At 67.3% G+C, this 44,626-nt stretch carries 44 protein-coding genes, 2 tRNA genes and 2 rRNA genes; 25 read left to right on the top strand and 23 right to left on the bottom strand.

Annotated features, from left to right (window positions below; all coding sequences use genetic code 11):
* The first annotated feature begins 163 nt into the window (after positions 1–163).
* Positions 164–2,305, top strand: a complete 2,142-nt coding sequence (locus tag AC3WJI_RS15760) for an AsmA family protein (protein ID WP_492758229.1) — start codon at positions 164–166, stop codon at positions 2,303–2,305.
* Positions 2,306–2,328: 23 nt separating this feature from the next.
* Here AC3WJI_RS15760 and AC3WJI_RS15755 read toward each other — a convergent pair whose 3' ends face one another.
* Positions 2,329–3,234 (bottom strand): LysR family transcriptional regulator, encoded by a 906-nt coding sequence (locus tag AC3WJI_RS15755; protein WP_492758228.1) that lies wholly within the window; start codon positions 3,232–3,234, stop codon positions 2,329–2,331.
* Between the two features lie 111 nt (positions 3,235–3,345).
* On the opposite strand from AC3WJI_RS15755, the gene AC3WJI_RS15750 reads away from it, so the two are divergent.
* Positions 3,346–4,068 (top strand): SDR family oxidoreductase, encoded by a 723-nt coding sequence (locus AC3WJI_RS15750; protein ID WP_492758227.1) that lies wholly within the window; start codon positions 3,346–3,348, stop codon positions 4,066–4,068.
* Positions 4,069–4,127: 59 nt separating this feature from the next.
* Here AC3WJI_RS15750 and hisN read toward each other — a convergent pair whose 3' ends face one another.
* Positions 4,128–4,910 (bottom strand): histidinol-phosphatase, encoded by a 783-nt coding sequence (gene hisN / locus AC3WJI_RS15745; RefSeq protein ID WP_492758226.1) that lies wholly within the window; start codon positions 4,908–4,910, stop codon positions 4,128–4,130.
* 65 nt (positions 4,911–4,975) lie between these two features.
* Here hisN and AC3WJI_RS15740 point away from each other — a divergent pair, with 65 nt between their 5' ends.
* The 4 genes from AC3WJI_RS15740 to AC3WJI_RS15725 all read left to right on the top strand — a co-directional run bounded on the left by AC3WJI_RS15740 (position 4,976) and on the right by AC3WJI_RS15725 (position 9,146).
* Positions 4,976–6,034 carry a phospholipase A gene (locus tag AC3WJI_RS15740; protein WP_492758225.1) on the top strand — a complete coding sequence of 353 codons (1,059 nt, stop codon included), beginning with the start codon at positions 4,976–4,978 and terminating at the stop codon, positions 6,032–6,034.
* A 26-nt stretch (positions 6,035–6,060) separates the two neighbouring features.
* Positions 6,061–6,615: a redoxin domain-containing protein gene (locus AC3WJI_RS15735; protein ID WP_492758224.1), complete on the top strand. Its 555-nt coding sequence runs from the start codon at positions 6,061–6,063 to the stop codon at positions 6,613–6,615.
* Positions 6,616–6,751: 136 nt separating this feature from the next.
* On the top strand, positions 6,752–7,783 hold the full coding sequence (locus AC3WJI_RS15730) for a GGDEF domain-containing protein (protein ID WP_492758223.1): 1,032 nt from the start codon (positions 6,752–6,754) through the stop codon (positions 7,781–7,783).
* 505 nt (positions 7,784–8,288) lie between these two features.
* Positions 8,289–9,146 (top strand): glucose 1-dehydrogenase, encoded by an 858-nt coding sequence (locus AC3WJI_RS15725; RefSeq protein WP_492758222.1) that lies wholly within the window; start codon positions 8,289–8,291, stop codon positions 9,144–9,146.
* Between the two features lie 148 nt (positions 9,147–9,294).
* Here the strand turns inward: AC3WJI_RS15725 and AC3WJI_RS15720 are convergent, their stop codons facing one another.
* A complete protein-coding gene (locus tag AC3WJI_RS15720; RefSeq protein ID WP_492758221.1) occupies positions 9,295–9,912 on the bottom strand; it encodes a YbhB/YbcL family Raf kinase inhibitor-like protein in 618 nt (205 codons plus the stop codon).
* A 99-nt stretch (positions 9,913–10,011) separates the two neighbouring features.
* Between AC3WJI_RS15720 and AC3WJI_RS15715 the strand changes: the two genes are divergently transcribed.
* Positions 10,012–10,548 carry an NADPH-dependent FMN reductase gene (locus AC3WJI_RS15715; protein WP_492758220.1) on the top strand — a complete coding sequence of 179 codons (537 nt, stop codon included), beginning with the start codon at positions 10,012–10,014 and terminating at the stop codon, positions 10,546–10,548.
* 74 nt (positions 10,549–10,622) lie between these two features.
* Positions 10,623–11,204 carry a response regulator gene (locus tag AC3WJI_RS15710; protein WP_492758219.1) on the top strand — a complete coding sequence of 194 codons (582 nt, stop codon included), beginning with the start codon at positions 10,623–10,625 and terminating at the stop codon, positions 11,202–11,204.
* Here AC3WJI_RS15710 and AC3WJI_RS15705 read toward each other — a convergent pair.
* Genes AC3WJI_RS15705 through argH form a run of 5 tightly spaced genes read right to left on the bottom strand, consistent with a single transcriptional unit; the run spans position 11,201 to position 15,797 of the window.
* A complete protein-coding gene (locus AC3WJI_RS15705) occupies positions 11,201–12,154 on the bottom strand; it encodes a zinc transporter ZntB (protein WP_492758218.1) in 954 nt (317 codons plus the stop codon). The two genes, AC3WJI_RS15710 and AC3WJI_RS15705, sit on opposite strands and share 4 nt — an antisense overlap.
* Complete coding sequence (locus tag AC3WJI_RS15700) at positions 12,151–12,909, bottom strand: precorrin-2 dehydrogenase/sirohydrochlorin ferrochelatase family protein (RefSeq protein WP_492758217.1); 759 nt, start codon at positions 12,907–12,909, stop codon at positions 12,151–12,153. Before AC3WJI_RS15700 ends, AC3WJI_RS15705 begins: the two co-directional genes overlap by 4 nt.
* Positions 12,906–14,165, bottom strand: coding sequence for a diaminopimelate decarboxylase (gene lysA / locus AC3WJI_RS15695; RefSeq protein ID WP_492758216.1), 1,260 nt, complete (start codon positions 14,163–14,165; stop codon positions 12,906–12,908). Before lysA ends, AC3WJI_RS15700 begins: the two co-directional genes overlap by 4 nt.
* A 10-nt stretch (positions 14,166–14,175) precedes the next feature.
* Complete coding sequence (locus AC3WJI_RS15690; protein WP_492758215.1) at positions 14,176–14,421, bottom strand: hypothetical protein; 246 nt, start codon at positions 14,419–14,421, stop codon at positions 14,176–14,178.
* The gene (gene argH / locus AC3WJI_RS15685) at positions 14,418–15,797 is read right to left on the bottom strand and encodes an argininosuccinate lyase (protein ID WP_492758214.1); all 1,380 of its coding nucleotides are present in this window, start codon (positions 15,795–15,797) and stop codon (positions 14,418–14,420) included. The genes AC3WJI_RS15690 and argH overlap by 4 nt, the downstream gene beginning before the upstream one ends.
* 16 nt (positions 15,798–15,813) lie before the next feature.
* Here argH and AC3WJI_RS15680 point away from each other — a divergent pair, with 16 nt between their 5' ends.
* Both AC3WJI_RS15680 and AC3WJI_RS15675 read left to right on the top strand, forming a co-directional pair.
* Positions 15,814–16,386: a TlpA family protein disulfide reductase gene (locus tag AC3WJI_RS15680; RefSeq protein ID WP_492758213.1), complete on the top strand. Its 573-nt coding sequence runs from the start codon at positions 15,814–15,816 to the stop codon at positions 16,384–16,386.
* A 141-nt stretch (positions 16,387–16,527) separates the two neighbouring features.
* Positions 16,528–18,390: a methyl-accepting chemotaxis protein gene (locus AC3WJI_RS15675; RefSeq protein ID WP_492758212.1), complete on the top strand. Its 1,863-nt coding sequence runs from the start codon at positions 16,528–16,530 to the stop codon at positions 18,388–18,390.
* A 75-nt stretch (positions 18,391–18,465) separates the two neighbouring features.
* Here AC3WJI_RS15675 and AC3WJI_RS15670 read toward each other — a convergent pair whose 3' ends face one another.
* Positions 18,466–18,780, bottom strand: coding sequence for a helix-turn-helix domain-containing protein (locus AC3WJI_RS15670; protein ID WP_492758211.1), 315 nt, complete (start codon positions 18,778–18,780; stop codon positions 18,466–18,468).
* 1 nt (position 18,781) lies between these two features.
* Here AC3WJI_RS15670 and AC3WJI_RS15665 point away from each other — a divergent pair, with 1 nt between their 5' ends.
* Positions 18,782–19,534: a tannase/feruloyl esterase family alpha/beta hydrolase gene (locus tag AC3WJI_RS15665; protein WP_492758230.1), complete on the top strand. Its 753-nt coding sequence runs from the start codon at positions 18,782–18,784 to the stop codon at positions 19,532–19,534.
* Entirely contained in the window at positions 19,494–19,859 is a 366-nt protein-coding gene (locus tag AC3WJI_RS15660) for a tannase/feruloyl esterase family alpha/beta hydrolase (RefSeq protein WP_492758210.1), read from the top strand. Before AC3WJI_RS15665 ends, AC3WJI_RS15660 begins: the two co-directional genes overlap by 41 nt.
* Positions 19,860–19,913: 54 nt before the next feature.
* On the opposite strand, the gene chrA is transcribed toward AC3WJI_RS15660, so the two are convergent.
* From chrA to AC3WJI_RS15645, 3 genes are all read right to left on the bottom strand, one after another.
* Positions 19,914–21,311: a chromate efflux transporter gene (gene chrA, locus AC3WJI_RS15655; RefSeq protein ID WP_492758209.1), complete on the bottom strand. Its 1,398-nt coding sequence runs from the start codon at positions 21,309–21,311 to the stop codon at positions 19,914–19,916.
* Positions 21,308–22,261, bottom strand: a complete 954-nt coding sequence (locus tag AC3WJI_RS15650; RefSeq protein ID WP_492758208.1) for a chromate resistance protein ChrB domain-containing protein — start codon at positions 22,259–22,261, stop codon at positions 21,308–21,310. The genes chrA and AC3WJI_RS15650 overlap by 4 nt, the downstream gene beginning before the upstream one ends.
* A gap of 85 nt (positions 22,262–22,346) precedes the next feature.
* Entirely contained in the window at positions 22,347–24,209 is a 1,863-nt protein-coding gene (locus AC3WJI_RS15645; protein ID WP_492758207.1) for a PQQ-dependent dehydrogenase, methanol/ethanol family, read from the bottom strand.
* A gap of 110 nt (positions 24,210–24,319) precedes the next feature.
* Here AC3WJI_RS15645 and AC3WJI_RS15640 point away from each other — a divergent pair, with 110 nt between their 5' ends.
* The 6 genes from AC3WJI_RS15640 to AC3WJI_RS15615 are packed head-to-tail and all read left to right on the top strand — an operon-like array spanning position 24,320 to position 29,455.
* Entirely contained in the window at positions 24,320–24,859 is a 540-nt protein-coding gene (locus tag AC3WJI_RS15640; protein ID WP_492758206.1) for a c-type cytochrome, read from the top strand.
* Complete coding sequence (locus tag AC3WJI_RS15635; protein WP_492758205.1) at positions 24,856–25,791, top strand: cytochrome c oxidase subunit II; 936 nt, start codon at positions 24,856–24,858, stop codon at positions 25,789–25,791. The genes AC3WJI_RS15640 and AC3WJI_RS15635 overlap by 4 nt, the downstream gene beginning before the upstream one ends.
* Positions 25,788–27,692 carry a cytochrome c oxidase subunit I gene (ctaD, locus tag AC3WJI_RS15630; protein WP_492758204.1) on the top strand — a complete coding sequence of 635 codons (1,905 nt, stop codon included), beginning with the start codon at positions 25,788–25,790 and terminating at the stop codon, positions 27,690–27,692. Before AC3WJI_RS15635 ends, ctaD begins: the two co-directional genes overlap by 4 nt.
* Complete coding sequence (locus tag AC3WJI_RS15625; RefSeq protein ID WP_492758203.1) at positions 27,685–28,296, top strand: cytochrome c oxidase subunit 3 family protein; 612 nt, start codon at positions 27,685–27,687, stop codon at positions 28,294–28,296. The genes ctaD and AC3WJI_RS15625 overlap by 8 nt, the downstream gene beginning before the upstream one ends.
* The gene (locus AC3WJI_RS15620; protein WP_492758202.1) at positions 28,293–28,622 is read left to right on the top strand and encodes a hypothetical protein; all 330 of its coding nucleotides are present in this window, start codon (positions 28,293–28,295) and stop codon (positions 28,620–28,622) included. The genes AC3WJI_RS15625 and AC3WJI_RS15620 overlap by 4 nt, the downstream gene beginning before the upstream one ends.
* On the top strand, positions 28,610–29,455 hold the full coding sequence (locus AC3WJI_RS15615) for a cytochrome c oxidase assembly protein (protein ID WP_492758201.1): 846 nt from the start codon (positions 28,610–28,612) through the stop codon (positions 29,453–29,455). Before AC3WJI_RS15620 ends, AC3WJI_RS15615 begins: the two co-directional genes overlap by 13 nt.
* A 120-nt stretch (positions 29,456–29,575) precedes the next feature.
* On the opposite strand, the gene AC3WJI_RS15610 is transcribed toward AC3WJI_RS15615, so the two are convergent.
* From AC3WJI_RS15610 to AC3WJI_RS15600, 3 genes are all read right to left on the bottom strand, one after another.
* Positions 29,576–30,487 carry a dimethylarginine dimethylaminohydrolase family protein gene (locus AC3WJI_RS15610; RefSeq protein ID WP_492758200.1) on the bottom strand — a complete coding sequence of 304 codons (912 nt, stop codon included), beginning with the start codon at positions 30,485–30,487 and terminating at the stop codon, positions 29,576–29,578.
* Positions 30,488–30,633: 146 nt separating this feature from the next.
* Complete coding sequence (locus tag AC3WJI_RS15605) at positions 30,634–30,813, bottom strand: DUF3606 domain-containing protein (RefSeq protein ID WP_492758199.1); 180 nt, start codon at positions 30,811–30,813, stop codon at positions 30,634–30,636.
* A gap of 292 nt (positions 30,814–31,105) precedes the next feature.
* Positions 31,106–31,179 (bottom strand) — tRNA-Gln (locus tag AC3WJI_RS15600).
* Between the two features lie 153 nt (positions 31,180–31,332).
* Here AC3WJI_RS15600 and AC3WJI_RS15595 point away from each other — a divergent pair.
* Genes AC3WJI_RS15595 through AC3WJI_RS15585 form a run of 3 tightly spaced genes read left to right on the top strand, consistent with a single transcriptional unit; the run spans position 31,333 to position 33,352 of the window.
* Positions 31,333–32,388 (top strand): Ppx/GppA phosphatase family protein, encoded by a 1,056-nt coding sequence (locus AC3WJI_RS15595; protein WP_492758198.1) that lies wholly within the window; start codon positions 31,333–31,335, stop codon positions 32,386–32,388.
* Positions 32,385–33,062 carry an RlmE family RNA methyltransferase gene (locus AC3WJI_RS15590; RefSeq protein WP_492758197.1) on the top strand — a complete coding sequence of 226 codons (678 nt, stop codon included), beginning with the start codon at positions 32,385–32,387 and terminating at the stop codon, positions 33,060–33,062. Before AC3WJI_RS15595 ends, AC3WJI_RS15590 begins: the two co-directional genes overlap by 4 nt.
* Positions 33,059–33,352 carry a hypothetical protein gene (locus AC3WJI_RS15585; protein WP_492758196.1) on the top strand — a complete coding sequence of 98 codons (294 nt, stop codon included), beginning with the start codon at positions 33,059–33,061 and terminating at the stop codon, positions 33,350–33,352. Before AC3WJI_RS15590 ends, AC3WJI_RS15585 begins: the two co-directional genes overlap by 4 nt.
* A 56-nt stretch (positions 33,353–33,408) precedes the next feature.
* On the opposite strand, the gene rpoZ is transcribed toward AC3WJI_RS15585, so the two are convergent.
* Positions 33,409–33,753 (bottom strand): DNA-directed RNA polymerase subunit omega, encoded by a 345-nt coding sequence (gene rpoZ, locus AC3WJI_RS15580; protein WP_492758195.1) that lies wholly within the window; start codon positions 33,751–33,753, stop codon positions 33,409–33,411.
* Positions 33,754–33,962: 209 nt separating this feature from the next.
* Here rpoZ and AC3WJI_RS15575 point away from each other — a divergent pair, with 209 nt between their 5' ends.
* The gene (locus tag AC3WJI_RS15575) at positions 33,963–35,129 is read left to right on the top strand and encodes a phospholipase D-like domain-containing protein (protein ID WP_492758194.1); all 1,167 of its coding nucleotides are present in this window, start codon (positions 33,963–33,965) and stop codon (positions 35,127–35,129) included.
* Here AC3WJI_RS15575 and AC3WJI_RS15570 read toward each other — a convergent pair.
* The gene (locus AC3WJI_RS15570; protein ID WP_492758193.1) at positions 35,126–35,767 is read right to left on the bottom strand and encodes a TetR/AcrR family transcriptional regulator; all 642 of its coding nucleotides are present in this window, start codon (positions 35,765–35,767) and stop codon (positions 35,126–35,128) included. The two genes, AC3WJI_RS15575 and AC3WJI_RS15570, sit on opposite strands and share 4 nt — an antisense overlap.
* A gap of 89 nt (positions 35,768–35,856) precedes the next feature.
* On the opposite strand from AC3WJI_RS15570, the gene AC3WJI_RS15565 reads away from it, so the two are divergent.
* From AC3WJI_RS15565 to AC3WJI_RS15555, 3 genes are read left to right on the top strand one after another with little or no spacing between them, the layout of a single operon-like run.
* The gene (locus tag AC3WJI_RS15565; protein ID WP_492758192.1) at positions 35,857–37,326 is read left to right on the top strand and encodes an efflux transporter outer membrane subunit; all 1,470 of its coding nucleotides are present in this window, start codon (positions 35,857–35,859) and stop codon (positions 37,324–37,326) included.
* Positions 37,319–38,470, top strand: coding sequence for an HlyD family secretion protein (locus AC3WJI_RS15560; RefSeq protein ID WP_492758191.1), 1,152 nt, complete (start codon positions 37,319–37,321; stop codon positions 38,468–38,470). The genes AC3WJI_RS15565 and AC3WJI_RS15560 overlap by 8 nt, the downstream gene beginning before the upstream one ends.
* 12 nt (positions 38,471–38,482) lie before the next feature.
* A complete protein-coding gene (locus AC3WJI_RS15555; RefSeq protein WP_492758190.1) occupies positions 38,483–40,012 on the top strand; it encodes a DHA2 family efflux MFS transporter permease subunit in 1,530 nt (509 codons plus the stop codon).
* Positions 40,013–40,126: 114 nt separating this feature from the next.
* On the opposite strand, the gene AC3WJI_RS15550 is transcribed toward AC3WJI_RS15555, so the two are convergent.
* The 6 genes from AC3WJI_RS15550 to AC3WJI_RS15525 all read right to left on the bottom strand — a co-directional run.
* On the bottom strand, positions 40,127–40,498 hold the full coding sequence (locus tag AC3WJI_RS15550) for a YdbL family probable chaperone protein (RefSeq protein WP_492758189.1): 372 nt from the start codon (positions 40,496–40,498) through the stop codon (positions 40,127–40,129).
* Positions 40,498–40,656 (bottom strand): YnbE family lipoprotein, encoded by a 159-nt coding sequence (locus tag AC3WJI_RS15545; RefSeq protein ID WP_492758188.1) that lies wholly within the window; start codon positions 40,654–40,656, stop codon positions 40,498–40,500. Before AC3WJI_RS15545 ends, AC3WJI_RS15550 begins: the two co-directional genes overlap by 1 nt.
* A gap of 44 nt (positions 40,657–40,700) precedes the next feature.
* Entirely contained in the window at positions 40,701–43,850 is a 3,150-nt protein-coding gene (locus AC3WJI_RS15540; RefSeq protein WP_492758187.1) for an intermembrane phospholipid transport YdbH family protein, read from the bottom strand.
* Positions 43,851–44,086: 236 nt separating this feature from the next.
* Positions 44,087–44,163: transfer RNA gene (locus tag AC3WJI_RS15535), tRNA-Met, on the bottom strand.
* A gap of 84 nt (positions 44,164–44,247) precedes the next feature.
* Positions 44,248–44,362: ribosomal RNA gene (rrf, locus tag AC3WJI_RS15530) — 5S ribosomal RNA — on the bottom strand.
* 124 nt (positions 44,363–44,486) lie between these two features.
* Positions 44,487–44,626 (bottom strand): 23S ribosomal RNA (locus AC3WJI_RS15525); the annotation flags it as partial.

Genomic DNA, 44,626 nt, shown 5'->3' with positions numbered 1-44,626 from the left:
GCCCAATGCGCTCCCCTCCCGCTTGCGGGAGGGGTCGGGGGAGGGGAGCGCGCAAGCGGTGCACTCGGTGAGACACCATCCCCTCCCCTTGCCCCTCCCGCAAGCGGGAGGGGAACGCAAGCTCGCAGGAGGAACCCCCGGCCCATCCAGGCTTTTCACTTCGATGGCCGATCGCGATGCCCCCATCAAAGCTGCCGATCCGGCGCCGCCGCCCGGCAACGCCCCCGCCAAGCCCGCCCGCGCGCTCGGCACGCCGCTCGCCAGCGTCATCGCGGTCGTCGTCACCCTCCTCGGGCTGATCGTCCTCGCCTGGACAATCCTGTTCGTCACCAAGGGCCGCTTTCTCAAACATACCTTCGAGAAGATCGTTGCCGGCCAGACCCACCGCCAGGTCAAGGTCGCGGGTGACTTCCAGCTCTATTTCGCGCCGTTCAACGTCAAGTTCCTCGCCGAGGGGCTGACCATCTCGAACCCCGAATGGGCCGGCCGCGGCAATTTCTTCTCGGCCAAGAAGATCGACACGCGAATCTCCACCTGGAGCCTGTTCACGCACAAATACCGGTTCAATTGGGTCGGGTTAGAGGACGGCCATGTCGACCTGCAATGGGACAAGGCCGGCAAGCGCAACACCTGGACCTTCAGCGAGAAGAAGGGCGGCGACCCGTTCGAGCTTCCGGCGATCCGCCGCGCGCTCGTCCAGGGCACGCAGGTCCGCTATGTCGACCCGCGGATGCAGATCGCGGCGGCGATCCGCATCCGCACCGTCGAGGCGACCGACACCAAGCTCGACAACGCCATCCGCTTCGACGGCAACGGCACCGCGCGCGGCACGCGCTTCACGATGAATGGCGCCCTGCTCACGCCCAACGCCACCGTCTCGGGCGGCGAGAACAAGCTCCAGCTCCATGTCGAAGGCGTCCGTACCGCGATCGACGTCTCGGGCACCCTGCCCGGCGCCACCGAGATCGAGGGCGCCGACCTGCATCTCGACGCGCGCGGCCAGAACCTCGCCGATGTCTTCGCGGTCGCCGGGATCGCGGTTCCCGACACGCGCAGCTATCGCCTGCGCTCGGCGATGACCAAGCGCGGCGACGAGTGGCGCTTCACCGGGATGCGCGGACGCTTCGGCGACAGCGACCTGTCGGGCAAGTTCACCGTCGCGATTCGCGAGCCGCGGCTGCTGCTCACCGCCGACCTCGCGACCCGCGTGCTCGACATCGTCGATGCCGGGCCTTTCATCGGCTACAGCCCGCAGCAATCGGCTGCGGGCAAGGTGGTGACTCAGGCCGCCGGAACCCCGCGCATCCTTCCCGACGCGCCGCTCCGGGTAGAGGCGCTCAAGAATTTCGACGCCAAGGTCAATTGGACCGTGCGCACCGTCCGCGCCGAGAAACTGCCGGTGTCGAACATCACCCTCGGGCTCGATCTCGACAACCGGCTGCTGAAATTGAGCCCGCTCAACTTCAGCCTCGCGCGCGGCACGGTCAATTCGGACATCACGATCAACGCGCGCCGCGATCCCGTCTTCACCGATTACGACATCCGCCTGTCGCCGACGCCGATGGGCGTGCTGCTCGCCGGCTTCGGCGTCGAGGAATCGGGCACCACCGGAACCTTGAAGGCGCGCGTCCAGATGACCGGATCGGGCAATAGCGTGCGCGATTCGCTCGCCAATTCGAACGGCCGCATCGCGGTGATCCTGCCCAAGGGAAGCTTCTGGACGCGCAACATCCAGCTTTCCGAGCTCGACATCGGCACCTTCATCCAGAAGATGTTCGAGAAGAAATTGAAGGAGCCGGTGCAGATCAATTGCGGGCTGATCGGCTTCAGCGTGCGCAACGGGATCGCCGCGGCCGATCCGATCCTGATCGACACCGACAAGAACGTCATGCTCGGTCGCGGCGGCTTCAGCTTCAAGAACGAGACGCTGGACCTGGCCTTCCGCGCCGACAGCAAGAAGTTCAGCCTGTTCGCCGGCCAGTCGCCGGTCGGGATCGGCGGCTATTTCTCGCGCCCGGCGATCGACGTGCTCAGCCCCGAACTGCTCGGCCGCGCCGGCGCCGGGCTCGGGCTGGGCGTAGTCGCGAGCCCGTTCGCGGCGGTGATCGCGTTCGTCGATGTCGGCGACGCCAAGGCCGCCGATTGCGGCCCGGTCCTCGCCGGCGCCTCGGCCCGCGCCCAGCGCACCACCAAGGGCAAGCCCCGCGACGATGTCGGCAAGGGCACCACCGCCAAGTCCGAAGATGGCAAGCGCTCGAAGGACGAGCGCCGGAAGCAGCACAAGAAGTTCCTCGGGATCTTCTGACCAGCGCCGAAATGGTTGTGGGATCAGGGCGCGTTTATGCGCCACCAACGCCCGGCATGTTCCACGAGAACGCGCAGCTTCGGCGCGACGTGGCGTCGGCTCGGATAGAATAGATAGAAGCCCGGAAACGCCGGGCTGAATTTTTCGAGCACGGGCACCAGCGCACCGCGCGCGATCGGCTCGCGAAACGTCTCCGCCATGCCGAAGGTCAGTCCTGCGCCCGCGCACGCCATGCGGATCATGAGAGCCATATCGTTGGTCGTCACTTCAGGATCGACGGCGACGTCGAAATCGCGCCCGTCCTCAGCGAACTCCCAGCGATACGGCGTAACCTCGGGGGCGGGCCGCCAACCGATGCAGCGATGCGCGCGCAAGTCACGCGGGTGAGCCGGCTTGCCGTGCCGGGCCAGATAGGCGGGGGCGCCAACCACCAGCTGTCGCTGCATGCCAGAGACAGCCACGGCGATCATGTCCTGCTCTATCACTTCGCCGAGCCGCACGCCGGCATCGAATCCGTGTTCTACCACGTCGAGCACTTCGTCGGTGACGCGAATATCCAGCCGCACATCGGGATACGCCTCCCGAAACGCCGTGAGCATCTCGCCCGACAGGAAACTCTCGGCGATCGACGACACTGCCAGCCGCAGTAACCCGCTCGGCCGCGCATCGCGGTCGCGTGCCTGGTCGGCCGCGCCTTCCAATGCGGCGAGCGCCGGGTCGACGCGCGCGAGAAACGCCGCGCCCGCCTCGGTCAGGCTGACGCTTCGCGTCGTGCGGCGCAGCAGTGCCGTTCCGAGCGCAGACTCAAGGCGCTGTACTGCCTGACTTATCGCCGATCGCGTCACGCCGAGCTGCTCTCCGGCTGCGCGGAAGCTGCGTGCACGAGCAACGGCTGCGAAACAGGCAATCGCGTTCAGATCGAGAGACATTGTTCAGCATGCCTTACCAGTCTGGGAAGATTTACGCCAGTAGGCGGGACAATCCTTGCTGCCTAGCTTGTCCAAGTCGGCGGCAAGTCCGCCCCTCAAGGAGTAGCGAAGATGGACAAGACAATCTTGGTAACGGGCGCCTCGAGCGGAATCGGAGAGGGCATTGCGCGCGAGCTGGCGGCAGCCGGTGCTCGGGTGATGCTCGGCGCGCGGCGCGTCGACCGGCTCGACATCCTGGCCGGCGAACTCAACGCCGCCGGCGGCGATGTCCGGTTCCAGGCGCTCGACGTGACCGACCGCGCCAGCATGGCCGCCTTTGCCGACGCCGCCCGCACGGCCTGGGGCGCCGTCGATGTGATCGTCAACAATGCGGGTATCATGCCGCTTTCGCCAATGGCATCGATGAAGGTCGACGAATGGGACCGGATGGTCGACGTCAACATAAAGGGCGTGCTCAACGGCATCGCCGCGGTGCTGCCGGAGATGACGGCGCGCGGCTCCGGCCATATCGTCAATATCGCTTCGATCGGTGCGCTGCAGGTCGTGCCCACCGCAGCGGTCTATTGCGCCACTAAATTCGCCGTCCGCGCCATCTCGGACGGCTTGCGCCAGGAACGCCCCGATCTGCGGATCACTTGCATCCATCCCGGAGTCGTCGAGAGCGAGCTCGCCGCGACGATCACCGATCCCATCGCAGCGGCGGCGATGGTCGAATACCGCGCGATCGCGCTCAAGCCTGCCGCGATCGGCCGAGCGGTTCGCTTCGCGATCGAGCAACCCGACGATGTCGACGTCAATGAGATCGTCGTCCGGCCGACGGCGTCGGCGAACTGAGCAGCGGGGTATGACGGCGGCGCCTCGGGCGCATGGCGCCGTCCGTCAGCCCCGCCGGCTCAATGCCCCCGGCAGGCGAGCGCCTCGAGAATGTCCTCGATCCGCGCCGGGTCGCCCGCGGCGATGACTTCGCCGTTGCTGCCGGCGTGGAGGGGGTCGCCCTGCCAGTCGCACATCCGTCCGCCCGCGCCCTCGACCACCGGCACCAAGGCGGCGAAATCGTGGAGCTTTAGCCCCGCCTCGACCACCACGTCGAGCCAGCCGCTGGCGACGCAGCCGTAATTATAGCAGTCGCCCCCGAGCACCGTGCTCGTCACCGCGGCGTCGAGATGCTCGAAGGCGTGGAGCTGGTCGTCGTCGAACAATGCCGGCGAGGTCGTCGCGAGGATCGCGTCCTTGAGCTCGCGGCAGGCGCGCGATTGGGCCGGCTTGCCGTTGAACAGAGTGGGGCGGCCGGTCACCCCCAGCCAGCGCTCGCCGATGATCGGCTGGTCGATGATCCCGAGCAGGGGCCAGCCATCCTCGACCAATGCGATCAGCGTGCCGAAGATCGGCCGCCCGGCGATGAAGGCGCGGGTGCCGTCGATCGGATCGAGCACCCATTGCCGCCCGCTGCTGCCTTCGCGGATGCCGAATTCCTCGCCGATGATCCCGTCCATCGGCCGCTCGGCGACGATCAGCCGGCGCATCGCCTCCTCGGCCTCGCGGTCGGCGAGCGTCACCGGCGACTGGTCATCCTTGGACTCGAGCCCGAAGGAACCGCGAAAGCGCGGGCGGATCGCGGCACCGGCGGCATCGGCAAGGCGCTCGGCGAGCGCGACATCTTGGGAGGAGACGGGCATGGACCGGCCCTACCCGTCCGTTTTTGACTCGCCAAGGTCACAAAGCGCTGCCAGTCGTTTCGGGCATGCGCCTGCTCCTCGTCTCCCTCGGTCTCGCCGCCGCCTCGCCCGCCTGGGCACAGGTGCGCGCAGTGCCCACCCAGCCGGCCTCCGAAACCGAGGCGCTGCGCGGCGTCGAAGTGTTCCTTGTCAACGAGACCGCCGCCCCGGTCGCCGATGCGGGCCCGCGCCAGATCGAAGTCACTGCCGTCGACGGCACCCGCCTCGTGCTCGAGCGCGCGCCCGGTCCGACGCCGACGATCGCCCCGGGCGGCTTCGCCAAGGCGCGCTACGTTCCGGTCGGCATCGCCGGCACTGCGATCCCGCCCGCCGAACAGCACGCCGCCGCCAAGGTCCCCGCGGAGGAGAGCGTGGTGCAAAGCTCGACCGGCTCGTCCGCGGCGTTCCTCGACCGCTTCGAGCCGCACGAGCCGGTATACGGCGTGTTCGGCACCGGCGACGCCGGCGGCAAGCTCCAGGTCAGCTTCGCCTTCCGCCCCTTTGCCGAGGATGCGCCGCTCAAGCTCGGCAATCTTCGCTTCGCCTACACCCAGACGATGTTCTGGGCACTGCGCGAACCGTCGGGGCCGTTCCGCTCGACCAATTATTCGCCCGAAATCTACACCGACATCCCGTTCGACGACACGACCAGGGTCGCGCTCGGATTCCGCCACGATTCGAACGGCCGCGGCGCGATCGATTCGGTTGATCTCAACCGCGTCTTCGGCCGAGTCGAGAAGAGCTTCGACCTCGGCGGCGACTGGCATCTCGATGTCGCGCCGCAAGCCTGGTTCTATGTCGGCAGGCTCGGCGTCGCGCCCGACGTGAAGGATTATTTCGGCTACACCGCGCTCACCGCGGCGATCCGCCAGAAGGACGGGCTCAAGGTCTCCGTCACCGGCCGCGGCAATTTCGAGACACGCAAGGGCGGCGCGGAGCTGTTCGCTTCCTATCCGCTGGCGCGGATCGGCGGCGGGGTTGGATTCTATCTCTTCGGCCAGGCCTTTACCGGCTATGGTGAGGCGCTCGACGATTATCGGCGCAACCAGACCCACGCACGGATCGGCATCGCACTGACGCGATAGACCGGGACCAACAGGAGTGTGATGCCATGCGGACCAAGCTTTTCCTCGCTGCCCTGCTCCTGCTCCTGCCGCTGTCGCTGCCGGTCGAGGCGGCACTCGCCCCCGGCGCGGTCGCGCCCGCTTTCTCGGCCGACGGCGCGATCGCCGGCAAGGCGGTCAAGGTCGACCTCAAGGCCGCGCTCAAGAAGGGCCCGGTCGTGCTCTATTTCTTCCCCGCCGCATTCACCGAAGGCTGCAATGCCGAGGCAGCGGCCTTCGCCGCGGCGCTTCCTGACTTCACCGCTGCCGGCGCGACCGTGATCGGCATGACCGCGGGCAATGTCGACAAGCTCGTCGCCTTTTCGAGCGCACACTGCGCGGGCAAGTTCGCTGTCGCCGCGGCGAGCCCGGCGGTGGTCAAGGGTTATGACGTGCTGCTCACCAAGCCCGACGGCACGCCGACGACGATCACCAGCCGCACCAGCTACGTCATCGCGCCGAACGGCCATGTCGTCTTCGCCCATACCGACATGAACCCCGGCACGCATATCCGGCTGACGCTCGATGCGGTGCGCAAGCTCAAGGCCGGGCGGCGGGGCTGACCCGGAGCCCGGGCTTCATCCTTGCGAAAGCTTTCGCTCACCGGATGTTAGCAGTTCGTCGCTAGACCCCTGGCTCAACAATATGCGGGCGGGACCGCAAGCGCGTCCGCAACTCGAGAAGCAGGGGTTACAGCCTATGGTCGGCGCAAGGGCCGTCCGGGCGGCACAAGGAAGCGATTCGTCGCGCCGCCTTTACGATCGAATCGGCGACTTCCTGGTCGATCAGCGTCTCGACGCCGATCCCGGCAACTATGCCTTTGCCTATCACCTGCTCGCCGATCCCGACGGGCCCCTCGCCCAGGCGGTCTATGCGCTGACCGATGGCGGTGTCCGCCTGACCCAGCGCGACATCGAGACCCTGGGCTGCGAGATGCCGCCGAGCGCCGCCGCCAAGAACGCCAAGGCGAAGACCGACGGCCTCGTCGCGCGCACCCAGATGCAGGTCGAGGGTTTCCAGGACATGGTCACGGCGATGCGCGCCGAGACCGAGGGCTTCGGCCGCGACCTCGCCGCCAGCGCCGAAGCCATTTCGCGCACCGCCGATGCGGGCGGCGCGCCGATGATCGGCGAAGTCGCCCGACTGACCACCGCGATGCTCGACCGCGTCCGCAGCGCCGAGGCACGGCTCGAATCGGCGACGCGCGAAGCCAGCGAGCTGCGCCGCGAGCTCGAGGAGGCGCGCGACAATGCCCGCCGCGATCCGCTCACCGATCTGCCCAACCGCCGCGCGCTCGAGGAAGCCTATGCCGCGCAAGCGGCGGCAGGCGCGCCGATCTGCGTCGCGGTGTGCGACGTCGATCACTTCAAGTCGGTCAACGACCGCTTCGGCCATGCCGTCGGCGACCGCGTCCTCAAGGCGATCGCCGAGGCGCTGAGCCAGACCTGCGCCGGCCATCTCGTCGCGCGCTATGGCGGCGAGGAATTCGCAGTGCTGTTCACCGGAATCGGCATCGCGGCGGCGCGCGACATCCTCGATACGGCGCGCGTGAAGGTCGCGACCAAGCGCTACCGGCTGCGCGAGAGCGACGCGCCGCTCGGCGAGATCACCTTCTCGGCCGGCATATCGGCCGCGCTGCCCGGCGACGGGCTGTCGACCGTGTTCCATCGCGCCGACCGCCTGCTCTATGCCGCCAAGACCGCCGGTCGGAACTGCCTGCACATCGACTGACCGGAACCGGACATATCTGTCCGCTTTCAATTGGTGAAATGCACCAATTCTACCGTGCAAAATCCCAAGCGTTTTCGCGGCCCACTGTGTGAATTCAATATTTAGAGGCACTTAACGAAGTTGGCACGCTCCCTGCTAGGCTAGTGGCATCGGTAACCGGATGGTCCGGCCGCCGAACATCAGGGAATAGTCCAATGACCGCTCGTCTTTCCTCGCTCAACCACGCTGTTGCTGCACTCGGCGCCGTGCTCTTCACCGCAGCCTTCGTCGTCTATTCGACCCCCGTCCTGCCGATCGTCGCATGATCCGGCCCCGGGACGAGGAGAAGATCACCATGGTTCGCAGCGCCCTGCTCGGACTGGCCGCGTTCGGCCTCACCGCGACGATGATCGTCGCCACCACGGCGCAGGGTTCGGCTCTCTTCGGCTGAACCCTGCCCGCCCCGCGGAACCACCGGGGTTCCGCACCGGTTCTCTCGGCAACCCCTCCCGCTGGAGCCAAGCCGATGAGCGATACCGACACGATCGAGATGATCCACGAGGACGCGCTGCCCGGGCACGAGAGCGCGCTCGAGCCCAAGCCCGATTGGGAGCCGCGTTTTCCCGGCTCCGGCCGCCTGCAGGACAAGGTCGCGCTGATCACCGGCGCGGATAGCGGCATCGGCCGCGCCGTCGCTGCGCTCTATGCCCGCGAAGGCGCGCATGTCGCGATCCTCTATCTGTGCGAGCATGACGATGCGGCGATGACCGCCGACATCGTCCGCCAGGAAGGCCGCGAGGCGCTGACCATTGCCGGCGATGTCGGCGACAAGGCGTTCTGCGAGCGGGCGGTCGCACAGGTGATCGAAAAGTTCGGCCGGCTCGACGTGCTGGTCAACAACGCCGGCGAGCAGCATCCGGACAAGGAGATCACCGACATCACGGAGGAGCAGCTCAAGCGCACCTTCCAGACGAACATCTTCGGGATGTTCTTCCTGACCCAGGCGGCGATGCCGCACCTGAAGCAGGGCGCGGCGATCGTGAACTGCACGTCGGTCACGATGTACCAGGGCGAGCCCGAACTGCTCGATTATTCGAGCACCAAGGGCGCGATCACCGCTTTCACGCGCAGCCTCTCGCAGAATCTGGTCGAGAAAGGCATCCGCGTGAACGCCGTCGCGCCGGGGCCGATCTGGACGCCGCTCAACCCGATGGGCGGCGCCAGCCCCGAGAAACTCGAGAATTTCGGTGAGGACACACCGATGGGCCGTCCTGGACAGCCCAACGAAGTCGCCCCGGCCTTTCTGTTCCTTGCCTGCGAAGATGCCAGCTACATGTCGGGCCAGGTGCTCCACCCGAACGGCGGCACGATCGTCAATGGCTGAGCCGATCGGGACTTAAATTGACCAAGTTGACCGAAGCGCGATTCATCTCGCAACATTCTTTCGCGTAAATGACGATGGCAAAGAGCGGCTGGCGGCATCCAGCCGCTCTATTGCATCAGGCGAAATCCAACATTGCAAGCCGCTTGCGTCAGGCCGGCGCGATGGCCCCGATCAGTCCGACCGGCGCCTCCTCGCCGCGCGAGTAGGTGCCGGTGAGCAGCCCCGCGGCGAGCACTCGCCCGGCCATCGCCTTGACGATCGCGCCGCGGCCGGGTGTCTCGCCGGCATCGGGACCGGCGCCCAACGCGAACAGCTGGAACGCGTAATGGTGTTCCCCATGCCCGGTCGGCGGATCGGGCGGCAGCCAGCCCTCGCCGAGATAGGAATTGCGGCCGACATCGCTGCCGTCGGCGCTGCCCGCGCTATCGGCACGGATCGCACCTTCGTCGAGCTGACCGTCGGTCGGCGGTAGGTCCCAGACCAAAGCGTGCACCAGCGGCGCCGGCGCCGGCGCATCGGGATCCTCGACGATCAGCGCCAGCCGCTCGGTCCCTTCGGGAATCTCGGTCCAGAACAAAGGCGGCGAGATGCCCGCGCCATCGGCGGTGAAGCGCTCGGGCAGCCGCGCGCCATTGGCGAAGGCGGGGCTGGCGAGGCGGAGCGCAGCGAACGAACCCAGGTCCGGCTGCGCGATCACCAATTTGTCCGAGCCTGCGCGCAACCCCTTGAGCGCGCTGCCCAGCCAATGGGGAACATGTTCGAGCATCACTCTCTCCTGTCGGTTCAAAGCGCCTAACGATCGAACCGGCGAGAGCTATCCGCTGAGCGCTGGCGCGGCATGGCGCTATCGGCTAGCGCAAGCGCCATGAGCGCACCCCATATCGTCGCCCTGGGCGGAACGCTGCGGCCCGAATCGGCAACCGGAAGGTTGCTTGCCAGCGCACTGGATCTCGCCGCGGCGCGCGGCGCGCGCGTCACGCTGCTGACCGGCGAAGACATCGCCTTCCCGCATTACGAGCCCGGCAATGCCGAGGGCAATGCCGCGATCGGACGCTATCTCGAAGCGCTGCGCAGCGCCGACGCGGTGATCGTCGGATCGCCCGGCTATCACGGCACGCTCTCCGGCCTGGTCAAGACCGCGCTCGATTATGTCGAGCAATTACGCACCGACGAGCGCGTCTATCTGGATGGGCTGCCGGTCGGTCTGGTCGCCACCGCGGCGGGCTGGCAGGCGGCAGTGTCGACGTTGCAGGCGCTGCGCACGATCACGCATTCGCTGCGCGGCTGGCCGACGCCGATGGGGCTCGCGATCAACACCGCCGAGCCCGGCGACGCGGTCGCGAAGAGCCGGCCGCAGATGGAAGTGATGATCGACCAGATCTTCGGCTTCCTGCGCCGCTGATCGTCCGGCTTAACGCTTTCGAGAGGGCTTGTGCGTTAGCCCCACGCTTTCAGACCGGGGGGTTTTGAACGCGAATGAAGCAGCCGAGCCAGGCATTTGCCGGCGCGCGCCGCAAGGCAGTGCGCACGGTTCTCGCGGCAGGCAGCTGCCGGGCGAGCCTGAACGAGATCGCCCAGCGTCTGGGCAATCTCGGCTATCTCGTCGTGCTCAGCGATTCGACGTGCCAGGCACTCGACCTCGTCTCGGCGCGCGGCTTCGATCTCGTGCTCATTGACGCGCTCCGCCCCGCGAGCGGCGCGGTCCACTTGCTCAACGAGATCCGCGGATCGCGCGACACCGCCGATCTGCCGGTGATCGTGCTCGGCGAAAAGGACTGCGCGCTCGACGCCTTCGCCGCCGGCGCCGACGATTGGCTGGCCAAGCCCGCGCCCTTCGCGGTGCTCGCCGCGCGGATCGAGCGCGCGCTCGCGCATGCCGGCCGGGTCGAGGAACTCAAGCGCGCCAACCTCGCGCTCGACGCACGGATCGCCGCGCGCGCGATCGAGCTCGGCGAGACGCAGACCGAGCTCGCCGCCGCCCGCGCCGATCGCCTGCGGCTGCTCGGCACGATCCGCGAGCTCAACGACCAGCTCACCGGCCGGCGCAACGCGGCTTAGCGCTCGAACCAATGCCGGCGGATGAAATAGGCCGCGATCGCCACCGCCATCACTACGCACAGCCAGAACACCCCCCAGAACGCCCAGGGCTCGTGCGCGAAGGGAATCCCCGCGACGTTCATGCCGAGCAGCCCAGTGATGAAGGTCAGCGGCAGGAACACCATCGCGACCACCGCGATGATCAGCGATCTTTGGTCGATCTGCTCGGCGCGCAGGTCGGTAAGTGTCTCGTGGGTCAGCGCCGCGCGCTCGCGGATGCTCTCGAGCTCCTCCGCCATCCGCGCCGCGCGGTCCGCCGCCGCGGCAAGGTGCAGCCGGTCGTCGTCGCGGAGCCAGTCGCCGGGGATCGCGGCGAGCTTCTCGAGCGCGGTGCGTTGCGGGAACAGGAAGCGGCGATAGCCGATCGCCTGGCTGCGCGTGCGGTTGACCACGCGGCGCAGCTGAAAGGCGTGACCCGTGGCGATCTGCTCCTCGCAATCGTCGAGCGAATCGCCGAGATCGGCGACGACCGGATCGAGCTCCTCGGTGATCGCCTGGGCGAGCGCGGCGATAAGGTCGCCCGGATCGAGGATCTTGCCCGCAGCTACGAGCTCGCGAACCGGTTGCAGCGCGTTCAATGCCTTGCGGGTGACCGAGAAGACGCAGCCGCCCAGCGCATAGATGCGGATCGAGGCGAGCGGATCCGAGGCGGCGAGTTCCTCGGAGGAAAGCCCGCGCAGGTTGATCACCGCGCCGTCGCCTACCGGATCGCAACGCGGCCGCGTCTCCGCGGCGGTCAGCGCCTCGACGACATAGGGCGACAGCCCCGCCTCGCCGTCCAGCCACGCCTTGGCGCGCTCGTCATTGGTGGTGAGATGCGTCCAGACCAGGTCGGCGCGTATTCCGAGCGCCTGCTTGAGCGGCGGCGACTCGACCTGACCGTCGCGCACGACATAAGCAAAACCGCTCATCGCGCCATCTCGACATAGACCGACAGGCCGGCATCGGGCGCGTCCGGAGCCGCTTCGCAGGCAATCCGCGCCGCATCGGCGCGTGCGCGGTCGAGGATCGAGGCGGGCACGTCCCGGTGATGGAAGACCCGGTCGGCCTGCGCAAGCGCGCGTGCCTGGCGCAAGGTCAAGTCGTCGGGATCGGCGGAGGCCAGCCGGAAATGGACCAGGCCTTGGGCCGGCGCTTCCGCATCGGCGAGCCAGCGCGTGACCGCGCCTTCATCATGCTCGGCAAGCGGATCGAGCGGCCCGGCCATCGCCGCGCCGAGCGCACGGCGGCGGGCGCCCGCATCGGGCCAGCGGTCGCGGATCGCCGGCCGCGCCGCCGCGAGCGCCCGCGCCAGAGCGCCGAGCGAGGCCGGCAGCACGCCTTCGAGCCGCTGACGCAACGCCGCCGCGAGCCCCGCCGAAACGCCGCCGGTGCCGATCGCGACCAGCACCGGATCGCGGTCGACGATCGCCGGCAGAGTGAAGTCGCACAGATCCGCCCGGTCGACGGCGTTGACCAGCACGCCGCGGGCGCGCAGCCGCGCGACGATCGGCGCCGGGTCCTCGGCGGCGACGATCGCCAGCGCCGCCGCTTCGCCCTCGTCGACGATCTGCGCACCACCCCGCTCAAGCAGCCGCCGCTTGGCGTCCGCCGCCTCGCCCTCGCCGATCAGGATCACCGGCCGCCCCGCCAGCTTCACGAAGATCGGCAGGGCGGCGAGGCTCATTTCAGCCAGTCCGGAACATGTTCCTCGGCCATGATCGCCTCGGCCGAGATGCGTCCGGCGACGACTTCGAAGCGATCACCCGAGACGAGCACTTCGGGGACGAGCGGGCGGCTGTTGTACGTGCTCGCCATCGTCGCGCCATATGCGCCGGCGCTGCGCAGGATCGCGAGGTCGCCCGATTGGACCGTGTCGATCGTGCGCGCCTTGGCAAAGACGTCGCTGCTCTCGCACACCGGGCCGGCGACATTGGCGACGAAGGTCTCGCCGCGCGGCCGCACCGCCTCGAAATCGTGCCAGGCATCGTACATCGCGACGCGCGCGAGATCGTTCATCGCCGCATCGACGATCACCCAGGGATGGACCGCCCCCGGCTTGACCCACAAAACTTCGGTGAGCAGCACCCCGGCATTGGCCGAGATCACGCGGCCGGGCTCGAACATCAATTCGACGTCCCAATCGCGGGTGACGCGCGCGACCATTTCGCCGAAATCGGCGGGCGACGGCGGATTGTCGTCCTTGCGATAGCGCACGCCCAGCCCGCCGCCGAGATCGACATGGGTGATCGTGTGCCCCGCGGCGCGCAGGTCGGCGACGAGCGTACCGACACGCTCGAACGCGCGCTCGAGCGGCGCGAGGCTCTGGAGCTGGCTGCCGATATGTACCGCGACGCCGCGCAGGTTTAGCCCGGGCAGCGGCGCAAGCCGATCGAAGATCGCCGGCGCCTCGTCGATCGGCAGGCCGAACTTGTTTTCGGCGCGGCCGGTCGAGATCTTCTCGTGGGTGCCCGCATCGACGTCGGGATTGACCCGCAGCGTCGCGGGCGCGCGCAGGCCCTTCGCCGCGGCGATCTCGGAGAGAACGATGCCTTCTTCGACGAGCTCCAAGTTGAATTGCCCGATGCCGACATCGAGCGCCTGTTCGAGCTCGGCGCGGGTCTTGCCGACGCCCGAGAAGACGACGTCCTTCGCCGCCATCCCCGCCGCCAGCGCGCGCGCGAGCTCGCCCCCCGAGACGACATCGGCGCCGAAGCCTTCATTGGCGAGCAGCCGCAGCACGGCGAGGTTGGGGTTGGCCTTGATCGCGAAGGCGAGGTGCTTGCGCTCGATGCCGGCCAGGCCGTCGCGAAAGGCACGGGCGTGGCGCTGGAAGGTTGCGGCCGAATAGACGTAGACGGGGGTACCGACTTCCGCCGCGATGCGTGCCAACGGCACATCCTCGACGTGCAGTTCGCCGTCGATCAGAGTAAAATGGTCCATGGAATTCCGGTCAATTGGGTGGCGGCAAGTCGAACTTGTCGGTGCGCCGCCTGTCGGTGCTTTCGATGAGGTCGTCGCTGCGCGCCGGGCGCGTCTGCACCGGCGGTTTGAGCAGGTCCTCGGGCGTGGGTGTCGCGGTCGCGCCATAAGGCGCGGGGGGCAGCGACGCGCCCTCCGCCGGTTTGAGACCTTCGCGCGCGCCGCAGCCGGCCAGCGCCAGCGAAGCGGTGAGCAGCAACAGCAGCCCGCGCATCATCGTCCTTCCTCCTCGCGGCCCCGACGGGCCGCCGCAATCGCCGCGCGCACCCGCGCCGGCGCCGTACCGCCGAAACTCGTCCGGCTGTTGACCGACGCATCGACGCTAAGCACGCCATATACGCGATCGTCGATCCGCGCGTCGATTTCCTTGAACGCATCAATCGATAACTGATCGAGCCGGATGCCTTGCGCCTCTGCCGCCGCGACCGCGCGCCCGGTGATGTGGTGCGCCTCGCGGAACGGCACCCCGGCCTCGCGGACCAGCCAATCGGCCAGGTCGGTCGCGGTGGCAAAGCCCGATTCGGCAAGTGCGCGCATGCGATCGGTACGGAAGGTCGCGCTTTCGACCATCCCGGTCATCGCGGCGATGCACAACTCCAGCAGGTCGTGCGCCTCGAACACCGGCGGCTTGTCGTCCTGCATGTCCTTCGAATAAGCGAGCGGCAGCCCCTTCATCGTCATCATCAGGCTGACCAGCGCGCCGGTGATCCGCCCGCTATGCCCGCGCACCAGCTCGGCGGCGTCGGGGTTGCGCTTTTGCGGCATGATCGAACTACCGGTCGACCATTGATCACTCAAGCTGACGAAGCCGAAGGGCTGGCTCGCCCAGATCACGAATTCCTCGGCGAGGCGGCTCAAGTGCAGGCTGCACTGCGCCGCCGCGGTGAGATATTCGAGCGCGAAGTCGCGGTCGGACACCGAATCGAGCGAATTGCGCGTCGGCCCGTCAAAGCCGAGCGCCGCCGCGGTCGCCTCGCGGTCGAGCGGAAAGCCGGTGCCGGCGAGCGCGGCCGAGCCGAGCGGGCACAGGTTCATCCGCGCCCGCGCATCAGCCAGGCGCGAGCGGTCGCGCGCGATCATCTCGAAATAGGCCATCAAATGATGGCCGAGAGTCACTGGCTGCGCGCTCTGGAGGTGGGTGAAGCCGGGCATCACGCTGTCGGCATGTTCCTCGGCGCGCGCGAGCAGCGCATCCTGCAGGCCGCCCAACGCCGCCTCGGCCTGGTCGATCGCGTCGCGGACCCAGAGGCGGAAGTCGGTCGCGACCTGGTCGTTGCGCGAGCGCGCGGTGTGGAGCCGGCCGGCCGAAGGCCCGATCCGGTCCGCCAGCCGCGCCTCAGCGAGCATGTGAATGTCCTCGAGCGCGAGATCGTCGGGAACGCCCTCGGCCTCGAACTCGGCGGCGACCGCGGCGAGCCCCTCGGCGATGCGCGCGGCATCCTCAGGCGAGACGATGCCCTGCTGGCCGAGCATTGCGACATGCGCCTGGCTCCCGCGCAGATCCTGCCGCCACATCCGCTTGTCGAACGGAATCGAGGCGTTTATCTCGCGCATGACCGCGGACGGGCCTTCGGCGAAGCGCCCGCCCCACATCGCATTGGAGCTATGCTTGCGCTCGACTATCGCGCTTCTCCTCGTCGCTACAGGCCTGATCGGCGGCTGCGATAGGCAATCCGGGCCGACGCAGCAAGCCGAGGGCGCGAATGTCGTCGCGGCGGCGCCGGCTACTTCCACTACGCTCGATAAGCTCGACCGCAGCCATAAGGGCGAGGCCGCGCCGACCTTCCCCTTCGTCGACGCACGGGGCAAGCGCCACACGCTCGCCGATTTCCGCGGCAAGCCGGTGCTGCTCAACCTGTGGGCAACCTGGTGCGCACCCTGCGTCAAGGAAATGCCGACGCTCGACGCGCTGGCGGTGCGCGAGGGCGACAAGCTCCAATTGGTCACCGTCAGCCAGGATTTCGACGTGGCGACGGCGGCATCCTTCTTCGCCAAGAAGCAGTTCCGCAAGCTCCCCCTCTACGTCGATACCGACACCGCGTTCAGCACCGGGCTCGGCGTCAATCTGCCGACGACGATCCTCTACGATGCGGCAGGCCGCGAGGTTTGGCGCAAGCTGGGCGACACCGATTGGACCGGCGAGGCCGCGGCCAAGCTGATCGCCGAGGCGCGGCTACCATAGCGTCCCAGCGGTCAACCTTACGATAACGGCGACTATTTTCGCATTATCGCGCGGGCAGCCAACTCACATTGCTATAAGACCGGGAAGCGCCGTCTTCAGGGGGAACAGCGCGGTTTTCCTTCTGAGATATAGGCGAAAGCAATGCAAGGAATCCTCGGTCGCATCTCCATCTCCAGCAAGTTCTTGTCTTTGCTGGCACTTCTCGGGCTGGTTACGCTCGGCATCGCCCTCGCCAGCGCCTTCGCGCTCCGCACCAGCGGCGCCAGCTATTCCGACGTCATCGACAGCAAGTTGCCGATCACCACACGCTATGCCCGGCTCAACCGGCTGGCGGTCGAGATGGGCTATAACGGCTATCGCACCCTGGTGTACCCAGGCGGCTCGGCCGCGGGCCGGGCCTCGCTCGACGGCGTCGAAAAGGCGTTCCAGGCATCCGAGACCTTGCTCACCGACGTGAACAAGCTCGATACCGGCGCCACGGATCAGACCGCGCAGCTGCGCACCGAGATCGAAAGCATTCACGCCAAGACCGCCGAGGCCGCCAAGGAAGGCTTTGCGAACCAAGACGATGCCGCGCGTTCGGTCCTTCAGCAGGCAGACCAGGAAATCGACACCTTCGGTACGCAGATCCAGGCGCTCAACAAACAGCGTACCGACGAGGCGACGGCGCTCGCGGAGAATCTGACCGCACAATCCGACACGACCTCCTGGACACTGCTCGGGGTCAGCATCCTCGCCACCATCGCCGGAATCGCGACCGCGCTCGTCGTCTCGCGGCTGGGCATCACCGGGCCGATCCAGCTCCTTCAGAACACGATGGCCAAGCTCGCCGCCGGCGACAACAGCGTCGCGGTCGAGGGCACCGAGCGCCGCGACGAAGTCGGCCGCATGGCGAAGACCGTGCTCGTCTTCCGCGACGCCGCGGTCGAGAAGGAAAAGGCCGACGCCGCCAAGAAGATCGCCGACGCCGAGCAGCAGCGCGTCGTCGCGACGCTGGAGGCCAATCTCGGCAAGCTGGCGCAGGGCGACCTGACCAGCGAGATCGACGAGGTGTTCTCGCCCACCTACGAATCGGTCAAGGTCAACTTCAATGCCGCGGTCGCCGAGTTGCGCAGCCTGATCGGCACGGTGATGGAAAGCGCGGCGACGATCCGCACCGGCTCGGGCGAGATCGCCCAGGCGTCCGAGGATCTTGCGCGCCGCACCGAAGCGAACGCCGCGAGCCTCGAACAGACTTCGGCCGCAGTCACCCAGATGGACGGCCGCCTCAAGGCAACCGCCGGCGCGGCCAGCCGCACGGTCGAGCGGGCCGACGGCACGATCGGCACGGTCTCGGCCGGCCGCGCGATCGCCGACGAAGCCGTCCAGGCAATGGGCCGCGTCGCCGACGGCGCCAAGGGCATCGACAGCGTCATCGAAGGCTTGGACAAGATCGCCTTCCAGACGCGGGTTCTCGCGATGAATGCGGCGGTCGAAGCCGGGCGTGCGGGGGAAGCGGGTCGCGGCTTCGCGGTCGTCGCCGACCTCGTCTCGGCGCTGGCAATGCGCTCCGAAGAAGAAGCCGCTCGTGCCCGCGACCAGCTCACCGCCACCCAGACCGACATCGTCGCGGCAGTGGAGATGGTCAACAAGGTCGATGGCGCGCTGGCCGACATCTCGGGCGACGTCGGCGAGGTCCATGCGCTGCTTGGCCAGATGGCGAGCGACAACCAGGCCCAGTCGACCGCGATCACCGAGATCAGCATCGCGATCGGCACGATGGACCAGTCGACTCAGCAGAACGCCGCGATGGTCGAGCAGACCTCGGCCGCTGCACGCAACCTGTCGGGCGAAGTCGCCGCGCTCAGCGAGCAGGCGTCGCGGTTCAACGTCGGCGCCGGCACCCGGTCCGCACCGGCCCGGGCCACCTCGCGCGCGAAGGCCAGCGGCTATGCTTCGCCGGTCAAGGCGCTGCCAGTGGCGGCAATGTCCGCTGCTGGCGGGGACGACTGGGCAGCGTTCTAAGCCGCGCCGACACCGGCCAGGGGGTGGCGGGACACGCTCTCGCCCCCCTGCAGCTCATGATGTGGCGGCCGGTCGCTATTTCCCCGCGCGCACCGCGCTGATCGTCCTGCCGGTCCATCGCCGGATCGCCCGGCGGAGGTTCGCGCTGTCGCTGAAGCCGACTTTCCACGCGACGTCGTCGACGCTCATCCGGGTCGTCTGGAGATATTCGATCGCAAGCTTGCGGCGGACATCGTCGACGATCGCGCCATAGCTCGAATCCTCGGCCGCAAGGCGGCGGCGGAGCGTGCGCTGCTGAAGTCCCAATTGCGCAGCGGCCGCCACCATCGACGGAAACTCGCTCGGTGCGTTCAGCAGCAATTGATAGACCTCGCCCGACAGGCCCGACAAGATCCGCGACTGGCCGATCAGCCGTCGGGGAGCACAAGGGCTGATCGAGGCGCATTATTACCCCGACGACTATGACGGCATCCTCGTCGGCGCGCCGGTGATGAACCGCACCTGGGGACATGCGGCGGTGCTGTGGGACTATGCCGCGTCCCATCGCACGCCGGGCAGCTTCCTGTCCGACGCCAAGCTCAAGCTGCTCAACAAGGCCGCGATCGCGACCTGCTGGCGCCAGGGTCACGGGCTGGCGGGCGACCGATTCGTCTCCGATCCGATGCGTTGCAGCTTCGACCCGGCAACCGTCCAATGCGCAGCTGCGGCCTCCGACAACTGCCTGACCCAAGCCGAGGTCGCGACCGCCCGCGCTTTCTACTCGGGCCCGACCGACTGGACCGGCAAGCCGACCTATTTCGGCTGGCTTCCCGGCAGCGAAATGCCCGACACCTTCGGTTGGGCCTTCCTGCAAAAGCCGGTCGGCGATCAGCCACCGTTCGGCGCGCTGTTCAAATGGGTGCTGGGCGCCGATTGGAACTGGAAGACCTTCGATTTCGATCGCGACATGCCCTTGGTCAACGCCCGGCTGGACGCGCTCGTCAACGATGCGACGCGCGGCAGCCTCGCCGATTTCGCCGCGCGCGGGAGCAAGCTGATCGTCTTTCACGGCCTTGCCGACACGCTGGTCGCGCCGGGCCAGTCGGTCGCGTTCTTTGACCGCCATGCGGCGCAGATTGGCGGCGATGCTAAGGCTAGCCGATAGCGCTCGGCTGTTCCCGGCGCCGGGCATGATGCATTGCGGCGGCGGCACCGGCCCCGGCGCGTTCAACGCCACCCTGGGCATCCCGCCCCACCCGCCGTCGGACGACGCGAAGCACGATATTTTCTCCGCCCTCATCGCCTGGCGCGAAGAGGGCGAGGCACCCGATCGCATCATCGCCACGCGATTCGCGAGCGACGACGCCGGCAAGATCGATAAGCAACGGCCGCTCTGTCCCTATCCGCGAAAGGCTGTCTATCGGGGGACCGGCTCGACGCTGTCTGCCGTCACTTTCCGCTGCGACGGCCCGACAGTCGCCCAACCGTGACCGCGACCGCCCAACGCAGGCGACATGGCGGCTCGCGGGCGATCATTCCATAATTCAGGCGATGACGACCCAGGCCGCGCCGAGCCCGGCGCAGACGAACAGGACCGGTATCATTCCGATCTTGAAGCGGAAGACGGCGACCGCCGCCCCGACGGCGAGCAGGAGCGCGGGCAGATTGAGCGAAGCGAGGGCCGGAATATCGAATCCCGCATTGCCGATCGCAACGCGTCGGACTTCGCCGAACAGCGTATGAATCGCAAACCAGATGGCGAGGTTCAGGATCACCCCCACCACCGCAGCCGTGATCGCGCCCAGCGCGGCCGAAAGCGCGCGGTTGCCGCGCAGTCGCTCGACGAACGGAGCGCCGGCAAATATCCAGAGATAGCAGGGCATGAAGGTCACCCAGGTGGTCAGGATCGCACCCAGGGTCGCGGCGAAGAGCGGTGACAGCGAGCCTGAATCGCGGAATGCGGCAAGAAACCCGACGAACTGCGTCACCATGATCAACGGTCCGGGCGTCGTCTCGGCGAGCCCGAGCCCATCGAGCATCTCGCCGGGCGTGACCCAGTGATAGGTGCCGACCGCTTCCTGCGCGACATAAGCGAGCACCGCATAGGCGCCCCCGAACGTCACGACCGCCATTCGGCCGAAGAAGCTGGCGATCTGCGAGAAGACATTGTCCGGGCCGGCGAGCACGAACAGCAATGCGACCGGGGAAATCCAGAGGAAAAGAAACAGACCCGCGATCTTGAGCGACCAGCCGAGATCGGGCCGCGCATGCTCGGGTAGCTCCTCACCAAGCGCGGTATCGCGGTCGTGCACGATATCGCCACCGGATGCCCCATGACCGCCGCCGCCCCTGAACGCCGAGATGCCCGCGCGTCCGCCGACATAGCCGGTGAGCGCGGCGAGAAACACGATCAGCGGGAATGGCGCGTTGAGGAAGAAGATCGCGCCGAACGCAGCCGCAGCGATGCCCCGCATGACCATATTCCTGAGCGCGCGTGCACCGATGCGGACCACGGCCTGAATCACCACCGCGAGCACTGCCGCCTTGAGGCCGAAGAACAAGCCTTGAACCAGCGGGGCATTGCCCAGCAGCACGTAAATGTAGCTGAGCGCCAGAATCGCCAGAAAGCCCGGAAGAACGAACAATGCGCCGGCGACGAGCCCGCCCTTGGTCTTGTGAAGAAGCCAGCCGATATAGGCGGCCAGCTGCTGCGCCTCGGGGCCCGGCAGCAGCATGCAATAGTTGAGCGCATGGAGAAAACGCTCCTCGCCGATCCAGCGCTTCTCGTCGACGAGGATACGGTGCATCACGGCGATCTGTCCGGCCGGCCCCCCGAAGCTCAGCGCCGCGATCCGCGCCCAGACCTTCACCGCCTCGCCGAAAGAGACGCCATGATCGCGCGGTGCTGTGGGCACGCCCGCGGCGGCGACACTAATGTTCATCGCTCGGCCCTTCGATTGGCGAAGAAGGCGTAGAACTGGTCGAGCGCGTCGCTCGCGCGCGCAATGCGCTCTAGATCGTCGTCGGAGGAGGCGCAGACCCCGGACAGCATCGCGCCGACACCTGCGGTCTCGGGGCGGGCGAACTTGCCGTCGCCGATGTCGAGCTCGTGGATGATCTCGCCCATCGCGGCGAGCCCGGAATCGCCGGCGAGGCCTGCACGGAGCAGGATCGTCTCGAAGCTGCAGCGGTCCTCTTCGTGCGTGAACTCGGCATCGGCCATGTCGAAGCGGAGCTCGCCGGGCCCTGGCATGTGCGCCTTCGCATCGACGAAGCGAAACGCCGCCTGCGGGTCGACGAAGCGGCGGATGAGCCAGGCGCAGGCGATGCGATCGACATGCACGCCGCGTCGGGTGACCCAAATCTTGCCGAGAAGCTCGGCAGGCTCGACCGGCGCTGCCGGCGCATCGCGGCGGATATCGGGATGTCGGTAGCGCTGGCGGTCGAGCTCGGCGAGCGCCGCCTCGGCGTCCTGGCGCCCGTGCGCGCCGAAAAAGTCGAGCTTCCCAGCCTCCTCCATGCGCTTCTGCAGCCTCGCGATGTCCTGACCGCTGGCCGGGCCAGTGTCGAGCAGACGCCGCGCCGCCTCGGCGATCTCGGCATAGTCCGCGTCGCGCGCGGCATCGAACAGCGCGCGCACTTCGCCGTCGCTCTGGCCGGCAACCAACTGTCCCTCGAGAAGAATCGCCTCGCCGCCGCTTGCGACGATCTCCTCCAGAAGCGCACGAAACGCAGCCTCGCTCGCTTCGCCTCTCGGCAGGACATGCACCGCATTCTTGAGCGGCACCGCGCCCATCGCCTGCAATCTGCGCCAGATCTTCACGCGCAAATAAGGCGGCCTGGCCGGAAGCTGGTGGAGAAGCGAGAGCCACTGAGCCGAATTAGTCGTCATTGGTGCATATGTATCATCTCCTACAAATTAATGAAACACCTATATCTTTAGCCAGAAACGTGGATCGCATGTGGCGGCCGCTCGGTCAGCGCGGCGCCTTTGGCAGCGCAAAAACGAAGAGCGTCCCCGCACCTTTGGTCGTCACCTTTTTTAGGTCTGCGGTCATGTTGCCCCAGCCCTTGGCGGCAGTGGGATCGCGCGGATCGAGGTCGTGCGACACCATCGCGCCGATCCACCCGCCGATTCCGGAGATGATCGCGACATATTCGCGCCCGTCCGGACCCTTGAATACCGTCGGCTGGCCGATGATCCCCGAGCCGGTCTGGAATTGCCAGAGCAGCTTCCCGGTATCGGCGTCGACCGCTTTGAACCAGCCCTCGAGATTGCCGTAGAAGACAATCCCCGATGCGGTCACCGCCGCGCCGCTCCACACCGGCCAGCGCTCCTTGATCGTCCACGCCTTGCGCCGGTTGACCGGATCCCAGGCCATGAACTCGCCGGCATTGCCGCCCGGCCCCGGGAAAAAGCGCGGGGTCACGCCGATATAGGGCGTGCCGCGGATATAGTTGGCCTTGCCGAGCAGCCAGTCCATGCAGAGATTGTTGTGCGGCACATAGAGCCAGCCCGTCGTCTTGCTGAACGCGCTCGGGCTCCAGTCCTTGGCGCCGGGCGCGTTGGGGCACACGTTGCGGACGATCTTGCCGGGCTGCGGGATCATCTCGGGCTTGTGGCGCAACCGCCCGGTCTTGAGGTCGACGCCGTCCGAGACGGTGTTGGCGACATATTGGTCGGCCGCGAGCACTTCGCCGCTGGTCCGGTCGAGCACGTACATATAGCCGTTGCGCTCGGGGCGAATGATCACCTTGCGGACCTTGCCCTGCCAGGGAAGGTCGAGGACGATATTCTCGTTGACGCCCGAATGGTCCCACAGATCGTGCGGGCTGTATTGATACGCCCAATGCGCCTTGCCGGTCGCGGGATCGCGCGCGAATACGGCGTCAGTCCACAAATTGTCGCCGGGGCGGACGGCGTGGTTCCAGGGCGACGGGTTCGACGTTCCGTGGAAGATCAAATTTTGCTCGGGATCGTAGCTGATCCAGCCCCAGGTGCCGCCGCCGCCGATCTTCCAGCTGTCGCCCGGCCAGCTCTTCGTGCCGAGATCGGCGCCCTTATATTGCGGGTAGAAGGGCTTGAACACGGCCGGATCGATCAGCACGTCCTTGTCGGGACCCGTCGCGAAGGCCTTCCACACGATCGCGCCGCTGCCGGCATCGAGCGCCGCCACGCCGCCGCGCGCGCCGAATTCGGCCCCCGAATTGCCGACGATCACCTTGTCGCCCACGACGAAGGGCGCCATCGTCATCGTCTCGCCCTTGGTATAGTCCCAGACGCGCGTCTTCCATTTGAGCGCACCGGTCTTCGCGTCGACCGCGAGCGTGTGCGAATCGAGCGAATTGAAGAAGACCGTGCCGTTTGCATAGGTCGGCCCGCGATTGACGCCGTCGCAGCAAGCCTCGCCCTGCGACGCCGAATCAGCCATCGCATTGAGCTTCCACTTCACCACGGGCCCCGGACTGGTCGGGTTGGCGGCTTTGGTCAGGTCGATCGCATAAAGCGTGTTAGGATAGGGGGTGACGAGGTAGAGCGTATCGCCGACCACGATCGGCGCGGATTCCTGACCCTGGGTCGTTCCGGAGGTGAAGCTGAGTGCGAGCTGAAGCTGGCCGACATTGTCCTTGTTGATCTGGGTAAGCCCACTGAAGCGCGTATTGGCATAGTCCTTCGCGGGGATTGTCCATTGGCCATCGTCTTGCGGCGACGCCGCTGCTGGCGCGACCGCACGTCCTGCGGAAAGCGCCTTGGTTTCGGTTTCAGATCCGGGGGCGGCTGCATCGGCGCGCCCTGTCGAGGTGCTGCGGTCGCATGCGGCCAGGAGCGCCAGACTCATCATCGCGCTCGCTCTCACCAACATAGGTTAAGCCCTTCTGAAAGCTGACTTTTGCGATGAAACTTTCGGAGTGCTGCAAAGTTTCACCGATGGAATGATGACGTGAGGGGATGATGCGGCTTTCGGCGTTGCTGCTCTGTGCGCTCCTTGCGGGCTGCCACCGCGAGACGCGCGAGACGAACCCCCCGGTCCCCTTCAGTCAGGCCGAGCTCGCCACCACCACGACGGTGGTCGCGGGCGGCACCACGCCGGCCAAGCCCGACCCGCGGATCGAGAAGTTCGAGAAGAGCGCCTGGCACGTCAGCGAAGGACAGCGGCTCTACACTGAATTCAACTGCGTCGAATGCCATGCGCATGGCGGCGGTGGGATCGGCGTGCCGCTGATCGACGACCAATGGATCTATGGCTCATCGAGCCCGCAGATCGTCGCGACGCTGATCCAGGGACGGCCCAACGGCATGCCAAGCTATCGCAAGCTGCTCACCGAGGAGCAGATGTGGCAGCTCGCCGCTTATGTCCGCTCGATGGCCGGCCAGGCGCCCAAGGACGTCCCGCCGAGCCGCGGCGACACCGCCGCCAACACCGCACCGATCACGCTGGAGAATGCTAGGCCACAGCGCGACACCAATGCGGATGCGGGAAGCCGGTGAGCGCGATTCAATCCGCATTGCACCCGGCGGGCGACCATGCCGCGATCACCGCGCGGCTGTTCGAGATCTTTCTCGGCGTGACCGGCTTCTTCTTCCTGCTCGTATTGCTCTTTCTCGGCTGGGCGATCTTGCGGCGCGACCGCGGCACCGACAGCGACCGGCGGCTGCGCGTGACCGTCGCCGCCTGGGCGATGCTGATCACCGTCGGGCTGTTCGGACTGACCATCGCCAGCTACGCGAGCGACCGGGGCCTGTTCTTTGCCGGCGCCGGGCAGAAGCCGCTCCACATCCAGGTGACGGCGCGGCAATGGTGGTGGGAAGTCGAATATACCGGCACCGATCAGTCGCGGAACATCACCACCGCCAACGAGATCCATCTGCCGCTCGGCCGCCCGGTGCAGATCGAGCTGCGCGCCGACGATGTGATTCACTCACTGTGGATCCCCAACCTCGCCGGCAAGCAGGACCTGATCCCCGGGCGCAGCGCCGATCTCCAGCTGCTGCCGCGTCAGCTCGGCCATTTCCGTGCGCAATGCGCCGAATTCTGCGGGCTGCAGCATGCGCATATGGCGCTCGACGCCGTCGTCGAGACGCCCCAGGCCTTCGCCGCCTGGGAGGCCAAATCGTCGCAACCGGCGCCCTTGCCGCAGAACGACGCGCAGAGGCGCGGCTTCCAGATCGTCACCGGGCGCCAATGCGCGGCGTGCCACGCGATCACCGGCACCGATGCCTATGGCTCGGTCGGCCCCGATCTCACTCGGGTCGCCAGCCGCGCCACGCTCGCCGCCGGCGAATTGCCCGACACGCATGCGTGGCTCGACAAATGGATCGCCGATCCGCAGGCGATCAAGCCCGGCAACCGCATGCCCAGGATCCCGCTGACGCCGCAGGAACGCGCCGACGTCGTCGCCTATCTCGAGATGCTCAAATGAGCCGTCTCGACGGGCCGGACTTCACGGGCGAGGCATTGCACAAGGCGCTCGAGAAGACCTGGTCCGATGTACCGGGCTTCTGGGGCTGGCTGACCACCGTCGACCACAAGCGCGTAGGCCGCCGCTACATCGCCACGGCCTTCGTCTTCCTCGCGCTCGGCGGCGTGCTCGCTTTGCTGATGCGCACCCAGCTCGCCCGGCCGGAAAGCGGGCTGATCAGCGCCGATCGCTACAACCAGATCTTCTCGATGCACGGCACGACGATGATGTTCCTGTTCGCCGTGCCGGTGATGGAGGCGATGGCGGTCTATCTGATCCCGCTGATGATGGGCACGCGGCAGATCGCCTTTCCGCGACTCAATGCCTTCAGCTACTGGATCTATCTGTTCGGCGGCGTCTTTTTGTGGATCGCCTTCCTGCTCAATATCGGCCCCGAAGCGGGCTGGTTCTCCTATGTGCCCCTCGCCGGCCCCGAATATTCTCCGGGCAAGCGCACCGATGTCTGGGCGCAGCTGATCACCTTCACCGAAGTCGCGGCGCTCGCTGGCGCGGTCGAGCTGATCACGACGATCCTCAAGCAGCGCGCGCCGGGCATGTCGCTCAACCGCATGCCGCTCTTCGCCTGGTCGATCCTGGTGACCAGCTTCATGATCGTCTTCGCAATGCCCGCGGTGATGCTCGCATCGTCGTTCCTGATCTCGGACCGGTTGGTGGCGACGCAATTCTACAATCCCACCGAGGGGGGCGATGCGCTGCTCTGGCAGCACCTCTTCTGGTTCTTCGGGCATCCCGAGGTCTACATCATCTTCATCCCCGCGGTCGGCTTCGTCAGTCAGATCACCGAGACGTTCAGCCGGCGCGAAGTGTTTGGCTATCCGCTGATGGTGCTGGCAGTAGTGTCGATCGGGCTGCTCGCCTTCGGCCTCTGGGTCCATCACATGTTCGCGACCGGGCTGCCGCGGATCGGCTACAGCTTCTACACCGCGGCGAGCATGATGATCGCGTTGCCCGGCGGTGTGCAGATATTCTGCTGGATCGCGACGATCTGGAGCGGGCGGCCGCGTTGGGAGACCCCGCTCTGGTGGGTCGTCGCGTTCATCGTCACTTTCGTGATGGGCGGCCTCACCGGGATGATGGTGGCGAGCGTCCCGCTCGACCTCCAGCTCCACGACAGCTATTTCGTCGTCGCGCATTTCCATTATGTGCTGATCGGCGGCGCAGTATTCCCGCTGCTCGGCGCGGTGACCTATTGGTTTCCCAAGTTCAGCGGGCGGATGATGGCCGAGCCGCTCGGCAAGTGGAACGTGGTCTTCGCATTCCTCGCCTTCCACCTCACTTTCTTTCCGATGCACCTGACCGGGCTGCTCGGCATGCCGCGACGCGTCTACACTTATCCGCACGGGCTCGGCTGGGACACGCTCAATCTCGTCTCGAGCATCGGCGCCTTCCTGTTCGCGGCATCGGTGCTGCTGTTCCTCGGCAATGTCTTCTGGAGCCTCCGCAAAGGTGTCGCGGCGGGTCCCAATCCCTGGGATGCGCCAAGCCTCGAATGGAAGCCGAGTTCGCCCCCGCCCTGCTATAATTTCGACCATATCCCGGTGGTCGACAGCCGTACCCCGCTCTGGGACGCAGGGCGCCCGGTGATTCCCGGGCTCAGGACCGACAAGCGCGAGTTGCTCGTCACTACCGCGGTCGACGCGCTGCCGGATCTGCGCGACGCCAGCGCGCCGCCCAATGGCTGGCCGTTCTTTGCGGCGATCGCGACGACGATCGCCTTTGTCGGCTCGATCTTCACGCCCTGGGCGGTGATCTGGGGCGGGCTGCTGATGGCGGTGCCGCTGATACTGTGGTTCTGGCCGCACGATCCGCTCGAGCCCAAGCCGGAGCAAGGTGATGAGTGAGACACGCTTCGTCGGCGATGCTTCATGCCTGCCCAACCACGGCTTCGGCGCACGCAGCACGACCTGGTGGGGCGTGGTCGGCTTCATGACGATCGAGGGCGCCGCCTTCGCGCTCGGCTTTGCCGCCTATTTCTTCCTGATGGCGCAGGAACGGCAGTGGCCGGCGAGCGCACCGCCGCCCGACCTGCTCTGGAGCACCGCGACGCTGCTGCTGCTTCTCCTGTCCGAGATTCCGAATATCTGGGTCAAGCGCGCCGCCGAGGCCGAGGATCTGCGCCGCGTGCGCATCGGCCTGGTCATCATGAGCATCCTGCCGCTCGCGGTCTTCGTGACGCGCGGGCTCGAATATGACCATCTCAACATCGGCTGGGACCGCAATGCCTATGGCTCGATCACCTGGGCGCTGCTGCTCATGCACACCGTCCATTTGGTCACCGACTGGGTCGATACGCTGGTGCTCGCAGTGTTGATGCACACCGGTCACGGCAAGAAGGGACGACGCTTCGTCGATACCAGCGAGAATGCGCTCTACTGGCACTTCATCGTCGGCAGCTGGGTGCTGGTCTATGGCGTGATCTACTGGGTGCCGAGGCTCAGCCAATGAGGCGTTTGCGGCCCTGGGCCGGGTGGATCGGCGGGATCCTCGGCTGGATGCTGTCGGACCAGACCGGCTCGGACCTCGCCCAGTTCGACTGCACGCGCGCCCAGCCGCTGCCGATGCTGCTGATCGGCCTTGCCGGCGCACTGCTGGCGATCGGCGGCGGGCTGCTGTCGCTCGGCGTCTGGCGGATGCCGGGCGCCACCGATCAGCCTCATGCCGGCGCGCGACGGTTCGTCGCCGGAACCGGCATCCTCGCGGCAGGCATCTTCCTCCTCGCGATCCTGTTCCAGACGATGTCGGCGCTGATCATCCCGTCATGCCACGCCTGATCGTCGCCGCGTTGCTGCTGCTCCTGCCCGGCGCCGCGCTGGCCCATGGCGGATCGCATCCGCTCGAGTCCGGCGAGATCGGCTGGACGCTCGATCCCTGGATCACGGTGCCGCTGGCGGCGGCTCTGCTCCTCTACGCGGTCGGCTTTATCCGGCTCGGCGCACGGCGCAGCCTGTGGCGTGGCGCGGGGCTCTATGTCGCCGGCTGGCTGGTGCTGACGCTCGCACTGGTGTCGCCGCTGCACGAGGGGGGCGAGCGCAGCTTCACGCTCCACATGATCGAGCACGAGCTGATCATGCTCGTCGCGGCGCTGCTTCTGCCGCTGTCGCGGCCGCTGGGGGTGATGCTCTGGGCGTTTCCCCGTCCCGCCCGCCAGATGCTCGCCTTTCCGGGATTGTTGGCCCGGCTCAACACGCCCCTGCTGGCCACGACACTGCAGGCTGCGGCTTTGTGGGCATGGCACGCGCCGCCGCTGTTCAATCGCGCGCTCGGCCATCCGGCCTGGCATGTCGCGCAGCATCTCTCGTTCCTCGTCACTGCCCTGCTGTTCTGGTGGAGCGTGACCCAGACGCCCAATCGCGGGCTGGCGGCGCTGTGCCTGTTCGTGACCTCGATCGTCGGCGGCGCGCTCGGCGCGCTGATGGCACTGTCGTCGAGCCCCTGGTACGCCGGCTATGCCGCGATGGGGATGATGCCGTTCGGGCTGACTCCGCAAGAGGACCAGCAGCTCGCCGGCCTGATCATGTGGGTGCCCGGCGGGCTGGTGCATGCCGGAGCGGCGTTGCTGCTGCTCGCCCGCTATCTGACCAAATCGCCGCGCCTAGCCACGTAGCGGCAGGGTCTTTCCGGTCTCGCGATCCGCCGCGACGCGGTCAACTGGCCGCCGAGCGCGATTGAGAACAGCCCAAGTCCGAAACCCAGCTTCTTGTAATCCATGCGGAGATCCTCTCGGTCAGTCCCCGGCGACGCGGGCGAGCGGCATGGTCAGGCAATGGATGCCGCCGCCGCAGGCCGTGAATTCGGAGATGTCGACTGCAACCGGGTCGAAGCCGGCATCGGCGATCAGCCGGGCCACGCGGTCATGGCCGGCCGCCATCACGATCGTCCGGCCATCGATCGACAGGGTGTTGCAGCCCAGCCCGCGCGCTTCCTTGTAGCTGACCGGCAGCAGGCGAATGCCGTGCGCGGCCATCGCGCCGGGGAAGCCGTCGTCGAGCACGTCGGTGCAGGCGAGCGCCGTATGTGCGTCGAGCATGCAGAAGATCGTGTCGAGGTGCAGGAAATGCGGGTCGAACGGCACGATCAGCGCTTCCCAGCCGAAATCCGCGAACAGTCCCGCGAGCGCCGCTGCGCCGGCAGCATTTGTCCGCTCGCCCGAACAGCCGATCGCGACCAGCCCAGGTCGAACGACCGCGACGTCGCCGCCCTCGATGGTCCCTTCGGTGACTCGCAGCACCGGATGCGCGCCGAGCTTGGCCGCAGCCTCGAGCAGACAGTCCACTTCGGCGCGCCGATGCGGCAGCGCCGGATTGAGCGCCACCAGGCCCCAGGGCGTGGTCACCGCAACGTCGCGCGTGAAAGAAAGATCGGGCGCGCCTTCGACCGCGGGCACGAGATGGCAGCGCACGCCGTGCATCTCGAGCACCCGCTGCAGCGCCCGGTGCTGGCCGAGCGCGCCCAGCCGATCGGTCTCGAAGCCGTCGCGCAGGCTCTCGCGGGTGACCGAGCAGCAGGGGACCGGCGACAGGAATTCCGGGCGGGACAGCATCACGTCGGTGAGCCTGCGCGTCTCGCCCATGACTTGCCACGGCTGCAGTTCCACGAGCGCGGCACTGCCGCCCTGTTCGGAAAATTCGAGCTTCATGGGACCTCTTGCATAAGGCGTCGATCGGCGCGGATCGCGCCAGTGCGGAAGCATGACCGGCGAGGCGCGCTACTTCGCGTCAACGGAACCGGATGCCGGCTCGGCAACGTCGCGAAATGAGCGGCCCCGATCGGCCTGCACGGACACTAGCGGCTCTCGAGCCACTCGCGGACATCTTCCGCGCGATCGCCGACGGCATCGACGGCTTCCTGCAGCCGTTCGCGCGAGACGCCGAGCGAGCGGGTCCAGTCCTGCACTTCATAGTCTTCGTTCATGTTGATCCGGGCGCGATCCTGCCCCCCGACCTGCGTCTTGTCGTCCGCCACGCTACACCTCTCCACATTGCTTGACGACAACGGGCGAGAGGTGCCCGATTTCCTTCGATTGCGAAGTAAATCGTCTTAACGCACATCAATTGCAGCACTTTTTAACAGCGCCCGCGACCGCTTGGACGAACATCGGCGGGAGGCGCGAGAGCGATCGACGCCCGAAACACCGACTAGATCGGCATATCAACAAGGGCGCGCATCCGCGGATCGTCGTAACGACTGGCAAGTGCAAGCGCGAGGTCCCGGGGACCACACGCGTCTTCTATCTGACGGATTTCTCAAGGAAATCTGGATGCCCCGTGAGGATTCGAACCTCAATTGACGGAGTCAGAGTCCGTAGTCTTACCTTTAGACGACGGGGCAACAGGGCCGGCGAGATAGGGCGCGATCTCAGCGCTGTCAACGGCGCTTCTCGTGCGTGCCTTGCTCCGCCCGCGCGGCTGGGCTAGCCTCGTCGCCAAGCACCGGACGGCCGCATGTGGCCGAGACGGAACAGAATATAAGTGAGTGAGCCCGATGGGGGATGGCCCGGCCAGAGTGCCCCGCGGCCGGAGCGGCAGTTCCGCCCGGCCTGTACCGAAAATCCCGCCCGAGCGCGCGGCGCGCGCGCGCTGGCCCGAATCGCGCCATTTCGCGGCGCTCGATCTCGGCACCAACAATTGCCGGCTGCTGATCGCCCGGCCGCAAGGGAGCGGCTTCACGGTCATCGATGCCTTTTCGCGGATCGTCCGGCTGGGCGAGGGCCTCGCCACCACCGGCAAGCTCTCCGACGCCGCGATCGATCGCACCCTGGCCGCGCTGCGAATCTGCGCCGACAAGCTCAAGCGGCGTAACGTCGCGCTGGCGCGCTCGGTGGCAACCGAGGCGTGCCGCCAGGCGTCGAACGGCGCCGAATTCATCGAGCGCGTCTATCGCGAGACCGGCATCGCGCTCGACATCATCACTGCCGAGGAGGAAGCGCGGCTCGCGGTGCTGGGCTGCCACGCCCTGCTCGAGCCCGGCGACGGCCCAGCCCTGGTGTTCGACATCGGCGGGGGCTCGACCGAGCTTGTCCTCGTCGATTCGCGCGCCGAGGTGCCGCGTATCCTCGACTGGCACAGCGCGCCCTGGGGGGTGGTGTCGCTGACCGAGGCGGTGGGGCTCGCCGACGGGTCGGAGCAGGGCGCGGCGGTCTATGCCGATATGCGCGCGCGCGTCGCCGAGAGCTTCGCGCCGTTCGTCGCGCGGCTGCGTGAACCCAAGGGCACGCGGCGGCTGCTCGGTACCTCGGGAACGGTCACCACGCTGGCGAGCGTCCATCTCGGGCTTCCGGCCTATGACCGCTCGGTGGTCGACGGGCTGATCGTCCCGGCCGCGGCGATGCGCGACGTCAGCCGGCGAATCGCGAACATGAGCATGGCCGAACGCTCGCAGGTGCCGTGCATCGGCGCCGAGCGCGCCGATCTGGTCGTGGCGGGGTGCGCGATCCTCGAGACGATCATCGGCTTCTGGCCCGCCGAGCGGCTGGGGATCGCCGATCGCGGCATCCGCGAAGGCATATTGCGGCGATTGATGAACGGGGATCGGTTATGAGCCGGGGCGGCGGGCGCGGGCATACGCGCGTCAAGACGGCGCGCAGCCGCACTGCGCAATCGACACGCTGGCTCGAGCGCCAGCTCAACGATCCGTACGTCAAGCGCGCCAAGGCCGAGGGCTATCGCAGCCGCGCGGTCTACAAATTGCTCGAGCTCGACGAGAAGTTCGACATCCTCAAGGGCTCGAAACGCGTGATCGACCTGGGCATTGCGCCGGGCGGTTGGACGCAATTGGTACGCAAGCGGCTGCCCAAGGCCGCAGTGGTCGGGATCGACCTGCTGCCGGTCGATCCGATTCCCGGCGCGACGATCCTGCAGATGGACTTCATGGACGATGCCGCGCCCGAGCGGCTGATCGAGGAGCTCGGCGGAGCGCCCGACCTGATCCTCTCGGACATGGCGGCCAATACCGTCGGCCACGCGCAGACCGATGCGCTGCGTACGATGGGGCTGGTCGAGGCGGCGCTCGACTTCGCGGTCCGCACGCTCGAGCCCGGCGGCGATTTCGTCGCCAAGGTCTTTGCCGGCGGGGCCGATTCGGCCTTGGTGGCCGAGATGAAGCGCAACTTCGCCACCGTGAAGCACGCCAAGCCGCCGGCCAGCCGCAAGGGCTCGGTCGAATGGTTCGTGGTGGCGCAGGGCTTCAAGGGACGCGCGGAACCCGAGGCATGACTCCGCTGGCGACGCTGTTGTGGAGCGTGGCAATCGTCCTTGTCGGGATCAAGGCAGTGGCGACGGTGATCCTGCTCACCCGCCCGCGCGCCGTACGGACCGCGGACCGGCTCGGGCGCCAGCTGTGGTGGGCGACCAAGATCACCCCTGTCCTCGCAGTCCCCTGCCTCATCGCAGCCGCGCTGATCGAGCAGGATCGCGCCGGATTATGGGCCTATTCGCTGCTGATGATTTTCGTGCTCGTCGCCGTGCCGCTCAAAGTGTGGCAGCGCTGGCGCCAAGTTACCTAAGCAAAAGGGCCGGGGTCGCCCCCAGCCCTTTCGATGTCCGTGACGCGACGCGAGGCTCAGCCCTCGTAGTCGGCGCCCAGATTCTGGTTACGGGGCGGTGCCGCCGCGGTCAGGCGGAGCGCCTCGGCCGACTGGGCCAGCGAGCCGACCTCGTCCGGCGCTTCCTCGTCGTCGATCTGGACGCGCTGGAGGCTCGACACCACCGATTCCTCGAGATGCGTCGGGTGGACGGTCTCCTCGGCGATCTCGCGGAGCGCGACGACCGGGTTCTTGTCGCGGTCACGATCGAGGGTCAGCTCGGCGCCGCCCGAGATCTGCCGCGCGCGCTGCGCCGCGAAGAGCACCAGATCGAACCGGTTGGGGATCTTGTCGACGCAATCCTCGACTGTGACGCGCGCCATTCAGGCTTCCTTGATTGGGGAATTCGGGAGAGGGGCGGCACTTAGGCACCGCCCCCGCGAATGTCAAGAAAAACGCCTCTTGCCCGCGCTTCGCAACCCCGTCGGCGATGGCGAGTTTGGGCAACGCAACGCCGTAGGACCCGCCACCGATGCCCTTGCCGGAAACCGCCGCCCTTGCCGCAGGCGACGGTGCAGCCCATGAGCGAGGGATGGATCGCTGGTCCCAGCCCTTTACCGTCGACGGCAATCGACTGACGATGCTACCCGAGGGCCCCGAGCGGATGGCGGCGCTGCTCGGGCTGATCCGCTCGGCACAGCGCACGCTGCGCGTGCTCTATTACATCTATGTCGACGATTCGGCCGGCGCCGCGATGCGCGACGCACTGATCGCGGCGGCGGGACGCGGCGTGCAGGTTCACCTCATCGTCGACGGACTGGGCAGCGAGCATGCTGAATCCCACCATTTCTTCGATCCGCTCCGCGAAGCCGGCGTCGACATGTGCCGCTTCGTGCCGCGCTGGGGGCGGCGCTATCTGCTGCGCAACCACCAGAAATTGGCGCTCGCCGATGAGGAACGCGTGCTGATCGGCGGGTTCAACATCGAGGACAGCTATTTCGGCACGCCCGAGCAGGACGCGTGGCGAGACCTCGGACTGTTGGTTGAAGGACCTGCGGCGGCGCGGCTGGTCGGCTATTTCGACGCCTTGTCGCGCTGGACCAAACAGCCGCGCGCATCGATGCGATCGTTGGCCCGCACGCTCAATTCGTGGAGCGAGCCCGAGGGCGCGACGCGCTGGCTGCTCGGCGGGCCGATGCGGCGACTGTCGCCCTGGGCGCGGGTGGTCAAGCGCGAGATGGAGCGCGCGCAGACGATCGACCTGATCACTTCCTATTTCGCGCCGAATCCGGCGATGCTGCGGCGGCTCGACCGCGCCGGCAAGCGCGGCCGCGTCCGGCTGGTGCTGCCGTCGAAGGTCGATCACACCGCCTCTCTATGGGCGGCGCATTTCACTTATGCGGGGCTGCTGCGCAAGAAGGTCCAGATCTTCGAATATCAGCCGACCAAGCTCCACATGAAATTGTACGTGGTTGACGGCGTCGTCCATATCGGCTCCGCCAATTTCGACATTCGGAGCATGTTCCTCAACCTCGAGCTAATGCTGCGGATCGAGGATCGGGCCTTCGCCGAGCATGTAACGCGCTTCGTCGAGAGCGAAATCGCCGCTTCGGAGCTGATCACCCCGGAGATCCACAAGGCGCGCACCGGGCCGTGGATGCGGGTCAAGCAGCTCGCCGCCTATTTCGTGATGGCAGTGCTCGACTATAACGTCACGCGGCGGCTCAATTTCGGCCCGCAGCCGCGCCGGCGCGGCTAGGCGCGCGGAATATCGAAGGCGCGCGCGAAGAGATCGGCGACGTAGCGCGCCTCGGCCTCGACCTTGGCGGGGGTCGCCTCGTCCCTGCTCCACACCACGCGGTGATGCAGCCCGCCCAGGCAGAGGCTGGCGAGCGCCCTCGCCGCGGCGAGCGGATCGTCCTGGCGCATATGGCCCGCCGCCATCTCCGCGGTGAAGAAGTCTGTCAGCATCTGCTGGGTCGGCAGCGGGGCGCGGCGATAGAATATCTCGCCGACTTCGGGGAAGCGCCCCGATTCGGACGCGACGAGGCGATGCAGCAAAATCCCCTCGGGCGAAGTGATCTTGGTGATGAAGCTGCGGCAGAAGGCGAACAAGGTCGCGTGCAAGTCGTCCGAGGGCCGGAGCAGGTCGCTGAGCTGCTGGCGATAGGCGATCGTGGCGTGATCGAGCACCGCCGCAAACAGCTCCTCCTTCGACGGGAAATAGCCCCACAGCGTGCCCTTCGAGCCGCCGAGTTCGGCGGAGATCGCCGACATCGACGTCGCCGAATAGCCGTTCTCGAGGAACGAGCGCTTGGCCACTTCGAGGATCGCGAGGCGGCGCTCCTCCTTGCGCGCCTCGCGCTTGCCAGGAGCCTTTTCCGTTAGGTTTTCCATAACCGTACTATAGGGTACGATTTTATCTTGACAAGATGCGGTCGCGGGACCATTTGCGCTGCCGTACTCTACTGTACGGTATTTAAATCATGATGACATCCCGCTTCCGGCCGGCCTTGCTCGCGACGCTCGCCACTCCGCTTCTGTTTTCCGCCTGCGCGCCGGTGCCCAATCTCGGTGTGCGTCCCGACGTGCGCGCCGCCGACAGCTTTGCCGCCAGCCAGACGCTTGGCGCTACGGCAACGGCGTCGGCCTGGCCCGCCGGCAATTGGTGGGCCGATTATGCCGACCCCCAGCTGACCGCGCTGATCGAAGAGGGTCTCGCCGATTCGCCCGATCTCGCCGCCGCCGCGGCCCGGCTCCGCTCGGCCGAGGGCTATGCCCAGCAGGCCGGCGCCGCGCGCTTGCCGTCGGTCGGGATCGAGGCCAGCGCGACCGAGGCCAAGCAGAGCTACAATAACGGCATTCCCCCGGCATTCGTGCCGCAGGGCTGGAACGACAGCGGCCGCGTCGCCGCGAACCTGAGCTTCGATCTCGACCTGTGGGGCAAGAACCGCGCCGCGCTCGCCGCCGCGACGTCGGATGCCGAGGCCGCGCGGATCGAACTCGAGCAGTCGCGGCTGGTGCTGTCGACAAACATCGCCAGTGCCTATGCCGATCTTGCGCGCCTCGCCGCCGAGCGTCGCGTGCAGGAGAGCGCACTCGGCGTGCGTACTCGGACCCAGAAGCTGATCTCGGACCGCGTCGCCGCCGGGCTCGATACGCGCGCCGAATCGAAGCAGGCCGATTCCGCCGTCCCGCTCGCCCGCGCCAATCTGGCTGCGACCGACGAGGCGATCGGGCTGACCCGCAACCGCATCGCCGCCTTGCTGGGCAAGGGACCGGACCGCGGGCTGACGATCGCGCTCCCCAGCCAACCGACCGAGACGCGCGCGCTTCCTGCGGGCGTCACCACCGACCTGATCGGCCGCCGCCCCGACATCGCCGCCGCCCGCGCCCGCGTCGAAGCGGCCGCCAGCCGGATCAAGGTCGCGCGCGCCGATTTCTTTCCCTCGGTCAATATCAGCGCGCTGATCGGGCTCCAGTCGCTCGGCCTGTCGAACCTGGTCGACAGCGGCTCGACCTTCGGCCAGGTCGGGCCCGCGGTCAGCCTGCCGATCTTCCGCGGCGGCCAGCTCGCCGGCCAGTATAAGGGCGCGCGCGCCGGCTATGACGAGGCGGTCGCCAATTATGATGGCCTCGTCGCGACGGCGTTCCGCGAAGTCGCCGACGCCGTTACCAGCCAGCGTGCGCTCGCCACGCGGCTTTCCGAGAGTCGCCAGGCGTTGGCGGATTCGGAGGCCGCCTATTCGGTCGCCCGGCAGCGCTTCGACGGCGGGCTTTCGACCTTCCTCGACGTGCTGACGGCCGAGGACCGTGCGCTCCAGAACCGCCAGATCGTCGCCGATCTCGAGGCGCGGGCGTTCACGCTCGACGTCCAGTTGGTCCGCGCGCTCGGCGGAGGCTTTTCCCCAAACACCGCGGCTGCCGCCGCACGCAAGGACACGATTCATGGCTGACGCAGATCCCGCAGGCCTCGCCCTCCACACCGAACAAGAAGCGCAGAAGAAGCCGAACACGCTGCGCAAGCGGCTGCTCGGCGGCATCGCCGGCGCGGTGCTATTGGTCGGCGCCGGCTATGGCGGTTGGTACGCGCTGGTCGGCAGCCACTATATCAGCACCGACAATGCCTATGTCGGTGCCGACACCGCCAGCGTGACCCCGATGATCGCCGCCCAAGTGGTCAATGTCCGCGTCGCCGACACCCAGACGGTGCGCAAGGGCGACGTGCTGGTCCAGCTCGACGACAGCGACGCGCGGATCGCGCTCGCCCAGGCCGAGGCCGATCTCGCCAAGGCGCGGCGGCAGTACGGCCAGACTTCGGCGACCAGTGCCGCGCTTGCCGCGCAAGTCGAAGCACGCGGCGCAGATATCGCCAGCGCACGCGCCCAGCTCGGCGCCGCGCAGGCCGCCTATGAGAAGGCACGCGTCGATCTCGCGCGTCGCCAGAAGCTCGCCCCCAATGGCGCAGTCTCCGGTGACGAGCTGACCTCCGCGGTCAATGCCTTCGCCTCGGCTAGAGCGAACCTGGAACTCGCACGGGCTTCAGTCGCGCAAGCGAACTCGACGCGCGGCGCTGCGAGCGGCCAGCTCGCCGCGAACAATGCGCTGATCAACGGCACCACCGCCAACACCGCGCCCGAAGTGCTCGCGGCGCAGGCCAAGGTTGCACAGGCCAAGCTCGACATGGAGCGCACCGTGATCCGCGCGCCGATCGACGGCGTGATCACTCGGCGCAACGTCCAGATCGGCCAGCGCGTCGCGCCCGGCGCGCCGCTGATGCTGATCGTCCCGGTCGGCCAGCTCTATGTCGATGCCAATTTCAAGGAAGGCCAGCTCAACAAGGTCAAGGTCGGCCAGGGCGTGACGCTCAAGTCGGACCTGTATGGCGGCGATGTCGAATATCATGGGCGTGTTGTCGGCCTCTCGGGCGGGACCGGGTCTTCCTTCGCGTTGATCCCGGCGCAGAACGCCACCGGCAACTGGATCAAGGTGGTCCAGCGCCTGCCCGTGCGCGTCGCGCTCGATCCCAAGGAATTGCAGGCGCACCCGCTGCGGGTCGGCCTGTCGATGGACGCCGAGATCGACGTCTCCGCAAACTGAGGACGGCTGGTCATGAACGGCAAGGCTGAGGCCGCGGCGCCCCTGACGGGGTTCCGCCTGATCCTCGCGGGCGCAGTGCTTGCGCTCACCAACTTCATGGTGGTGCTCGACACCACCATCGCCAACGTATCGGTGCCGCATATCGGCGGCAGCCTCGGCATCTCGGCCAGCCAGGGGACGTGGATCATCACGTCCTATGCGGTGGCGGAGGCGGTCTGCGTCCCGCTCACCGGCTGGCTCGCCGGGCGATTCGGCACGGTGCGGACCTTCACCTTCGGGATGATCGGGTTCGGCGTTTTCTCCTTGCTGTGCGGCATGTCGACTTCGCTCGGCATGCTGGTCGCCTGCCGGATCGGACAGGGACTGTGCGGCGGCCCGCTGATGCCGCTCAGCCAGACCTTGCTGATGCGCATCTTCAAGCCCGAGCAGCGCGCCCAGGCGATGGGCGTCTGGGCGATGACCACGGTGACCGCGCCGATCCTCGGGCCGATCCTGGGCGGCACAATCAGCGACTCTTGGTCCTGGCACTGGATCTTCTTCATCAACCTGCCGGTCGCCGCGCTCTGCGCGTTCGGCGCGATGCGGCTGCTCGCTTCTTCCGAGACGCCGACCGAGAAGATGCGGATCGACGGGATCGGCCTCGCGCTGATGCTGTTGTGGATCGGCGCGCTGCAGATCATGCTCGATCTCGGCCGCGAGCATGATTGGTTCGGCGACCCGACGATCGTCGCACTCGCCGTGATCGCCGCGATTGGGCTGGCGGTGTTCCTCGCCTGGGAGCTCACCGAGGACCAGCCGATCGTCGATCTGCGCGTGTTCCGCCATCGCGGCTTCACCGTGGCGGTGGCATCGCTGTCCTTCGCCTTCGCGACCTTCTTCGCCTCGGCGGTGATCATCCCGCAATGGCTGCAGACCAGCATGGGCTATACCGCGACCTATGCCGGCTATGCCACGGCGTTCACCGGCGTCGCGGCGGTGATCATGTCGCCGATCGTTGCCAAGCTGTCCTCCAAGGTCGATCCGCGCGCATTGGTGTGCTTCGGCATATTGTGGCTGGGCATGACCTCGTTGCTCCGGGTCCATTGGAACAGCGGCGCCGATTTCTGGACGCTGGCCTTCCCGCAATTGCTCCAGGGCTTCGGGATGCCGTTCTTCTTCATCCCGCTGACCACTCTGGCGCTCGGCGCGGTCGAGCCCGAGGAGACCGCATCGGCGGCGGGCGTGATGAGCTTCCTGCGAACGATGGCGGGCGCGATCGGCACGTCCATCTCGGCGACGATGTGGGACGATAGCGGCCGGGTCGCGCGCAGCGAGATCGTCTCGCGGCTCAACACCCAGGGGACCAGCGACACGCTTGCGGCACAGGGTTTCTCGGTCGATCAGGTCCGCGCGATGATCGCGCAGCTGGTCGACAAGGAGGCGATGGCGCTGGCGACGACGCACATCTTCATGATCTCGGCAGTGGTATTCGCCTTCGCGGCGATGATCATCTGGCTGACGCCGCGGCCCACCCGGGCGGTGGAGATGGGGGCGGCGCACTAACTCCACATACGTTCGCCCTGCGCCTGTCGAAGGGCCGTTCTTCTCTTCTGCACGCTTCAGGAAAGACGGTGCTTCGACAGGCTCAGCACGAACGTGGCAGAGCGGGTCGCGCTGTTACAAACAGCGCGGATCGCGTACCGGCGCTTCGGCGCCGCGGGTGAGCCAGCGGCCGTCGGGCGCCTGGTATTTCTCGCCGGGCGCGCTGCGCAGGATCAGGTTGCAGCCGGTGACGAACGCCATCTGCTGGACGGTCGAGCCCGCCGCAGCCTGCGCGGTATATTGCTTCTTGCGCTGGATATTGATGTTGTTGACCAGCGCCTGGAGCGCCGGCGTCGCGGTGCCGACCACGCCGAGATAGCCGTCGGGCTGCTCGCCGACCTCGCCTGCGGCGCGCGCCGCCGAATAAGCGGGATCGCGCTGGGCAAGCGCAGGCGCCGCAACCAGCGCGGTCGCGGCAAGTGCGGCTAGAATTGGCAATGTGCGCATCAGAATATTCCCGGGTTTTCCTGGATCAGTGTCTTCGCCTTGTTGTCGAGACGATACACCACTTCCTGCGTGATCGATATGTTGAGGTTGATGACGATCGGCTTGTCGGGCGCCGTCACGTTGACGCACCCCCCGATCGTGGTTCCGATCGGGAGCATCGCCCAAAGCCCTATTGCTCGCTTCACCGTCATTGCAGCTCCCTTTATCGCAGCTTGTCGCTTTCGCGCGGCTGAACCGGCTTTGCGCCGGTCTCACTGCCGGACCGTTGCTGCTCCTCGAGCAGCGCCGGCAGATTGCGCTCGATCAATCGGTTCGGATCATACCATGACTGGACCGAATCGAGCAGTTGCTTGAACGGCGCGCTGACCCGGACGTTGAACACGAAGGGCAATTTCGCCAGCCGCCGCAGCAGGAAATTGGACTTGGTGCCCTTGCCTTGGCTGACCCCCGCGAAGCGGATCTCGGTGACCATATCGCCGGCGATCGGGCCGTTCATGTCGATCGTCAGGCTCTTGTAATCGAGCGCCTTGAGCGCCTGGAACGCCATGTTGCCCCAGAAGCCGACATCGCGCTGCGAGATTTCGCCGACGTAAGCCAGCGACCCGCCGGCGCGCGCGACCAGCGATCCGCCCTCGATGCGGCCGCCTTTTTCATCGAAGATCATCGGCAGCGTCCCGTCGAAAGTGCCGGTCGCGTCGAGATTGTCGAATTCCATTTCCTTGAGGAACAGCGCCGCATCGGCGCCAATCACGCGGAAGGTCATGCGGCGCTCGCGGCTCTCGCTGAAATCGAGGAGGGTCGGCTCGAGCACCAGTTCGCCGCCGGCGAACGGCCAGCGCGCGCCCTCGATCTGGACGCGCTGGTTGTCGAGCAGATGGAAGCGGATTGCGCCGTCGCGCACGGGGACGCCGGGGTTGATCTCCTGCGTCGTCGCCAGTTGGGCGGAGGCGGTGCGCAGGTTGAGCAGGTCGGTGAAGCGTATATCGGCGGCGAGGCCGCGGACCGGGCCGAACGCCGCGGCGAGATCGAGCGCGCGCGTGCCGAAGCGGCCGGTGCTGGTCACGCCCTCGGGGGTCCAGGCGATGTCGCCATGCCCCTCGACGGTGCCGACCACGTCGGCAACCACCCCGAAGGTGAGCGGCGTGAGGTCGCTTGGCTGGAGGCCGCTCTCGGCGAAGCGCAGCCCGGGCACCGTGATCACCGCGCTGCCGCTGCCTTGGCCGAGATCGTGGCGGATCTCGACGCGTGCGACGGCGATGCCGGTCGGGGTGTTCAGCCCGGCGCTCGCGGTGATCCGGTTGTCGACGAGATGCAAGACAGCATCGCTGCTGGCGAGCGGGTGGAAGCGCGGCGGGGTTACGGCGTCGGCAAGCTGAAGCTTGCCAGTGAGCGACAGTGCCGCGCCTTGCATCTGCCAATCGCCGTCTGCACCGGAGATTACCAGCGGGACCGCGCCGATCTGGCCGCTCAGCCCGGCAAAACTGCCGGCGATGCGCTCGGCGAAGCTGCCGGTGAGCGCGTCGATGTCGAGGCGCGAGACGCGCTCGGCACCGAGCCGAACCCGAGCGCCGTCGAGCGCGAAGCTGCGGCGGGCGAGGTCGATTCGCGCATCGGCCATGCCGAGCGCGAGCGGGTTGGCGCCGATCTGCCCGGTCAGCGCCGGTCGAACGAGGCGGATGCCGCCGCCAAAGCCTCGCGAGGAGACTGAGACCATCGCGCCGCCGACTGGGCAGGCCGCGAGGCTCGCTGGCGTCAGCACGGCGCCAGCGAGCGCGATGCGCTGGTAGCGGATCGTCGCGCAGGTCGGGTTGAGCGACACGCGCTGTCCCTGCCAGCGGGCATCGAGCGGCAGGATGAGCCCTTCGACGCGTCCATTGGCAAGCGGTCCGGAGAGCGTGGCGACCGTCTGCAAGGTGCCGCCGTCCTGTCCCAGCGCGAAGACGATGCGCGCGAGCGAGAGTGCTGCATCGCCCGCCGCATAACGCGCGACGAAGCCGGTGCCGTGGAGGCGGCCGTCGCCGGGCGCCCGGGCGAGCCGGAACTCGGCCTCGGGCATCCCGCCGCCGCGGAGCGCGAGCATGCCTGCGACGCGCGGGGCTGCTGCGCCCTCCCCGCTAATCCCCCCGCGATCGAGAACCAGGCGCGCACCGCTGGCAGTGACGACCGCTAGGCGCGGAATGCTGTAGCGCAGGCCCGCGGAAGATTGGCTGAGCGAGAGATCGGCGGTCGCATCGAACCGCGACGCCGCCTGCGCCGCCGATTGGGCGAGCCGCGCGGCGATCGGGGCGAGCGGCGTGCCCTTGGCGGCATCGCGATAGCCGGCGATCCGGGTGCGCAGCGGTTGCGGCAGGCTCGCAGACTGTGCGACCGCGGTGCCGCGATAGTCGAACACCCCCGGTGCCTGGCGGTAGTCACCCGCGAATTGCAGCGCGGCGCCGGCGATTTCGGGGGCCGCGAAACTTGCCGTCCGCAGGGCGAGCTGACCGTGCGTGCCTTGCGCGCTGCCGGTGAACGACACCCGACCGCTGATCCCCGCGGCCTGGCGGCGCGCGGCTTCGAGACGGGCGATGGCAACGTCTGCGCCGCCGGCCCAGCTGTCGAGCCCGGCGCCGAGCGTCGCGCGCACCGCGAGCCTGGGCGCGGTGACCTGCACGCCGGCGCAACCGAGCGTGGCGGCCGAGAGCGGGCCCGCAATCATGGGCCGCGCCTTGGCGATGCGCAGATCGAATGCGCCGGCGAGCCCCGCAGCGGTGCAGCCGGCGAGGTCGAGCCGCGGCGCCGCGATCCGAGCCTTGCCGGCGAAACCGTCGTCGAGCCGGCCGCGTCCGGCCAATGCCAAGTCGACCTTGCCATGGCCGCTATCCAGCCGCACCCCGAGATCGGCGACATCGAGATCGACATGGGGCAACGCAAACCCCTTGCCGGAGGAGGCCGGCAGCAGCCGGTCGATCGCGCCGAGCGAAAGCTTGCCCTCGACGAGCCGTGCCTTGAGCCGAACCCGGCCGGCGCGCAGCGCGAGCACCTCGGCGCGCCAGGGCGACAGCGACGTGCCGAGCTCGATCCAGTCGGCAGCGAGGTCGGGATCGCGCGGATCGCCGACCACGACGCCGGTCAGGCGCTGACGCCAGGGCGACAATTGCTCGATATGGTAGCGGGCCGCGACGCCGCGACGCCGCAATTCGCGATCGACATATTCGCGCGCGATCGTCCGCCGCTGCAGCCATGTTGCGGCGAGCACGGCGAGCAGCAGCATCGCCAGCGCGAACAGGAGGCGTCCCCATGCCCGCCGCGCACGCGGCGGCGGCTCTGGGGCGCTTGCCGGCGGCGGCGCTGGATCGAGGGTCTTGGTCACGCCGTGGCTACTCCCGCGGCGCCACTATCGCGAGGTTTGCGCTGTCGGCAAGGGGTGGGCACCCGGAGCACGGACGCGAAAAAAGCCCGCGGGCTTTGTGCCTGCGGGCTTTGGGTTGGTTGCGGGAGCAGGATTTGAACCTGCGACCTTCAGGTTATGAGCCTGACGAGACGACAGCACAAAAGGCAGTCCGGGGGACTGCCTGGCTGCTGTTGTGGGCTGCGGTGAGCGACCTTTGGTTGCGGGAGTAGGATTTGAACCTACGACCTTCAGGTTATGAGCCTGACGAGCTACCGGGCTGCTCCATCCCGCGCCAGAGGCGCGACCGGAGGTCGCTAACATTGTGATGGGTTTTTCTGGGAACTTTGGGATTTGCGTGTTTCGCACGGGCTGCAATGCCTGGCGGCGACCTACTCTTCCATCGCTTGAGCGATAGTACCATCGGCGCAGTCTGGTTTCACGGCCGAGTTCGGGATGGGATCGGGTGGTTCACAGACGCCATAGCCACCAGGCAATGGAGCACGTGCGAAGACGCATGTTCTTGGGTTCAAATCGATACCGTGCACGGTGTTGAATACAGCTGCGACATGATCATCCACGTCAATGCAGCCAGGGCTGTCATTGATGGTGGAACTCTCAAGCGCGAATAGGACAATTAGTATCGGTTAGCTCCATGCGTTACCGCACTTCCACATCCGATCTATCAAGGTCGTGGTCTCCGACCGTCCTAAGAAATCTTATCTCGAGGGAGGCTTCCCGCTTAGATGCTTTCAGCG

The organism is Sphingomonas sp. FW306-1B-B10E, assembly GCF_058782005.1.
The sequence above is the reverse complement of the archived record's forward strand: the minus strand, read 5'-3'. Positions and strand labels throughout refer to the sequence as shown.

Coding starts and splice junctions, on each gene's coding strand:
- AC3WJI_RS15740 (WP_492758225.1), top strand. CDS start 4,976: ATGCGCCTGCTCCTCGTCTCCCTCGGTCTCGCCGCCGCCTCGCCCGCC.
- AC3WJI_RS15705 (WP_492758218.1), bottom strand. CDS start 12,154: ATGAGCGGTTTTGCTTATGTCGTGCGCGACGGTCAGGTCGAGTCGCCG.
- AC3WJI_RS15610 (WP_492758200.1), bottom strand. CDS start 30,487: ATGAAGCTCGAATTTTCCGAACAGGGCGGCAGTGCCGCGCTCGTGGAA.
- AC3WJI_RS15560 (WP_492758191.1), top strand. CDS start 37,319: ATGGCTGACGCAGATCCCGCAGGCCTCGCCCTCCACACCGAACAAGAA.
- AC3WJI_RS15620 (WP_492758202.1), top strand. CDS start 28,293: ATGAGGCGTTTGCGGCCCTGGGCCGGGTGGATCGGCGGGATCCTCGGC.
- AC3WJI_RS15615 (WP_492758201.1), top strand. CDS start 28,610: ATGCCACGCCTGATCGTCGCCGCGTTGCTGCTGCTCCTGCCCGGCGCC.
- lysA (WP_492758216.1), bottom strand. CDS start 14,165: ATGGACCATTTTACTCTGATCGACGGCGAACTGCACGTCGAGGATGTG.
- AC3WJI_RS15750 (WP_492758227.1), top strand. CDS start 3,346: ATGGACAAGACAATCTTGGTAACGGGCGCCTCGAGCGGAATCGGAGAG.
- AC3WJI_RS15545 (WP_492758188.1), bottom strand. CDS start 40,656: ATGCTCCCGATCGGAACCACGATCGGGGGGTGCGTCAACGTGACGGCG.
- hisN (WP_492758226.1), bottom strand. CDS start 4,910: ATGCCCGTCTCCTCCCAAGATGTCGCGCTCGCCGAGCGCCTTGCCGAT.
- AC3WJI_RS15710 (WP_492758219.1), top strand. CDS start 10,623: ATGAAGCAGCCGAGCCAGGCATTTGCCGGCGCGCGCCGCAAGGCAGTG.
- ctaD (WP_492758204.1), top strand. CDS start 25,788: ATGAGCCGTCTCGACGGGCCGGACTTCACGGGCGAGGCATTGCACAAG.
- AC3WJI_RS15675 (WP_492758212.1), top strand. CDS start 16,528: ATGCAAGGAATCCTCGGTCGCATCTCCATCTCCAGCAAGTTCTTGTCT.
- AC3WJI_RS15645 (WP_492758207.1), bottom strand. CDS start 24,209: ATGAGTCTGGCGCTCCTGGCCGCATGCGACCGCAGCACCTCGACAGGG.
- chrA (WP_492758209.1), bottom strand. CDS start 21,311: ATGAACATTAGTGTCGCCGCCGCGGGCGTGCCCACAGCACCGCGCGAT.
- AC3WJI_RS15700 (WP_492758217.1), bottom strand. CDS start 12,909: ATGAGCCTCGCCGCCCTGCCGATCTTCGTGAAGCTGGCGGGGCGGCCG.
- AC3WJI_RS15595 (WP_492758198.1), top strand. CDS start 31,333: ATGGGGGATGGCCCGGCCAGAGTGCCCCGCGGCCGGAGCGGCAGTTCC.
- AC3WJI_RS15565 (WP_492758192.1), top strand. CDS start 35,857: ATGATGACATCCCGCTTCCGGCCGGCCTTGCTCGCGACGCTCGCCACT.
- AC3WJI_RS15585 (WP_492758196.1), top strand. CDS start 33,059: ATGACTCCGCTGGCGACGCTGTTGTGGAGCGTGGCAATCGTCCTTGTC.
- AC3WJI_RS15640 (WP_492758206.1), top strand. CDS start 24,320: ATGATGCGGCTTTCGGCGTTGCTGCTCTGTGCGCTCCTTGCGGGCTGC.
- AC3WJI_RS15650 (WP_492758208.1), bottom strand. CDS start 22,261: ATGACGACTAATTCGGCTCAGTGGCTCTCGCTTCTCCACCAGCTTCCG.
- AC3WJI_RS15760 (WP_492758229.1), top strand. CDS start 164: ATGGCCGATCGCGATGCCCCCATCAAAGCTGCCGATCCGGCGCCGCCG.
- AC3WJI_RS15575 (WP_492758194.1), top strand. CDS start 33,963: ATGGATCGCTGGTCCCAGCCCTTTACCGTCGACGGCAATCGACTGACG.
- AC3WJI_RS15625 (WP_492758203.1), top strand. CDS start 27,685: ATGAGTGAGACACGCTTCGTCGGCGATGCTTCATGCCTGCCCAACCAC.
- argH (WP_492758214.1), bottom strand. CDS start 15,797: ATGTGGGGCGGGCGCTTCGCCGAAGGCCCGTCCGCGGTCATGCGCGAG.
- AC3WJI_RS15730 (WP_492758223.1), top strand. CDS start 6,752: ATGGTCGGCGCAAGGGCCGTCCGGGCGGCACAAGGAAGCGATTCGTCG.
- AC3WJI_RS15715 (WP_492758220.1), top strand. CDS start 10,012: ATGAGCGCACCCCATATCGTCGCCCTGGGCGGAACGCTGCGGCCCGAA.
- AC3WJI_RS15590 (WP_492758197.1), top strand. CDS start 32,385: ATGAGCCGGGGCGGCGGGCGCGGGCATACGCGCGTCAAGACGGCGCGC.
- rpoZ (WP_492758195.1), bottom strand. CDS start 33,753: ATGGCGCGCGTCACAGTCGAGGATTGCGTCGACAAGATCCCCAACCGG.
- AC3WJI_RS15690 (WP_492758215.1), bottom strand. CDS start 14,421: ATGATGCGCGGGCTGCTGTTGCTGCTCACCGCTTCGCTGGCGCTGGCC.
- AC3WJI_RS15725 (WP_492758222.1), top strand. CDS start 8,289: ATGAGCGATACCGACACGATCGAGATGATCCACGAGGACGCGCTGCCC.
- AC3WJI_RS15735 (WP_492758224.1), top strand. CDS start 6,061: ATGCGGACCAAGCTTTTCCTCGCTGCCCTGCTCCTGCTCCTGCCGCTG.
- AC3WJI_RS15555 (WP_492758190.1), top strand. CDS start 38,483: ATGAACGGCAAGGCTGAGGCCGCGGCGCCCCTGACGGGGTTCCGCCTG.
- AC3WJI_RS15720 (WP_492758221.1), bottom strand. CDS start 9,912: ATGCTCGAACATGTTCCCCATTGGCTGGGCAGCGCGCTCAAGGGGTTG.
- AC3WJI_RS15755 (WP_492758228.1), bottom strand. CDS start 3,234: ATGTCTCTCGATCTGAACGCGATTGCCTGTTTCGCAGCCGTTGCTCGT.
- AC3WJI_RS15550 (WP_492758189.1), bottom strand. CDS start 40,498: ATGCGCACATTGCCAATTCTAGCCGCACTTGCCGCGACCGCGCTGGTT.
- AC3WJI_RS15660 (WP_492758210.1), top strand. CDS start 19,494: ATGCGGCGCAGATTGGCGGCGATGCTAAGGCTAGCCGATAGCGCTCGG.
- AC3WJI_RS15570 (WP_492758193.1), bottom strand. CDS start 35,767: ATGGAAAACCTAACGGAAAAGGCTCCTGGCAAGCGCGAGGCGCGCAAG.